Consider the following 57,671-nt stretch of genomic DNA (forward strand, 5'->3'; position numbering starts at 1 on the left):
TCGCGCGGCGCCCTGATCGCCGACTACCTGACCGGCGCGGAGCCGGCCGCGGCCTTTGCCGACGCGCTGGCGGCGCGCGCCGACGCCTATCCGCCGTTCAACCTGCTGCTGGCCGATGCCGCCGGCGCCGCCTACGTGGGCAACCACCCGCCCGGCCGCAGCGCCCTGGCGCCCGGCGTCCACGGCATGTCCAACGGCGCGCTCGACGCGCCCTGGCCGAAGACCCTGCGCCTGCGCGCGGCGGTGACCGCCTGGATCGCCGCCGGCGACGACGACCTTGCCCCGCTGTGGCGGGCGCTGGCAGACGAGACCCTGGCCGACTTGGCGGACCTGCCGGACACCGGGGTCGGCCCGGACCTGGAACGGCGGCTGTCGCCGGCCTTCATCCGCGGCCACGACTACGGCACCCGCGCCAGCACCATCGTCGCGGTGGACGCCGCCGGTCACGGCTGGATCCACGAGCGCCGGTTCGGCCCGGACGGGGTGTTCCTGGGGGAGACGCGGCTGGAGAACCGGGACCTGGGAGCGGACGCGGGAAAGCAGTGACGCCTGCGCTCAGGCATCGACTTCAGCCGCGATGGCGGGGCGAACCAGTGCCGGCACGTCGGGTTTGTGCAGTCGGGACTGAAGTCCCTCCCACAATGGAAGGCGACGGGGACGACAGACAGACGGCGAAAGCCCGCATCCATCGCGCCGCCGGCGTCAGCGCCTGACCGGCGAGCGGAACAAGCGAGCGCGGGAGCGCGTCTGTAAAAGAAGAAGGTGGCGGAGCCGGCCGATAAGCCGGGTTCTGTCGTGGACAGTCATTCTTCTAGGCGCACCGTCACCGGTACGCTCAAGCAACCTACCCGGACCCGACGCGGGCCGCGCCATGAGGTCCCTATTTGGTCTTGCTCCAGGTGGGGTTTGCCGTGCCGGTCCGTTACCGGACTCGCGGTGCGCTCTTACCGCACCATTTCACCCTTACCGGCCTGCTTGCGCAGACGTAGGCGGTATCTTTCTGTTGCACTAGTCCGTCGGCTCGCGCCGCCCAGGCGTTACCTGGCACCTTGCCCTATGGAGCCCGGACTTTCCTCGGCATCCCGCCGCACCGAAATGCGAGGGGATGACGCGACTGTCTGGCCGGCTCCGCCGTGCGTATTGTCGCACGTGCAGTCGGCAACATGTTCCTGATCGCCAGCAGGCAGGCGCTGCGCGTTGCCTCACCCGCCGTACAAGGCCTTGCGCGAAGCGCCGGTCAGTTCGGCGGCGAGCTTGGCGGCGGTGGACGGCGGCAGGTGTTCGCTGAGCTTGGCGTAGACGCGGCGGCCTTCGGCCAGCTGCGCGTCGGCATCGTCGCCGGCGCCCTGCACCATCAGCACGAACTCGCCCTTGCGCTGGTTGTCGTCGGCCTCGACCCGGGCGTGCAGGTCGGCCAGGGTGCCGTCGAGCACGGTCTCGAACAATTTGGTCAGTTCGCGCGCCAGCACCGCCGGGCGGGCGTCGCCGAAGGCGGCGCGGCAGTCGGCCAGGGACTCGGCAATGCGGTGCGAGGCTTCGTAGAACACCAGGGTGCGTGGTTCGCTGGCCAGCCGGACCAGGCGCTCGCGCCGCGCCGAGGCCTTGGCTGGCAGGAAGCCCTCGAAGGCGAAGCGGTCGCTGGGCAGGCCGGCCACGCTGAGCGCGGCGATCGCCGCGCAGGCGCCCGGGACCGGGCTGACCCGCACCCCGGCCGCGCGCGCGGCGCGCACCAGGCGGTAGCCGGGGTCGCTGACCAGCGGGGTGCCGGCGTCGCTGACCAGGGCCAGCGACTGGCCCTCCAGCAGGCGCGCGACGATGCGCTGGGACAGCGCCTCCTCATTGTGTTCGTGCAGCGCCAGCAGCGGCCGCTCGATGCCGAAGTGGGCCAGCAACTGGCCGCTGCGGCGGGTGTCCTCGGCGCAGATCGCCGCCACCGAGCGCAGGGTCTCCTGGGCGCGCGGCGTCAGGTCGGCGAGGTTGCCGATCGGCGTGGCGACGACGTGCAGGGTTCCGGGCTGGGCGCTCATCTACGGGCTTTCCATGGTCAAGGGTAGAATCGTAGCGGTTTTCCCCGGCGCGCCCGGCGTGCCCAGCCGAATGGACCAGAAATGAACAAGCGATTCGCAAGGATTTCCGCCCTGTCGCTGCTGGCGCTGCTGATCGCCGGCTGCGCCACCACCAGCGTGACGCCGAGCGCCTCGCCGGCCCAATCGGCCGCGCTGGCGCTGCTGGACCAGGGCAAGCCGCGGGACGCGGCGCAGCAGCTCGAGGCGCAGGCCGCCGGCGCCACCGGCAGCGCCCGCAACCAATTGCTGGGCGACGCCGCCTTCGCCTGGTACGAGGCCGGCGACGCCGCCCGCGCGCGCAGCCTGCTGGCGCAGGTACAGCCGCGGCAGTTGCCGCCGCTGAGCAAGGTGCGGGTGGCGCTGGTCGAGGCCGAGCTGGCCCTGGCCGACCGTCAGCCGGCCAAGGCACTGCAGGCGCTGGGCAGCGATCCGCAGGCGGTGCCGCAGAACCTGCGCGCGCGCTGGCACCTGGCCCGCGCGCAGGCGCTGGAAGGCACCGGCGACGCCAACGCGGCGCTGGACGAACGCGCCCGCGCCGACAACGGCCTCAGCGGCCAGACGCGCAGCGACAACCAGCGCGCCATCGTGCGCCAGCTGGCCACGCTCAACGACGCCACCCTGCAGGCCCGCGCCGGCGCGCTGCCGGCCGGCGACCCGCTGTACAACTTCGTCGGCCGCGCCCTGCTGAGCCGCGGCCTGGCACTGCCGCGCCCATTCGACCGCGGCGAGCAGTGGGGCTTCGACACCAGCAAGCGGCCGCCGGCCGAGCGCGACGGCTACCGCCCGCCGGCCAAGCTGGCGGTGCTGCTGCCGTTGAGCGGCAGCCTGGCCACCGCGGCCGCGCCGGTACGCGACGGCCTGCTCGCCGGCTACTACGGCGAGACCCGGCGGCGCCCGCCGATCGACTTCATCGACACCACCGGCACCCCGGCCGGGGCGCTGGCCGCTTACCAGAAGGCGGTCGATGGCGGCGCCGACTTCGTGGTCGGCCCGCTCGGCCGCGACGAGGTCACCGCACTGTTCGCGCGCGACGCGCTGCCGGTGCCGGTGCTGGCGCTGAACCGCGGCACCCACGCCCCGCCCGGCGGCAGCGCCGGCTTCTCGCTGGCCCCGGAGGACGACGGCATCGCCGCCGCTGAGTACCTGCTGGCGCACGAGCGCAGCAATACGTTGGTCATCGGCAGCAACGACGACAACGGCCGCCGTGCGGTGGCCGCGTTCCGCGACCGCTTCAGCGAGCGTGGCGGCAAGGTCGCCGGCAGCATCAGCGTGGCCGAAACGCCCGGCGACATCGCCGCGCAACTGCGCAACGCCGGTGCCGCCGACTCGGTGCTGCTGGCGGTGAAGGGCAATACCGCGCGCGCGCTGGCGCCACAGCTGGCACTGGCCGGTTTCGCCGGCAAGACCCGGGTCGCGACCTCGCAGCTGGTGCTGGGCACCGGCAAGCCCGAGGACGACCTGGTGCTGGACGGCATCGTCTACCCCAGCGAACTGTGGAACGTGCGCGGCGTCGGCGGCCTGCCGGCGGCGACCAGCGTGGCCGACATGCTGCCGACCGCGCGCGGCCCGGCCGGGCGCCTGTTCGCGTTCGGCTACGACGCCTGGCAGATCACCGCGTACCTGGAGAAGCTGGCGACCGGCAAGGACAGCGCCCTGCGCGGCGCCACCGGCGTGCTGCACCTGGACGGCTTCGGCAACATCGTGCGCACCCCGGCCTGGTCCACCTTCAGCGGCGGGCGCCCGACCCCGCTGCCCGATGGAAACTGAGCGGCGCCGACGCGGCAACGCGGTGGAAGCGGCGGCGCGCGCCGAATTGGAGCGCGCCGGCCTGCGTTTGATCGCCGCCAACGTCGCCTTCCGCGGCGGCGAGCTGGACCTGGTAATGCAGCAGGCGCAGAGCCTGGTGTTCGTCGAAGTGCGCTACCGGCGCAGCACCGCGTTCGGCGGTGGCGTGGCCTCGGTCGACCTGCGCAAGCGCCGCCGCCTGCTGCTGGCGGCGCAACTGTTCCTGGCCGCGCATCCGCAATACGCCAGCTGGCCGTGCCGCTTCGACGTGGTCGAGGCCGAAGGCGATCCGCCGCGGCTGACCTGGCTGCGCGACGCGTTTCGCGCCGAGGATTGCTGAGGTGCCGAGCATCTTCACCCACGCCGCGGTGCCGCTGGCGCTGTGGGCCGCCGCCGATCGCGGGCGCATCTCCACGCGCCTGCTCGGCGCCGGCATCGTCGCGGCGATGCTGCCCGACGCCGACGTGCTCGGCTTCGCCCTGCACATCCCCTACGCCGACGCCTTCGGCCATCGCGGTGCGAGCCACTCGCTGCTGTTCGCCGCGGTGCTGGGCGTGCTCGGCGCGCTGCTGCACCGGCCCCTGCGCGCCGGCGCGGTGCAGGCGGCCGCGTGGCTGTTCGTCTGCACCGCCTCGCACCCGCTGCTCGATGCGATGACCTCCGGCGGCCTCGGCGTGGCCCTGGCCTGGCCGTGGAGCGAGCAGCGCTGGTTCGCGCCGTGGCGGCCGATCCGGGTCTCGCCGTTCGCCAACGGTTTCTTCAGCGCGCGCGGCCTGACCACGCTGCTGTCGGAACTGCGCTGGGTGTGGCTGCCGCTGGCGCTGGCGGTGCTCACCTGGAAACTGCTGCAGCCGCCCTCGCCCTCCGCGTCTTCCTCTTCGCCGCCTTCGCCATGACCACACCGCTGCCCGCCGCGCTCACCGACACCCTCGCCACCCTGCTCGGCCCAGAGGGCTGGCGCACCGACGCCGACAGCCGGCGCAGCTATGGCGAGGACGATTCGCGGCGCTGGGCGCTGGCCGACGCGGTGGCGCTGCCGCAGACCCGCGAGCAGGTGCAGGCGATCGTGCGCGCCTGCCGTGCGCACCGCGTGCCGCTGGTGGCGCGCGGCGCCGGCACCGGCACTGCCGGCGCCGCGGTGCCGTTCTCCGGCGGCGTGGTGCTGTCGTTCGCGCGCATGAACCGCATCCTGCAACTGCGCCCGGCAGACCGCTGCGCGGTGGTGGAACCCGGCGTACTCAACGGCGACCTGCAGCAGGCACTGGCGCCGCACGGGCTGTTCTGGCCACCGGACCCGTCCAGCGCGGAGATCTGCAGCGTCGGCGGCAACCTGTCGACCAATGCCGGCGGGCCGCGCGCGGTGAAGTACGGCGCCACCCGCGACAACGTGCTCGGCCTCGTCGCGGTGACCGGCAGCGGCGAGGTGATCCGCTGCGGCGGCGCCTACACCAAGGACGCCACCGGCTACGACCTGACCCACTTGCTGGTCGGCAGCGAAGGCACCCTGGCGCTGATCGTGGAAGCGACGCTGAAGCTGTCGCCGCGGCCGCTGGCGCAGGCCGGGCTGCGCGCGTTGTACCGCGACGCCGCCGGTGCCGCCGCCGCGGTGTCGCGACTGATGGCGCAGCCGAGCACGCCGACCATGCTCGAGTTCATGGACCGCAGCGCGATCGCGCTGCTGCGCCGCAACGGCAGCGACGTGCCCGAGGCCGGCGCGATGCTGCTGATCGAGGCCGACGGCGACAACGACACCCTGCCCTACGCGCTGCAGGCGCTGGGCGCGGCGGCGGAGGGCGACGGCCTGCTGGCGCTGGACGTGGCCGCCGACGGCAGCGCGCGCGATCGCCTGTGGGCCGCACGCCGCGCGCTGTCGCCGGCGCTGCGCACGATCCGCCCGGGCAAGATCAACGAGGACGTGGTGGTGCCGGTGTCGCGCATCCCCGAGCTGGTCGCCGGCGTGGAAGCGCTGGCCGCCGAGTTCGACCTGCCGATCGTCGCCTTCGGCCATGCCGGCAACGGCAACCTGCACGTCAACATCATGTACGCGCCGGACGACGCCGCCGAAACCGCGCGTGCTCAGGCCGCGTTGCCACGCCTGTTCGCGCTGGTGCTGGCGCTGGAAGGCACGCTGTCCGGCGAACACGGCATCGGCGTGGCCAAGCGCGACTACATGGACCAGGCCTTCGACGCCGCCACCCTGGATGCGATGCGTGCGATCAAGCGCGCGCTGGATCCGGATGGGATCCTCAATCCGGGGAAGGTGTTGCCGGAGCCTTGAGGGGGAATCCGGAATCCGGAATCCGGAATCCGGAATCCGGGATTCGGGATTCGGGATTCGGGATTCGGGATTCGGGACAGCCTCTTTCGCGTACTGATCCATTGCAACCTCGCCATGCCGCCATGCCCTCGTAGGAGCGGCTTCAGCCGCGACGGGCGTCACCGGCAAGGCCACGGTCGCGGCTGAAGCCGCTCCTACGACGAGCCAAGGCGATCGCGGCACGAGCGATGGCCTTGCGCACACGATGCGCTATCGCTGCCGACGACCGATGCGGTGCGAGGCGCGGTCGTCATGCCTGAAGCGCTGCATCCATCGCACACACTGCTTCGTGGGAACGGCCCCAGCCTTCCGCCGAACTCGTCAGCGAGCAGCCGGCAGAGCGCGTGGCGCGGCAGCGATGTGCACGCTGCCGGACGCCGCTGCCACGCCTGCAGCCTTCAAGGCGCACATTGGGCCGGAGTGACGACGCTGACGTGGTCGGCCCCTTCGGCGAGCGTCGGCGCTTCGAAGAGGTCGTGCACCGAGCGGATCGCCTCCTCCGGAACCTGTTCGTCCGCGGCACGCTGCAGGTTCCGCGCGAGCGCAACAGGCAGTGCGACCTTGATCCAGACGATCTCGATCCGGGCGCCGGCCGCGTTCGCAATGGCGATGATCGGTGCCCGATGCCGGGTACCGGGCAGCGCCGCATCGAAGTAGACGGTGCACGGCCGTACCGGTTGCCGCGCAATCCACGTGGTCTTGCCCGCGCCCTGCAGGCCGCACACGATGACGACCGTCCAGGTGCCGGCGGATTCGCACGCACCGGCGAGGATCGCCTTCAAGGCGTCATGGCTTTGCTGCCACGCGCTGCGATTGCGTTCCGGTGTCCAGACGCGCCCTTGTTCCGTATGCAGGAAGTGGTCCGGGTTGATCACGATGGGAGGCGGGCACAAGGTCATCTGGTCTTCCGTCTATCGCGTTCCAATGCGTCCGAAAGCACTCGCTGCCGCTGTAGGAACAGCTTCAGCCGCGACGGGCATGACCGGGAACGCAGCGGTCGCGGCTGAAGCCGCTCCTACGGATACCCGGGAACGCCGACACGCCCCATCACGCCGACGGACACTGCACGCCGATGAAGCGCAACCCCACGCCCGGCTCGGTGGCGATGTAGCGCGGGGCGACGGCGCTGTCGCCGAGTTTCTGCCGCAGCTTGCCGACCAGGATGCGCAGGTAGTGGGTGTCGTCCTGATGAGTGGGCCCCCACAGTTCGCGCAGCAGTTGCGGCTGCGTCACCACGCGGCCGCTGTGCCGCAGCAGCAGCGCCAGCAGCGCGTACTCCTTGCGGCTGAGCGGCAGTGCCTCGCCGTCCAGGCGCACCTCGCGCAGGCCCAGGTGGATGTGCAGGTGGCCGTCGTCGAACACCGGCTCGGCCTCGCCGGCGACGGGCTGCATGCGCAGCAGCACGCGGATGCGCGCCATCAGTTCCTGCACGCCGAACGGCTTGGTCACGTAGTCGTTGGCGCCGGCGTCCAGCGCCTGCACCTTCTCGGCCTCGCCGGCGCGCACGGTCAGCATGATCACCGGCACCGACGACCATTGCCGCAGTTCGCGCAGCACGCTGTGTCCGTCCTGGTCGGGCAGGCCGATGTCCAGCACCACCAGTTCGGCGCCGTGCGCGGCCAGTTGCGCCAGGCCGGCGGCGCCGGTATCGGCCTGCAGCACGCGGTAGCCCTGCGCGCGCAGGCTGATGTCGAGGAACCGGCGGATCTGCGGCTCGTCGTCGATGACCAGCACGCGCGGCGGCGGAATCGGATCGGCGTGGGACTCAGTCGGCATCGGGGCGGGACGGCGGCGCGGCGGGTTCGATGAGCGGCAGGGTAATGCGGATCGTGGTGCCGCGGCCATCGGGACCGGGCAGCGCCTCGACGCTGCCGCCGTGCGCGCCGATCATGCCCTGGCAGATGGTCAGGCCCAGGCCGGTGCCGTGGCGGCCGCGGTCGCCGCGCTCGACGCTGTAGAACATGTCGAAGATGCGCGCGCGCTCGTCCTCGGGAATGCCTGGGCCGCGGTCGCTGATGTCGATGCGCAGGCGGCCGTCGACCATGCCGGCGGCGACGCGGATCGCCGCGTCCGCCGGCGAGAACTTGGCGGCGTTCTCCAGCACGTTGAAGATGGCTTGCTCGACCAGCGCCGGGTGCACCCACAGCGTCGGCAGGTCCGCGGCCAGGGCGATGTCCAGGCGCACCTGCGGCTGGTAGCGCTGCAGGCGCCGCGCGGCCGAGCCGATCAGTTCGTCCACACCGATCCAGTCGCGGTTCAAGGTCAGCCCGGTGTGGCCGAGCCGGGTCATGTCCAGCAGGTTCTGGATGTAGCGGTCCAGGCGCTCGCCTTCCAGTTGGATGGTGTCGAGCAGGCTGCGGCGATCGTCCGCGTCCATCGCCTGGCCGTAGCTGGACAGGCTGCTGGCCGCGCCGATCATCGCCGCCAGCGGCGAGCGCAGGTCGTGCGAGACCGAGGACAGCAGTGCCGAGCGCAGCCGCTCGGTCTCGCCGCTGACCCGCGCGCTCTCCAGGTCGGCGACCAGGCGGGTGCGCAGTGCGGCCTGGCCGATGTCCTCGACCATCGCCTCCGCCAGGCGCTGCTGCTCCAGGCCCGGGCGCTGCACGCCGGCGCCGAAGCGCAGCCCGACCACGCCGATCGCGCCGCGCTCGTGGCGCACCGGCAGGAACCACCAGCTCGCGCCGGCCAGGGTGTCGGTGAAGCGGCCGGTGGCCTGGCCATGGCGCTGCGCCCAGTCGGCGGCGCTGCGGTCCACCGCGGCCATCGACGGCGCGTAGTCGTCGGCACCATCGTGCGCGCGCTCCAGCGGCTGCAGGCGCAGCCAGGCCTCGGCGTCGAGCGTGCCGGCGAGCGCGCGGCGGCCGGCCTCCAGCACCTGGCCGAGATCGGCGGCGCTGGCCAGTTCGCGGCCCAGCCGCTGCAGCGCGGTGGTCTGCGCGTTGGCCGCGCGCAGCGCCAGCACCTGCATGCGCAGGCGCGAGGCCAGGCGCCCGGCAACCAGCGCCGCGACCAGGAACAGCAGCACCGTGACCAGGCCCTGGCGCGCGCCGATGTGCAGCGTGTAGCGCGGATCGATGAAGAAGAAATCGTAGGCGAGGAAGCTCAACAGCGCGGCCAGCACCGCCGCGGCCATCCGCGTCTTCGCCGCCACCATCACCACCGCGACGATGAACACCATCGACAGGTCGTCGATGCCGACCCAGCGCTCGGCCAGCCAGCCCACCGCCACCGCCGCCAGCGTGGCGACCGTGGCGAACACCAGGTCGTCGCGCGACAGCCAATGCCCGGGGCTGCGCCAGCGCCGCCGCGCGCGGGCGCGCGCCTCCGGCGAACTGATGATCACCAGTTCGTAGTGCGCGCCGCGTTGCAGCAGTTGCTGGGTCAGCGTGCGGTTGATCATGCGCGCCAGCGGGCGCTCGCGGGTGCGGCCCAGCACCAGCGTGGACACGCCGCTGCGCGCGGCGTGGTCGAGCAAGGTGTCGGCGACGTTGGCGCCGTGCAGCAGCGCGGCCTCGCCGCCGAGGCGGCGCGCCAGGGCGAAGGCGCGGTCGATTTCCAGCTGCCAGTCGGCGTCGGGCTGCGCCTGGGTCTGCACGGTCACCACGGTCCAGGGCGCGCCGCGGCGCTCGGCCAGGCGCCGCGCCACCCGCACCAGGTAATCGGACTGGCCGCGGCCGTCGATCGCCACCATCACCGTACGCCGCAGCGCGACGCTGGTACGGCCCTGCGCCGCCTGCACGTCGCGCAGATCGTTGTCGACGCGGTCGGCGGCGGTCTGCATCGCCAGCTCGCGCAGCGCGGCCAGATTCGACGGCGAGAAGAACGCCTGCAGCGCCTGCCCGGCCTGCTCGGGCAGATACACCTTGCCCTGCTGCAGGCGCTCGATCAGCTCGCGCGGCGGCAGGTCGACCAAGACGATGTCGCGCAGGCGGTCGAAGATCGCATCGGGCACGGTCTCGCTGACGCGCACGCCGGTGATGCGGTGGACCACGTCGTTGAGGCTTTCCAGGTGCTGGATGTTGACCGTGCTGTAGACGTCGATGCCGGCGTCGAGCAGTTCCTGCACGTCCTGCCAGCGCCGCTCGTGGCGGCTGCCGGGCGCGTTGCGATGCGCCAGTTCGTCCACCAGTACCAGCGGCGGGCGCAGCGCCAGCAGCGCATCCAGGTCCATCTCGTCCAGGGTGCGGCCGCGGTACTCCAGGCGCCGCCGCGGCTGCACGGTGAGCCCTTCCAGCAGCGCCGCGGTCTCGGCGCGGCCGTGGGTCTCGACCACGCCGACCACCAGGTTGTTGCCCTGCTGCTGCAACTGCCGCGCGCGCGACAGCATCGCGTAGGTCTTGCCCACCCCCGGCGCCGCGCCGAGGAACACGGTCAGGCGCCCGCCACGCTCGCGCTGCAGTTCGCCGATCAGGGCATCGGCCTGTTGGGTGCGGGGGTCGGGCATTTGGAGCTGAGAATGGGGAATTGGGAATGGGGAATCGCAAAGCCTACAGCGCGGCGCGCCTTACCGCTTTTGCTCCTTCCCATTCCCGGTTCCCGTTTCCCCATTCCCGACCGCATCCAAGGCCAGATTCAGCGCCAGCACGTTCACCCGCGGCCTGCCGAGCACGCCGAACTGGCGTGGCTGGGTCTGCGCGGCGACCAGGGCGGCGACGGTCTGTGGTGGCAGGCCGCGCGCGGCGGCCACGCGCGCCACTTGCAGTTGCGCGGCCTCGACGCTGATGTCCGGGTCCATGCCGCTGCCGGACTGGGTGACCAGGTCGTCCGGCACCTGCGCCGGGTCGATGCCCTCGCGCGCGGCCACCGCCTGGCGGGTGTCGTCCAGGCGCTTGCGCAGGTCGGGGTTGCTGCGTGCCTGGTTGCTGCCGGCCGCCGACATCGGGTCGTACTTGGCGCCGGACGGACGCGGCTGGAAATAGCCGGCGGCGGCGAACGGTTGCGCCACCAGCGCCGAGCCGACCACGCGGCCGTCCTTGGTGCGCAGGCTGCCGTTGGCCTGCTCGGGGAACAGCGCGCCGGCCAGCACGGTGGCCAGCAGCGAGTACAGCGCCGCGGACGCGAGCACCAGCAGCGGCAGCACCAGCACGGCGCGCCAGCGCATCGGTTCGTGGGGGGAAACGGAAGACACGGTCATGGAGGCAATTCCGAAAGAGCGTATAGATCGGCGCTGGGGTCAGCCCAACGCCACCAACAGCAGGTCGATGGCCTTGATCCCGACGAACGGCAGCAGCACGCCGCCCACGCCGTAGATCAGCATGTTCCGGCGCAGCAGCGAGGTCGCCGAGGACGGGGTGAAGCGCACGCCGCGCAGCGCCAGCGGGATCAGCGCCGGGATCACCAGCGCGTTGAAGATCAGCGCCGCCAGCACCGCGTTGGTCGGGCTGGACAGCCGCATCACGTTCAGCGCGGCCATCTGCGGGATCGAGGCGGCGAACAGCGCCGGCAGGATCGCGAAGTACTTGGACACGTCGTTGGCCAGCGAGAAGGTGGTCAGCGCGCCGCGGGTGATCAGCTGCTGCTTGCCCACTTCCACCACCGCCAGCAGCTTGGCCGGATCCGAGTCCAGGTCGACCATGTTGCCAGCCTCCTTGGCCGCCTGCGTACCGGAGTTCATCGCCAGGCCGACGTCGGCCTGGGCCAGCGCCGGCGCGTCGTTGGTGCCGTCGCCAACCATCGCCACCAGGCGTCCGCCGGCCTGCTCCTGGCGGATGCGCGCCAGCTTGTCCTCGGGGGTGGCTTCGGCGATGTAGTCGTCGACGCCGGCCTCGGCGGCGATGGCCGCCGCGGTGAGCGGGTTGTCGCCGGTGATCATCACCGTCTTGACGCCCATCGCGCGCAGCCGCGCGAACTTCTCGCGCACGCCGTGCTTGACCACGTCCGACAGCTCGACCACGCCCAGCACGTGCCGGCCCTCGGCCACCACCAGCGGCGTGGCGCCGCTGCGCGCCACCTGCTCGACCCGGCTCTTCAGTTCCGCCGGCACCTGTCCGCCCAGCGCGGTGACGTGGCGGATCAGCGCATCGGCGGCACCCTTGCGGATCGACCGCGGCGGCTGCATGCCGGCGGCCGGCAGGTCGACGCCGGACATGCGCGTCTGCGCGGTGAAAGCGACGAACTCGGCACCCGCCGGATCGGCCGGCGGCAGGCCCTGCTCGCGGGCCAGGCGCACGATCGACTTGCCTTCCGGGGTCGGGTCGGCCAGCGACGACAGCATCGCCGCTTCGCGCAGCTGCGCCACGTCCACGCCGCTGAGCGCATGGAACACGGTGGCCTGGCGATCGCCGTGGGTGATGGTGCCGGTCTTGTCCAGCAGCAGCACGTCGACGTCGCCGGCCACTTCCACCGCCTTGCCGGACTTGGCGAGCACGTTGGCCGACAGCGCGCGATTCATGCCGGCGATGCCGATCGCCGGCAGCAGCCCGCCGATGGTGGTCGGGATCAGGCACACCAGCAGCGCGATCAGCAGCAACGGGTCCACGTGCACGCCGACGAAGGCGGCGATCGCCGGCAGCGAGGCGACCACGATCAGGAAGGTCAGGGTCATCGCCGCCAGCAGCATGGTCAGCGCGATCTCGTTCGGCGTCTTCTGCCGATTGGCGCCTTCCACCAGCGCGATCATCCGGTCCAGGAAGCTGTGGCCCGGCTCGGCGGTGACCTTCACCAGGATCTCGTCGGACAGCACCTTGGTGCCGCCGATGACGCCGGAGCGGTCGGTGCCGGCCTCGCGCAGCACCGGCGCCGATTCGCCGGTGACCGCGGCCTCGTTGATCGTGGCCAGGCCGTGCACGATCTCGCCGTCGGCCGGGATCAGCTCGCCGGCCGAGACCACCACCAGGTCGCCCGGGCGCAGTTCGGCGGCCGGCACGCTGGTCTCGCCGTCCAGCCGCGCGCTGGCGACCCGGCGCGCCACCAGGTCCTTGCGCGCGCGCCGCAGCGAGGCGGCCTGGCCGCGGCCGCGCGCCTCGGCCACCGCCTCGGCGAAGTTGCCGAACAGCACGGTGACCAGCAGGATCGCGGTCACCGCCCAGCCGAAGCCGGTCGGCCCCTGGCCGGCCACGGTGATCAGCGCCGACAGCAGCGTGCCGGCAAAGACCACGGCCATCACCGGGCTGCCGAGCAGATGCCGCGGCGACAGCTTGAGCACGCTGTCGCGCAGGGCCGCGCGCAGCGCCGCGGCATCGAACAGCCCAGGCCGGCGCGCCGGCGAAGAAGCCACGGAAGTAGAGGGAAGCGGGGTACTCATCGTCGTCGTCTCAGTGCGCGGCCAGGGTCAGGTGATCGGCGATCGGTCCCAACACCAGGGCCGGCGTGAATTGCAGAACGGTCAGGACCGCGATGACCGCGATCAGGGTCAGCGCGAAGGTCGGGGTTTCCACCTGCAGGCTGCCGCCGGTTTCCGGCGCCACGCGCTTGCGCGCCAGTTGCGCGGCCACGATCAGCGGCACGATCAGCGCCGGATAGCGGCCCAGCAGCAGCACCGCGGTGCAGCTCAGGTTCCACCACGGAATGCCGTCGCCCAGCCCTTCGAAGCCGGAGCCGTTGTTGGCGAAGGCCGAGGTGTACTCGTAGAACACCTGGCTGATGCCATGGAAGCCGGGATTGGAGGTCGCCGAGATCGACGCCGGCAGGGCCAGGGTGACCGCGGTGAAGCCGAGCAGCACCAGCGGCTGCAACAGGATCAGCAGCGCCAGCAGACGCACTTCCGGCGCCTCGATCTTGCGCCCGAACAACTCCGGGGTGCGCCCGGTCATCAAGCCAGCCAGGAACACGCTCAGCAGCAGATACACCAGGAACTGCTGCAGGCCGCAGCCGATGCCGCCCCAGATCGCGTTGATCAGCATGTTGACCATGGCCACGCCGCCGGTCAGCGGCGCCAGCGAATCGTGCATGGCGTTGACCGAGCCGTTGGAGGTCTGCGTGGTCAGCGACGACCAGGCCGCCGACGCGTCGACGCCGAAGCGCACCTCCTTGCCTTCCATCAGCGCGGCGCTGCCGGGCGCATGGCCTTCGGCCCACAGCGACACCGCGGTGGACGCCAGCGACATCACCAGCATGCTGCCGAACACCAGCGCGGTGAACTTGCGGCGTCCGGTGAACGGGCCGACCATGAACGCCACCGCCACCGGGATCAGCACGATGGCCAGCACTTCCAGCAGATTGGAGAACGGCGTGGGATTCTCCAGCGCCATCGCGCTGTTGGGGCCGTACCAGCCGCCGCCGTTGGTGCCGAGCTGCTTGATCGCCACCATCGCCGCGACCGGGCCGAGCGGGATCTTCTGCGTCTGCTGCCCGGCGCTGGCGTCCAGCGGCGTGGCGACCGGACCGGCGGCCAGCGTGGACGGCACGCCCTGCTGGGTCAGCAGCAGCGTCCACAGCAGGCACAGCGGCAGCAGGAAGCGCAGGGTCGGCCGGATCACGTCGGCCCAGTAGTTGCCGAGATCCACGTCCTGCACCGCCTCGCCGCCGGTGGCGGCCGCAGCGGTGCGCGCCGCGTCATGGCCACGCCCGCCGAACAAGCCGCGCAGCGTCGCCGCCACCAGCGCCAGACCCATCATCGGGGTGATGAACTGCAGGCCGACCACGCCCACCGCCTGCGACAGGTACGACAGCTGCGCCTGGCCCGAGTAATGCTGCTGGTCGGTGTTGGTGAGGAACGAGACCATGGTGTGCAGCGCCACGTCCCAACGCATGTTGGGCACCGCATCCGGATTGAACGGCAGCCAGGCCTGGGTCACGAACAGCGCGAACACCAGCACGCCCAACACCAGGTTGCTGGCCAAGAACGCGCCGGCATAGGCGCGCCAGTGCATGCCGCGCGCCGGATCGGTGCCGAGCAGGCGGTACAGCGGGCGTTCGATCCAGCCGAACAGCGCGTCGCCGCGCATCGGCGCACCGCGCATCACCTTGGCCAGGTACAGGCCCAGCGGCCACCCCAGCAGCAGCGCGAGCGCATAGACAAGCAATGTATCGATCATGGAAGTGGCACTCGGCTCAGAAATCTTCGGGGCGCAGGATCACGTACAGCAGGTAACCGGCCGCGACGATCACCGCCACGCCGCAAACGAACGAAAGCCAACCGCTCATGGTCTCAACTCCGAAACAAAGGGACGGCCCGCCGCAGGGCAGGCCGCAATCGTGTGGAACAGCGCCGCACGCGACGCACGCACGGCGACAGAAGGGAAGCGCAACATGGCGACGCACGCCGGGTCGGACAGGCCTTCTGGCCCAGGCCGGCATTATCGAAGCCGGCGCCATAAACTCTCCGTGGCGAAGCGGCGCGGCGCGCATAAATTCTGCGTAAAACCGCGCGGCGCCGGCGATCGCGCGCGATATCGCAGGCGCATCGCCATGGTCGGCGCCGGCGGCGCGCAATGCCGCGCGACGCGGCCGGCACCGCGTGCGCCGTCCTCAGTAGTGCAGGATCGCGTCGATCAACGCCGTCGCCTCATGATTGCGGCGTCCGCCGTCGTAGGCGGGAAAATCGTAGGCGTGCTCGTAGCGCAGCTCGGGGCGGATCTCCAGGTCCTGCGACACCCAGTGGGTCAGGCCGATGGTGTGGCTGGAGTAGCGCGTGGCGAAACCGGTGCGCTGGCCGTCGTGGTCGTTCACGAACTCGTTGCGAATCGCCAGCATGTCCGACGCGCCGAGCTGGATGTTGACGTAGTTGACGATGGCATCGGCGGTGCTGCGTCCCAGCGGGAAGTCCGGCGCCTCGCCCAACGCATAGCCCGGGCGCCCGGTCGGCGCATGCGACTGCGACGGATCGGTGGCCAGCGCCTGGTCGCGCACGTAGAGGTGGTAGGCCTCGGTGAGCATGTGCACCTTCGGCGAGAGGCGGTGGCCCCAGGTCAGCACGAACTCCTGCAGGTTGTTGTAGGTCTGCGCGGCGTTGTTGTACGACTCCACGCAGGGATACAGCATGTCGTCGTTGCTCTTGGAGACCCAGCGCAGGCAGGCCTGCGCGCTCAGGCGGCTGGTCGCGTCCCAGATCGCCGAATCGTCGCCGCCATGCACGCCGAGTTGCAGCGTCCACTGGTCGTTGAGCTTGGTGGTGGTGAGCACGCCCATGTTGGTATAGGCATCGACCGTGTACAGGATCGAGTGGGTCAGCAGATAGTTGTTCGGCGAGAACTGCGCCTCGATGTCCGGCAACGACAGATAGCGGCCGACCGTGACCAGCATGCCCTGCGCCACCGACGGCAGGTACAGGTCCACGTGCGCGATCATCGGATCGTTGCCGTAGATCTTGCCGTTGAGCGCGCTGTTTGGCTGCGGGTGGTGCAGCAACTGGTCGCTGGTGACGCCCTTCATCGTGGTGTAGTGGTAGTCGTAGCCGTAGAGGTCGTCGAGGTGGAAGCCCCAGTCGACATGATCGGTCTGCACCGTGTCCGGCACGCGCTGCAGGCGGATCAACGCCTGGTTGAATTCGCCGCGGTTGGGCCGTGTGGAGTAGGACAGCGGATAGTTGGTGCGCGAGGACGTGCTGGCGTTGAGCGAGGGATTGATCCAGCCGTACAGCTCGATGCGGTTGCGCTGCATCCACTGCCCCACGCGCGTGCAGGCCAGCGCCTTCTCCACCGGATACTGCGCATTCTCGTTGGGCACGCCGACCGGATAGTCCACCGCGCCGAGCTGCCATTCGGCCGACGGGAACGGCGGCGAGGAGAACGGCGCCGCCAGGCCGCGGCGCGCCGGCGTCGGCGCATCTGGATCGGCCGGTTGCGCATCCTCGCGATAGGCGGAGGCCAGGCGCGAGAAGAAGCCATTGGCGCAATCGGCGCTGCGCGGCAGCGGCGCCGTCACAGCGTCCGACGCCGGCATCGCCTCGGACACGGGCGCAACCAGGCCCGCGGCGGCGGCATCGCGGGCGCACAGCAGGGCCAGGGACAGGAACAGGAACAGGGGATGGAGCTTCATGGACATTGCGACTTCGGCTCTGCAACGAGCCGTCCTTTTCGGGTGGAGGGAGGCAACGACAGCGCGCCGCCTCACGCGCACGCGCCATCGCAGGCGATGCGCCTGGTGGCGCATCGCGGGAGAGAGGTGGAATGCGGCGCCGCGGCGGCGGCGTCAGCGGGTCACTGCGCGTGCAGTGAACGCGCGCGGCTGCGTGGAGGCGGATGCTGCGACGCGCTGCGACAGCCGTGGCGACGTCGCAACGCGCGAAGAATGGCAGCGATGCTGATGCGGACACCAGGCCAGTGCGCCCCCAGTGGATGCCGCAGGTGGCGCCTGCAGGCGACCGTTGCAGGCAGCGGCAGGCTCAAGATCGCAACCATCGATTCCACGCACACATCCCCGTCGTCAGCGCGGAAAGTATGCGGAATCGCCGGATATCTTCGTTGCAAAGCGCGCGCCGGTTCGAATAAAAGCTGCGTAAATTCGTGCGCGTGACTAGCGTCGCGTCGATCTGGCTATACGAGGCTGCGCCCGTACCCTCATCCGCCCCTACCGGCACCTTCTCCCGAGATGAGAAGGAATAAGCTCAAAGCCCCTCTCCCACCGGGAGAGGGGTTGGGGTGAGGGTCGGCGCGCGAAGCGCACGCGCGGACCTATCACTGCGAGGCTGCGCCCGTACCCTCATCTGCCCCTCCGTGCACCTTCTCCCAATGGGAGAAGGAAACCACTGCCTCAGTGCAACGGCACACTCAGGAACGACGGCGTTGCCGCCGGCGAACTGAAGCTCACGGTGCCGCCGAAGCGGCTGGCCGAGGTGTAGCGCGGGTCGGTGGTGTCCACCACCAGCACCAGCCGGCGCCCCGCCGGGATGTCGACCGCGGTCGCCTGCAGCGCCAGGTCGAGGGTGACCGGCGTGCCCGGCGTCGCGTTGCGCAAGGTGTACGGCACGTGGCTGAGCAATTGCGCCGAACCCGACCCGTCCATGCTGTAGAGATAGGCGAACAGCGACACGTTCGACTGGCTCGGGGTCACCGTCAGCCGCAGCGACGGCGCACCGGCCAGGCGCTTGCCGCTGGACAGCACGGGGCCGCTCCACACCGCGGCACCGGCGCGGCTGACCAGCGGGATCGAGGTCGTCACCGGCTGGCCGAAGCCCTGCAGCAGGCCACTGACCAGCACCACACCGGAATCGGCCAGCGTCGGCACGCCGGTGGCGATGCGGTAGCTCCAGCCACTGCTGTTGCCGCTGGTCAGCGCCCCGGTCGGCAGCAGCAGGCCGCTGGGACCCGTCAGGCCGTAATGGGTAGCGCCGGCCTGCACGCTGTTCCAGTCGGCATAGCTGAGCCAGTCGCCACCGAGGGTGGACAGTTGCACCGGCGCTTCGCGGTCCACGCCGTTGTCGCGGCCCTTGAGGTAGCGATCGAACCAGCGCGTGGCCTCGGTGTACACCTGGTTCGGCAGGCCCAGCGCACCCGGCAGTTCGGCGGTGGCGTGGTCGCCCTGACTGAACATCAGGTGCTTGGGCACGCTCAGCCGGTTGTACAGGTCGATGTACTGATTCGGCGGGAACAGGCCGTCGTTGAAGGCATTGGCCATCAGTACCGCCGGACCGTTGCGGTTGAGCGCCTGCACCTCGTTGATCACTCCGCGCTCGGCCGCCTTGGGCAGGAAGCCCTGCACCGCGCCGTCGTAGTCGCCGACCGCCACGTGCGCGGTGATCCGCGCCAGGTCCGGACCGGGCCGGCCGGTGAGCGTGCCGGCACCGACCAGCAGGGCGACGCCCTGCTGGCTGACCGTGCTGTTGGCGTAGAGCGAGGCCTGCAGGTCGGCCCAGCCGCTGAGCGCGGCCACCGCCTTGATCCGCGGGTCGCGCGCGGCGGCGAGCAGGCTGGTGCCGGCGCCGTAGGAGATGCCCGAGACGCCGATCGCCTTGGCGTCGGCCGGGGTATTGGCCAGCGCCCAGTCGATCACCGCGCTGACGTCCTCCACCGTCGGCGCTCCGGCGATGTCGATCAGCCCCTGCGAATCCCAGAACCCGCGCGAGGTGTAGCTGACCACCACATAGCCGTCGTTGGCCAGTTCGCTGGCGCGGCCCACGTACTCCAGGTTCGGCAGCGACCAGCTGGCCGGCATCACCACCAGCGGGAACGGTCCCGGTCCCTGCCCCTGCGGCACCAGGACCAGCGCGCCGAGCTTGGTGCCATCGAAACTGGAAATGCTCTGGTACTGCTTGCTGAAGCCGGCCGCGGCGGCGGCGGCGGAGAACACCAGCAGCATCGCGCCAAGGGCGATGCGACGTGAGACGGACATGCGCATGGACTGCCTCCCAAGCGGCGCCGGACCGGAATGGCCGGCTGCCGGAACGGTATTGCCAGAACGGTGACAAGCGCTCGACACGGGGCCGGGCAGGCGGACCGTACCACCGGGTACGGGCGATGTTCACGCCGCAGTGCGGCACGGTATGGAAGGGGGTGTCGGTCGACCTTGGCGCGCGGCACACCGGTGCTGGCGCCGCGGCCCGTGGCCTGCGCGCGCGCAGGCCACGCGGCTCAGCTCAGAAAGTGCTGGTACCCGCTGCGCGGCGGTTGCCACCGCTGGCCGTCGGCATCGCGCACCACGATGCCGCGACCGGCGACGATGCGCCCGATCGGCGTCGCCGTGACCCCCACCGCCTGCAGCGCCTGCACGATCGCCGCGTGCTGCGCCGGGTCGGCGGTGAAGCACAGTTCGTAGTCGTCGCCGCCACCCAGTTGCCAGGCATGCACCTGCGCCACATCCGCGTCCGCTGGCGCGGCGACCGCCGGCAGCGCGGCCAGCGCCAGTTCGGCGCCGACGCCGCTGCGCGCGCAGATGTGCTCCAGGTCGGCGAGCAGACCGTCGGACACGTCCACGCAGGCCCGCGCCAGGCCGCGCAGGCGCACGCCCGCCTGCACCCGCGGCGTCGGCCGCAGCAGGCGCTGGCGCAGGCGTTCGTGCAGGGGATCGGCGGCCGGCGTGGTTACGTCCAGGCGGGCGGCCTGCCACAGCGCCAGCGCCGCGGCCGCCTCGCCCGGCTGGCCGGTCACCCAGACCTCGTCGCCCGGTTGTGCGGCATCGCGACGCAGCGCCGCCGTCGCCGGCACGCTGCCGATGGCGGTGACCGACAAGGCCAGCGGCCCACGCGTGGTGTCGCCGCCGGCCAGGCCGATGCCGTGCGCGTCGGCCACCGCGAAGAAGCCCTCGGCGAACGCATCGACCCAGGCCATGTCGACCTGCGGCAGCGACAACGACAGCGTGCACCAGCGCGGCTGCGCGCCCATCGCCGCCAGGTCGGACAGATTCACCGCCAGGGTCTTCCAGCCGATGTCGGCGGCCGCGGTCTCGGCCGGGAAATGCACCCCGGCATTGAGCGTATCGGTGGTGATCGCCAGCAACTCCCCCGCCGGCGGCAGCAGCAAGGCCGCATCGTCGCCGATGCCCAGCGGCAGGTCGTCACGCGCCCGACTGCGTGCGCGCAGGCGCTCGATCAGATCGAATTCGGGCATTGGGGGCTGGGAATCGGGAATGGGGAGTCAGGAATGGGAAAAGCAGGAGCAACAACCGGCGCGCCGGCGATCTCGGAGGGGACGGCAGTTGCATTTGCCATTCCCCATTCCCGTTTCCCCATTCCCGGCCCCTCAGCCCCCCGACTCCACCGCGCGCCACTGCAGCGCGGCGCGGTCGAGGACGCCGTTGACGTAGGTGTGGCCGTGTTCGGAGCCGAAACGCTTGGCGGTCTCGATCGCTTCGTTGATCACCACGCGGTACGGCACGTCCATGCGGTGCAGCAGTTCGTAGGCGGCCAGGCGCAGCACTGCGCGTTCGATCGCGTCCACTTCCTCGACCGTGCGATCCAGGTAGCCGACCAGTGCTTCGTCCAGTTCGGCGCGGTGCTTGAGCACGCCTTCGACCAGGTTCTCGAAGTACACCAGGTCGGCGATCTCGTGCGCCTGCTCGTGCGCGAACTGCGCGATCACGTGCTGGGCGTTGCCGCCGGAAATCTGCCAGGCGTAGATCGCCTGCAGCGCACGCCGGCGCGCACGCGAACGCAGGACCGGATCGACGCCGTCGCGGCGTGGGTGGTGCTTGTGGCCAGCGGGTTTGTTCACGGCAGCAGCTCCAGCAGGTTGACCATCTCCAGCGCGCTCAGCGCCGCTTCCTCGCCCTTGTTGCCGTGGCTGCCGCCGGCACGCGCCTCGGCGTCCTCGACCTGCTCCACGGCGAGCACGCCGTTGAGCACCGGGATGCGGAAGTCCAGCGACACCCGCAGCAGGCCCTCGGCGCAGCCGTCGGCGACGTGTTCGTAGTGGCGGGTATCGCCACGGATCACGCAGCCCAGCGCGATGATCGCGGCATGCTTGCCGGCCGCGGCCAGGCGTGCGGCGACCAGCGGCAGTTCCCACGCGCCCGGCACGCGGATCACGTCCACCGCGTCCTCGGCGATGCCGTTGCCGGCCAGGCTCTGCCGCGCGCCGGCAACCAGCACGTCGGTGATGCGGGCGTTCCAGCGGCTGGCGATGATCGCGAAACGCGCCGACTCGGGAGTGCGGAGGTCGCCTTCGTAGTGGGACATGGCGGTGGCAGCTTGAGGGGGTGGAAGAGTTTAGCAGGCGGTGGGGCCGCGCCCCGGGAAAGCGGTCCTGAGGTCAGTGCAGAAGGCCGCGTCACCGCCAATGGCAGGAATCGCGCGGGATCAGCTTTTACCGACTCCCGACTCCCGAATCCCGATTCCCGGCTCCACATGCTCCACCACCTCCAGCCCGAACCCGGCCAGGCCGATCTGCCGGCGCGGGGTGCCGAGCACGCGCAGCTTGCCCAGGCCCAGGTCGGCCAGGATCTGGCTGCCGGCGCCGTTGCGCCGCCACTGGCCCACGTCCTTGCCATGCGCCGCCTCCGGCTGCGCGCGCAGCCGCGCCAGCAGCGCCTCGCTGTCGCGCGGCGCCGACAGCACCACCATCACCCCGCGCTCGGCGGCGGCGATCGCGCGCAAGGCGTCGCTGGCGGCCACGCCGAAATCGTCGCGGCGCCAGTGCAGCAGGTCGGCCAGCGGGTTCTCCACCTGCACCCGCACCAGGGTCGGCGTCTCCGCGTCCGGGGTGCCGCGGACCAGGGCGAAATGCAGGTCGTGGGCGATGCGGTCGCGGTAGGTGACCAGGGTGAAGCCGCCGAACTCGGTGTCGATCGGCCGCTCGTCGATGCGCTCGACGGTGTGCTCGGTGGCCAGGCGGTAGGCGATCAGGTCGGCGATCGACCCCATCTTCAGGCCATGGGTGCGGGCGAACGCCTCCAACTGCGGACGCCGCGCCATGCTGCCGTCGGGGTTGAGCACTTCCACCAGCACGCCGGCCGGCTCCAGCCCCGCCAGCATCGGCAGGTCGCTGGCGGCCTCGGTGTGGCCGGCGCGGGTCAGCACCCCGCCCGGCTGGGCGATCAGCGGGAAGATGTGGCCGGGCTGGCTGAGGTCGTGCGGCTTGGCGTCCGGCTTGACCGCGGTGCGCACGGTATGGGCGCGGTCGTAGGCGGAGATGCCGGTGGTCACGCCCTCGGCGGCCTCGATGCTGACGGTGAAGTTGGTATGGAACTGCGCGGTGTTGCGCTGGACCATCGGCGCCAGGCCCAGCTGCGCGCAGCGCTCGCGGGTCAGCGACAGGCACACCAGGCCGCGCGCATGGGTGACCATGAAATTGATGTCCGAGGGCTTGACCAGCTCGGCAGCCATGATCAGGTCGCCCTCGTTCTCGCGGTCCTCGTCGTCGACGATGACCACCATGCGGCCGGCGCGGAGTTCTTCCAGCAGTTCGGGGACGGAGGCGAAATTCAGGCTCGGGGTAACGGAAGGCGACATGCGGGGACTCGCGGAAAGACGGAAGGCGCCGCGCGCGCCGCAGGCGGCGGCGCAGCGTGGCGGAAGGACGGCACGGCCGGACTCAGAGCAGCGCTTCGTCCTGGCGGCCCTGCAGCAGGCGTTCGACGTAACGCGCGACCAGATCGATCTCCAGGTTCACCGCCGCGCCGACCGCGGTCTGCGCGAACGCGGTGTGCGCCACGGTGTGCGGGATCAGCGCGACCTCGAAGCCTTCCGCGTCGACCGCATTGACGGTGAGGCTGACCCCGTCCACGCAGATCGAGCCCTTCTTGGCGATGTAGCGCAGCAGCGCCGCCGGCGCGGCGAAACGCCAGCGCTGCGCGCGCGCGTCGTCGTGGATCGACAACACCTCGCCCAGCCCGTCGACGTGGCCGCTGACCAAGTGCCCGCCGAGGCGGTCGCTGGGGCGCATCGCCCGCTCCAGGTTCAGCGCCGCGCCCTCGGCCAGGCGGCCGAGCGTGGTCAGCGCCAGGGTCTCGGTGGAGGCGTCGGCCTGGAACGAGGCCGCGTCGAAGGCGATCACGGTCAGGCATACGCCATTGACCGCGATGCTCTCGCCCAGGCGCACGTCGGCGAACGGCAGGCTGCCGGTGGCGACGGTGAAGCGGACATCGCCGCCCTGCGGCTGGCGTGCGGCGAGATGGCCGACGCCTTCAATGATTCCGGTGAACATAGCTACGTTTCTCGCAATGGGGTGAGCGAAAAACGCCACAAGGCAAACAGGCACGCGCACAGCCGCGAGGCTGCGCGTAGGCCGTCTTCTTTCATCCGGACTATACCGTCGGCTCCGGCATCGCACCGGATCTGCTGACCTTCCCGATTCGGCGGGTCGCGCCGGCGCCGGGAAGCGCTCGCGGGCTCGTGCGCGAACGCACCTACCGCCGGTGGGGAATCGCACCCCGCCCTGAAGACGTTTGTGGTCGCCGGCGAACCGGCCCGCGCATTCTAGCAGGCGCGGCCCGGCCGCCTGCCGCCGCCGGCGCGCCGCGCGTGGGACAAAGCGTCGCGGCGACGACGGCAACCCCACGCACGTGGCCGCGCCACGCTTGCGTGGCGGTCGCGCGCATTCGGGCCGGGGCGCGCCTGCCGACTAGATCCACACGTCGTTCGGTGCCGTGCGGCTGCCGCCCTGCTCGCCGGTATTGGCCACGCCACGCGGCTCGATCAGCATCAGGCTGACCTCTTCCAGCGCGGACGTGCGGTGCGCGACGCCCCGGGGCACCACGTACAGTTCGCCGGCGTCGACGAACACGTGACGATCGGCGAAGTCGATCCGCAGCCGCCCCGCGAGCACGAGGAACGCCTCGTCGGTGTGCGCATGCGTGTGCATGATGAAATCGCCGAGGATCTTGACCAGCTTGAACTGGTAGTCGTTCAGCTCGGCGATCACCCGCGGCTGCCAGTGTTCGGCGATCAGGCCGAGCTTGTGGGCGAAGTTGATGGCGCGCGATGGCGCAGCGGCGGACGGGGACGCGGGCATGGGCTGGACCTGGTCTGGACGGAGGAGGCCCAGTCTGGCGCCATCCTCCAGGCCGATCTTGTACGATCGTGCAGGCTGCGCCGCGGCTCAGGCCGGCGCCGATCGCAGCATCCGCGCCCAGCGTCCCGGCGCCATTCCGTAGGCCTGGACGAACTGCCGCGTCAGATGGCTCTGGTCGGTGAAACCGGCCAGCAGCGCCGCCTGCGCCAGCGTCCGGCCCGCCGCGACCAGATCGCGCGCCCGCTGCAGCCGCCGCATGGTCAGGTAGCGATAGGGACTGGTGCCGTAGAGCGCCCTGAAATCCCGCGACAGGCGCCAGCGATCGCGGCCACTGGCCCGTTCCAGATCCTGCAACGCGATCGGCCGTTCCAGGCAGTCGAGCAGATAGCTGCGGGCCAGTTCGGCCGCACGATAGTCCACGCCGGCACGAGCCCGGCGGACGCCGGCGGCGGCGGCCAGGGCGTGTGCAAGATCGAACAGGGCGTCCGCTTCCTGCAGAGGATCCAGCGCGTCCAGCGACTGCAGCAATGCGCCTGCGGCCGCGCCGAGGCGCCGATCCGCAGAGGTCCCCACGCCGACGAAAGGCAGTGGCGCGCTGCCCAGCACGCGCTGGATCAGCGCCGGTTCGATATACGCCATCCGATAGCGGAAACCGGCCTGCGTGCCGGCATGGCCGTCGTGCGGCTCGTCAGGATGCAGGACGATCGTCGTGCCGGGCGTGCCATGGGCCATCGCGCGCCGGTAGTGGAAACTCTGCACGCCGGCCAGGGTCCGGCCGATCGCGTAGGTGTCGTGCCGGTGCATGGCATAGCCATGGCCGCCGAAGAACGCCTCGATGCGCTCCAGCCTGCTGGTCGAGGCGACCCGCTGCACCCAGTCGCCGCGTCCTGGGAGTCCGCCGTCGGTGCCTACGATGGTCTTGGACATGCTCCACTCCCTCCAGGATCGCCACGCCTTCGCCGCGGCGGCCGGCAACTGCCGCGGCGGCGCCCCGCCCGGCGCTCAGGGGCGCAGCAGCAGGCGCAGGTCGTCACCGAGCTGGCGCACGTCCTGCAGCTGCAGCGGCAGGCGCTGCGCCATGGTGTCGATACCCAGCCCGGCCAGCAGCGGTCGAGCGCTGTCGCCCAACAGCAGCGGCGCCATGTACACCAGCAGTTCGTCGACCAGGCCGGCACGCAGCAGTGCGCCGCTCAGCGTCGCCCCCGCTTCGACCTGGACCTCGTTGATGCCGCGTTCGGCGAGCAGGCGCAGCGCCGCATGCAGGTCGCAGCGGCCGTCGTGCAGCGGCACGGTGGCGAACGCCGCGTGATCCAAAATCGGCGGCGCGCGGTCCGGCGCATGCAGGTACAGGGTCGGTGCGCTGCCGTCGCGGACCTTGGGCTGGGCCAGGCTGCGCAGGTGCGCATCCAGCACCACGCGCAGCGGCGGCATCACCTCGGTCGCCGCGTCCAGGCGCACGGTCAGCGCTGGGTCGTCGGCCAGCACGGTGCCGGCGCCGGTGAGAATGGCGCCGGCGCGGGCGCGCCAGTGCTGCACGTCCTGGCGCGCGGCAGGACCGGTGATCCATTTCGATTCGCCGCTGGCCAGGGCGGTGCGTCCGTCCAGGCTGGCGCCGAGCTTGATCCGCAGCCATGGGCGGCCGCGCTCCACCCGCGACAGGAAACCGCGGTTGAGCGCGCGCGCCTGCGCTTCCATCAACCCGGCCTGCACCGCGATGCCGGCCTCGCGCAGCAGCGTGAAGCCGCCGCCGTTGACTTGCGGGAACGGGTCGGCCATCGCCGCTACCACCCGCGCCACGCCGGCCTCGATCAGCGCAAGCGCGCATGGCGGAGTGCGGCCGTAGTGCGCGCACGGCTCCAGGGTCACGTAGGCGGTGGCGCCACGTGCGCGCTCGCCAGCGGCGCGCAGCGCGAACACCTCCGCGTGCGGCCCGCCGGCGCGCTGATGGAAGCCCTCGCCGACCACCGCACCGTCGCGCACGATCACGCAGCCGACCATCGGGTTCGGCCGCGTGGTGTAGGCGCCGCGCTCGGCCAGGCGCAGGGCCTGCGCCATCCAGCGATGGTCGTCGGCGGAAAATCCGGGCGACTGCGGATCGCTCATGCGGCACCGCCGCCTGCATCGATGCGCATCACCACCACGTGCAGCAGCCCCAGCGGCAGGTCGGCGTGGCGCTGCCAGCCCAGGCGCTCGTAGAACGGCACCAGCACCGGCTCGCAATACAGATACAGCCACTGCACGCCGAAGCGCGCGGCGGCCTGCACGCAGTGCGCGACCAGGGCGGCGGCGACGCCGGCACCGCGCGCCTGCGGCCGCACGTACAGCGTGGCCAACCAGGGCGAGAACTGGCGGATACGCGCGTCGTCGTTCTGCAGCAGGCTCACCGACCCCAGCCAGTCCTCGCCGTCCAGGGCGATCCAGCTGGTGGGGATGCGGCGGTCGTCGCGGTGGCTGCGCAGGTCGGCCTCGGCCTCCACCACGTTCCATTCCGGCAACAGGGGACCAAAGGCCTGCAGATGCTCCTGCGCCAGCGCGGGGATGTGCTGCGCCGCCTCGGCCAGACAGACGATGCGCATGCGCTCAGCGCTTGCCGGTCTTGTCGCCCGGCTTGGCCGCGCGCACCAGGTCCAGCAGCGGCAACTGTTCGCTGCCCACCGGCAACTCGCGCTCGAGCTTCTCGATCTCCTCGCGGAAATCGGCCACGTCCTGGAAGCTGCGGTACACCGAGGCGAAGCGCACATAGCCGACGTGGTCGAGCTTGCGCAACTCGGCCATCACGTACTCGCCGACCCGGATCGAGGGCAGTTCGCGCTCGCCGGACATGCGCAGCTGGTGCACCACCGCACGCACCGCCGCCTCGATCTGCTCTTCGGCCACCGGCCGCTTCTGCAGCGCGCGATCGAAGCTGGTGCGCAGCTTGCGCGCATCGAACGCCTCACGGCCGCCGTCGCTCTTGATCACCGTCGGCAGCTTGAGTTCGATCGTCTCCAGCGTACTGAAGCGCTCACCGCAGGCCTCGCACTCGCGACGACGGCGGATCGTCGCGCCGTCCTCGGACACGCGCGAATCGATCACCCGGGTATCGGTGTGCTGGCAGAAGGGGCAGTGCATTCAGGGCGCCGGGAATGGGGAAACGGGAATGGGGAATGGGAACGTCAACGGCGCCAGCTTAGCGCTTCTGACCATTCCCGATTCTCCATTCTCCATTCCCGCCTCAGCCATATAGGTGCCGGGAGTGGGGAAACGGGAATGGGGAATGGGAACGCCAAAGGCGCCAACTAGCGCTTTCAACCATTCCCGATTCTCCATTCCCCATTCCCCATTCCCGTTTTTCAGCCATACACCGGATACTTGCGGCACTGCGCGGTCACCGCGTCGCGCACGCGCGCCAGCACGGCGGCGTCGGCCGGGGCGTCGAGCACGTCGGCGATCCAGTTGGCCAGGTCGACGCAGTCCTGTTCCAGGTAGCCGCGGGTGGTGATGGCCGGGGTGCCCAGGCGCAGGCCGGAGGTCACGAACGGCGAGCGCGGGTCGTTGGGCACCGAGTTCTTGTTGACGGTGATGTGGGCCTTGCCCAGCGCCGCTTCCGCGTCCTTGCCGGAGACGTCGCGGCCGATCATGTCGACCAGCATCAGGTGGTTTTCGGTGCCGCCGGAGACGATCTTGTAGCCGCGCGCGATCAGGGTCTTGGCCATGGCCTGCGCGTTCTTCACCACCTGCTGCTGGTAGCTGGTGAACTCCGGCTCCAGCGCTTCCTTGAACGCCACCGCCTTGGCCGCGATCACGTGCATCAGCGGGCCGCCCTGGATGCCGGGGAACACGATCGACTGCAGCTTCTTGGACAGGTCCTCAAGCGTGTCGCCGGCGCCGGCGGCACTGGCCACGATGATGCCGCCACGCGGGCCGCGCAGGGTCTTGTGGGTGGTAGAGGTGACCACGTGCGCGTGCGGCAGCGGGGTCGGATAGACGCCGGCGGCGACCAGGCCGGCCACGTGCGCCATGTCCACGAAGAAATACGCGCCGACCTTGTCGGCGATGGCGCGGAAACGCGCCCAGTCGATGACCTGCGAGTAGGCGGAGAAGCCCGCCACCACCATCTTCGGCTTGTGTTCCAGGGCCAGCCGCTCGACCTCGTCGTAGTCGATCAGGCCCTGGTCGTTGACGCCGTACTGCACGGCGTTGAACAGCTTGCCGGAGGCGTTGACCTTGGCGCCGTGGGTCAGGTGGCCGCCGTGCGCCAGCGACATGCCGAGGATGGTGTCGCCCGGCTGCAGCAGCGCGAAGTACACCGCCTGGTTGGCCTGCGAGCCGCTGTGCGGCTGCACGTTGGCGTAGTCGGCGCCGAACAGCTGCTTGACCCGGTCGATGGCCAGTTGCTCGGCGACGTCGACGAATTCGCAGCCACCGTAGTAGCGCTTGCCCGGATAGCCCTCGGCGTACTTGTTGGTGAGCTGGCTGCCCTGCGCTTCCATGACCCGCGGGCTGCAGTAGTTCTCGCTGGCGATCAGCTCGACATGGTCTTCCTGGCGGCCGGCTTCGGCGGCGATGGCGCGGGCCAGTTCGGGATCGTAGGTTTCGATGCGGGCGTCGCGCGGGAACATCGGGTCTCCAGGGGCATGGACAGAAGGCAGACGACTAGTTTAAGCCCCGCGCGCGCCCGAGGGCGAACCAAAACGCGAACGGCCTCCCGAAGGAGGCCGTTCGCCGTTGTTGCAACCGAGGTCAGCGGCCGTTGAGCACCAGGTCGGCGATGACGCCGGTGGCGATGGCGACCAGCAGCAGGTTGCCGGTGTCGTCGCGCACCCAGCGGTAGCCGTGCGGCGGGCGCCGGACCTGATAGCGGTCGTAGTCGTAGACCACGTAGTTCGGGCCGTAGTAGCGCTGGCCGCGCGCCCAGCGCGGCGGGCCCGGGCGGTAGTAGACGACGTCGGGGCCATTGCGATAACCGTCGCGGTAGCCGCGGTCGTAGGCGCGACGGGCATCGCGGCGGTCGCGCTCGCGGTCGCGCCAGTAGCGCTCGCGGTCGGCGTCGCGGTAACCGCGGTCGTACCAGCCGTGGTCGCGCGGACCCGGGCCCGGCGGCGGAGGCGGCGGCCCCGGAGGACCCGGCGGGCCCCAGCCAGGGCCCGGGCCGCCCGGACCCCAGGCAAACGCGGGTGGCGCCATGAAACCCAGCGCCAGCGCGGACGAGAGGGCAATTGTGGCAATGCGTTTCATGTTCATGGCAACTCCGTCACGTGGTGTGGCGGTTGCATTTAGGCCGTTTCCGTCTGAACCGTCTCCTGCTGGAATCGGTTACGTATTCAGCTTGCCGGATCGGGCTAGGAAAGCGTTCATCCAGCGGCATTTCCGGCCTGCGCGTGCAGGCGCAACAACGCAGCCTGCGCTGTGTCATCGGCTGGCAAATAGACCACCAGGCGGTTGCCGTTGCGCGGCGCCGACCACCAGTTGACCTGGTGCAGGCGCAACTCGCCTTCCGTCGGGTGGCGGAAGCGCTTGAGCTGGTTCTCCACGCCCCGCACCTCGCGCCGCTGCCGCCACAGCGCATCGAATTCGGGCGAGGCCGCACGGTAGCGCGCCAGCAAGGCCTCCCATTCCGGCTCGCCCAGGTGCTCGGCCATCGCCGCGCGCAACATCGCCACCATGTGCTGCAGCACGTCCTGCCGATCGAGCAATGCGTCGCGCCAGCGCGGATTGGTGAAGGCCTGATAGACGCAATTGCGGTCGGCGTCTGGCAGGTCGGTCAGGGTCACGCCCATCAGGCGCTGGAACGCTGGGTTGGCGCCGAGAATGTCGAAGCGCGGGGTCTGCAGCATCGCCGGCCACGGCCCGAGCTGGTCCAGCAACATGCGCGCGGTGCCGGTCAGCCGTTCGCACGGCGGCGGCGCCAGTGCGGTGGTGCCGCCCACCCCGGCCAGCGCCAGCACGTGCGCGGTTTCGACCTCCGAGCACTGCAGGGCGTGGGCGATGGCGGTCAGCACACGCGCCGAGGCGCGCACCGGGCGCCCCTGTTCCAGCCAGGTGTACCAGGTCACGCCGACATCGGCGAGCAGGGCCACCTCCTCGCGGCGCAGGCCCGGGGTGCGCCGCCTGCCGCCGCGCGGCAGCGCCAGGCGCGCCGGATCCAGGCTCTCGCGGCGCGCGCGCAGGAAGGCGCCCAGCGCCCGGGCGCGCTCGCTGGCCAGGGCCGGGCCGGACGCGGCGGGTGCGGCCGCCCGCTGCGGCGTGGGGGTGGAATGCGCGAGGTCCAGTTGCATCGTCTTCTCCGCGTTGCGGTCCGCACGTGACCAACGGTGCCGTGCCGGCGCACGGCGAAGGCTGCGCCGCCGTGTCCCGCCTGCCTGCCGGATGCGGTGCCGAGGCGACCGCCCGGGATGCCAGGGAGGCACCTTCAGTACCAGGATAAATGAGTCCTTGTACCAGTTTACTTGGCTTCCATACTGCGCGCCATGACCTCCCCCACCTTCCCCACCTCCGACATGTCCACCATCGCCCCCACCCTCAGCCGCCGCGGCCTGGGCATCCTGCTGATCGGGCAGATGCTGCCGTTGATCGACTTCTCCATCCTCAATGTCGCGCTCGGCTCGATCGCGCACACGCTGCACGCGTCGGCGACCCAACTGGAACTGATCGTGGCCGTGTACGGCGTCGCCTTCGCGGTGGGCCTGGCGGCGGGCGGGCGGCTCGGCGACAACCTCGGCCGGCGCCGCGTGTTCGGGGCCGGCGTGCTGCTGTTCGGCCTGGCCTCGTTGCTGTGCGGCGTGGCCGGTTCGGTGGGCGCGTTGCTGGCCGGCCGCACGCTGCAGGGGCTGGGCGCGGCGCTGGCGGTGCCGCAGATCCTCGCCACCATCCACGTCAGCCTGCACGGCAAGGCGCACGCGCGGGCGCTGGCGCTGTACGGCTCGCTGGGCGGCATCGCCTTCGTCATCGGCCAGGTGCTGGGCGGATCGCTGGTCAGCGCCGACATCGGCGGCTCCGGCTGGCGCAGCGTGTTCCTGATCAACCTGCCGTTCTGCCTGCTGGCGCTGGCCAGCCTGCGCGCCGTGCCGGAGACCCGCGCGGCACAGCGGATGCCGCCCGACCTGGCCGGCGCCGGATTGCTGGGGCTGTTCCTGGCCTGCCTGCTGCTGCCGCTGGCGCTGGGCCCGGCGCTGCACTGGCCGCCGGCGTGCCTGGCGGTGCTGGCGGCCTGCCTGCCGCTGCTGGCGGCGCTGACCCGAGTGGAACTGTGGCAGGAACGGCGCGGACGGACCCCGCTGCTGCCGCCGGCCTTGCTGCGGCTGCCCAGCGTGCGCTTCGCGCTGCTGGTCGGCGGGGTGTTCTTCACCTGCTGGAGCGGCTTCATGTTCGTGCTGGCGCTGACCCTGCAGACCGGCGCCGGTCTCTCGCCGCTGCAGTCGGGCAACGCCTTCATCGTGCTGGGGGCGGCCTACTTCGCCTCCGCGCTGGTCAGCGCCCGCGTGGCGACGCGCTGCGGCCCGCTGCCGACGCTGCTGCTGGGCTGTCTGGTGCAGATGCTGGGCCTGCTGGCGCTGGGCTGGACGCTGCACGCCGTGTGGCCGCATCCGGGCGCGCGCAACCTGGCCCCGGCGACGGCGCTGATCGGCGCCGGCCAGGCCTGGATCGTGGCCAGCTTCTACCGCATCGGCCTGTCCCAGGTCCCCACCGCACATGCCGGCGCGGGCAGCGCCATGCTCTCCACCATCCTGCAGGCGGCCATGGGCCTGGGCCCGGCGGCACTGGGCGCCATCTATGCGCACGCCCGCGGCGGCGGCAGCCTGGCCGCGATGCAGGCCGCCCTGCACAGCGAATGGCTGGCGATGCTGGTGCTGGTGATCTGCGCGCTGTTCTATCTGCGCCGGCAACGTCGCGCGGGCGCCTCGTCAACGGCGACCACGGCTGCGCTGCCGCCGATCGCCGAGTAGGCCGCGCGGCATCACCCGCGCGTCTGCTGCCGCCACCGCGCGGCAACGAATGCCGGCGGCCGTCCGGCTATAATCCGCCATCCCTTTCGACGCCCTCCGGCCGCCGGCCGGCGGGCGCCCTGCGCCTTTGGAGCCGCCATGTCGCAATACATCTACACCATGAACCGGGTCAGCAAGACCGTGCCGCCCAAGCGCCAGATCATCAAGGACATCTCGCTGTCGTTCTTCCCCGGCGCCAAGATCGGCCTGCTCGGCCTCAACGGCGCCGGCAAGTCCACCGTGCTGAAGATCATGGCCGGCGTGGACACCGATTTCGAAGGCGAGGCGCGTCCGCAGCCCGGCACCAAGGTCGGCTACCTGGCGCAGGAGCCGGAGCTGGACCCGAACAAGACCGTGCGCGAGTCGGTCGAGGAAGGCGTGGGCGAAGTGCTGCAGGCGCAGGCCGCGCTGGAAGCGGTGTACGCCGCCTATGCCGAGGAAGGCGCCGACTTCGACGCGCTGGCCAAGGAACAGGAGCGCCTGGAGGCGATCCTGGCCGCCGGCGACGCGCACACCCTGGAGAACCAGCTCGACGTGGCCGCCGACGCGCTGCGGCTGCCGCCGTGGGACGCCAAGATCGCCAACCTGTCCGGCGGCGAGAAGCGCCGCGTGGCGCTGTGCCGGCTGCTGCTGCAGAAGCCGGACATGCTGCTGCTCGACGAACCGACCAACCACCTCGACGCCGAGTCGGTGGAGTGGCTGGAGCAGTTCCTGGCGCGCTACACCGGCACCGTGGTCGCGGTCACCCACGATCGCTACTTCCTCGACAACGCCGCCGAGTGGATCCTGGAACTGGACCGCGGCCGCGGCATTCCGTGGAAGGGCAACTACACCGAATGGCTGATGCAGAAGGACGAGCGCCTGAAGCAGGAAGAGAACCAGGAGAAGGCGCGGCAGAAGGCCATCCAGAAGGAACTGGAGTGGGCCCGGCAGAACGCCAAGGGCGGCCGTTCCAAGGGCAAGGCGCGTCTGGCGCGCCTGGACGAGCTGCAGTCGGTCGATTACCAGAAGCGCAACGAGACCAACGAAATCTTCATTCCGCCGGGCGAGCGCCTGGGCAACTCGGTGATGGAGTTCAAGAACGTCTCCAAGAAGTTCGGCGACCGCCTGCTGATCGACAACCTGTCGATGATCATCCCGCCGGGCGCCATCGTCGGCATCATCGGCCCCAACGGTGCCGGTAAGTCGACCCTGTTCAAGATGATCACCGGGCAGGAGAAGCCGGATTCGGGCGAGATCGTGGTCGGGCCGACCGTGCAGCTGTCGTACGTGGACCAGAGCCGCGACAAGCTGGAAGGCAACCACAACGTGTTCCAGGAGATTTCCGGCGGCCTGGACATCCTCAACATCAACGGCGTGGAGATCCAGTCGCGCGCCTACATCGGCCGCTTCAACTTCAAGGGCCAGGACCAGCAGAAGATGGTCGGTTCGCTGTCCGGCGGTGAGCGCGGCCGCCTGCACATGGCCAAGACCCTGCTGCAGGGCGGCAACGTGCTGCTGCTCGACGAACCGTCCAACGACCTGGACATCGAAACCCTGCGCGCGCTGGAAGACGCGTTGCTGGAGTTCCCGGGCAACACCTTCGTGATCTCGCACGATCGCTGGTTCCTGGACCGCATCGCCACTCACATCCTCGCCTTCGAGGGCGACTCGCACGTGGAGTTCTTCCAGGGCAACTACCGCGAGTACGAAGAGGACAAGAAGCGCCGCCTGGGCGACGACGCCGGCCCGAAGCGCCTGCGCTTCAAGGCGCTGAAGTAAGCCACAGCGCGTTTCTAGCAGCACCCGCCACGGCCCGCCTCGCGCGGGCCGTGCGCGTTCTGGGATTTGCCGGTGATCGGCGCTGTCGTAGGAGCGGCTTCAGCCGCGACCGAGGCGTTACCGGTAACGCCCGGTCGCGGCTGAAGCCGCTCCTACGAAAAGCACGTCGATCCTGCGCTACAACTCGTACGACAGCACGTCCTCGAAGCCGAACTTGTCGAAGTCGCGGATGCGCGAGGGATACAGCCGGCCGATCAGGTGGTCGTGCTCGTGCTGGACCACGCGGGCATGGAAACCCTCGGCCTCGCGCTGCAGCGGGGTGCCGTCCGGCAGCACGCCGCGGTAGCGGATGTGCCGGTAGCGCGGAATCACCGCGCGCAGTCCGGGAATGGACAGGCAGCCTTCCCAGCCGTCCTCCAGCTCGTCGGACAGCGGTTCGATCACCACATTGGCCAGGGCGGTGCGCGGCACCGGCGGCGCGTCCGGATAGCGCGCGCTGCGCTCGAAGCCGAACACCATCAGTTGCAGGTCCACCGCGATCTGCGGCGCGGCCAGGCCGACGCCGCGTGCGGCGTCCATGGTCTCGAACATGTCGGCCACCAGCGCGTGCAGTTGCGCGCTGTCGAAGTCGGTAACCGGCGGCGCCTGGCGCAGCAGACGCGGGTCGCCCATGCGGATGATGTCGCGGATCATGTGCGAACTCCTGTGCGGGGATGGCCGCGATTATCCGCCGTGGCGGCGGCGTGTGCAGAGGGGCGGCGGCATCGCCTGCCCCAACTGCGGCCCGCCGCGGTGCAACCCCTGCGTTGCGGCAAAGCGCTGGCGAAATGCCACAGGAGTGAACCGTCGTGCAGCCGCGACGCGCGACGTGGCGCGCTTCCCGATGGCGCAATGCGTCGGGACTGAAGTCCCTCCCACAGTGCACCCAGCCAACGTATTGCGCGTACCGTCACGCGTGGTTCCGCATCGCCGTGGGCCATCCGCCGAGACGGATGTCCACACGTGACGCCCGCCTGACGTCGCTCCCATAGGGATGAACTGGGCATCCTTGTGGGAGGGACTTCAGTCCCGACGACGGAGGGTGTCGGTCGGCTTTCGGCTTCGCTTGTCGGCTGCATGACAGTCGACTCCTACGCCGGCATCCGCGCGGCGCGTTCCCTACTCCGGCACGTACGGCGAGGCCAGCACCTGCGGGCGGCGGCCGAGGCCGGCGCCGAGCCGGTCGAGCACGAAGCGCACGTAAATGTTGGTGCTGAACTGGGTGTAGTCGCGGGCGTTGTTGAACAGCAGGCGGCCGCCCAGGAACAGTTGCGGGGCGATCTGCCACTCCGCCGCGCCGGCGATGTTGTAGGACATGCCGGTCTTGCTCTGCCCGGCGTAGACCGGCGCGACGTAGCGGTCGGTCAGGCCCAGCAGCGCGGCCAGCGAGGCAGCGTCGTAGGCGACCTGCTGCATCTGCGCACTGGTCGGGAAGTACGGGCTGTCGTCGCTGCGGAAGTGCTGCACGCCGACGCTGGCGTCCACGCTCCAGTTGACCGTGCGCCCGGCCGTGCGCCCGCTCCAGTGCACAGGGAAGCCCAGGTCCACGTAGTCCTGCGGGCTGAAATAGCCGCCCTGGCCGTAGGTGTAGCCGCCCAGGTTCTTGTCGTACTGCATTGCAGTCAGGTTGAGGCCGGCGGTCAGCGACTGGTTCTCGGTGTCCAGCGCGTGCACGTACACGCCCAGGTCGACCTGGCGGTGGTCGTTGTCGGCGACGTTGCGGCCGACCAGGCGATCGGCGCTGACGCTGGCGTAGCCGCCGAGCAGGCCGTTGTCGAGGGTGGCCGACAGGCGCAGGCCGTTGCTGGTCACGCCGCCCCAGCCCAGTCCGGCGCGGCCGTCGTCGACGCCACCGAAGGACAGCAGGCTGTCGCTGACCGCACGCCGGAACACCTCGCCCGAATAGGTCAGGCTGTCGCCGGCCTGGCCGCGATAGCCGACGCCGCCGACGATGCGGCGCTCGGGGAAGCCGACCGGCGTGCTGCCCAGATCGGCGCTGAAACCGCCGTTCTTGTAGGTCACCGCCATGCCGACGCCGCGCGCGTCCTGGTCCATGCGCCGCGCCCCGTTGCCGTTGGCGGCCATGGTGTACAGCGCCTGGCTGAAGCCGGCCGGGGTCAGCGCCGCGGCGGTGGGGTTGGCGGCGAGGTTGCGGAAGCGGGCGATGTCGGCGGCACTGAGGTCGGCGCTGCGCGAGGCATCGCCGAGGATGGCGCTGGCCAGCGTGCCGATCGCGGTGTCGGCGGCGGTGTTGCCGAGCAGGAACGCCGACAGCGGTTCGGCGTACAGCGCCTGCAGCGCCGCCGCCTCGCGCTGCGCATTGGTCAGCGCCGGGTCGGTGTCGTTGAACAGCTTGTTGTACAGCCCGGTGTTGACCGCGTAGGTGCGCAGCGCGTTGCGGGTGACGTTGCTGTTGCCCTCGGTGAGCAGCAGTTGGTACAGGTCGCTGCCGACCAGGCTGTCGATCGGGGTGCGGTCGGCGGCCAGGGCATCGCCCATCGCCGCCGCGGGGCCGGCGCCGAAGCGGCTGGCGGTGGCGTAGCCGGTGCCGAGCGTGCCGGCATCGAGCAGGGTCGGGGTGACGTCGACCTGCAGCTTGCCCTCGCCTACTGCGAACTCGCCGTGCAGCGGCACTTCCAGATCGCGCAGCCGGCCCAGGCCGGCTTCGCCGTCGCGGGCGCGGTAGCTGGCGCCGGTAGCGAGACTGTCGCTGTTCTCGGCCTGCACCTCGCGCAACTCGTCGAGCACGCTGGAACCGCCCACGGACGTGGCCGCTGCGGGCGGCTGGCGCAGGGACGCACGCGGCGCGGCGGCCAGCAACCCGTCATCGCCGGGCAGCGCGCGCGGTGCGGTGCGGGTGGTCGTGGTCGTGCGCTGGCCCGGCACCGGCAATGCGACCAGGGCCACGCCGGCGGCACTGGCGCTGGCCGGCGGCGGCAGGTCGTCGCCGGCGGCCACGGCCGGCGCGGATCCCGGCAGTGCGGACGCCGCGTAGGCCGGCGCCGGCATGCCGCCGCCGAGGCTGTCGGACACCACCGCGGCGCTGCGCGGCATGCGCCCGTTCATGCCGGCAAACGGATTGAGCGGGCGCCCGGCCGCGGCGTACGACGCCGGGCCGTTGGCCGCCGGCAGGCCGTTGTCGTACTGGCCGGCCTCGCGCGCCTGCGCCGCGAGCGCGGCACGGAAGTAGCTCTCGGCCTTGCGGTTCTTGCCGGCGCTGCGGTACACGCGGCCGGCGGCCGCGAGCACCTGCGGCGAATCCGGTGCCTGCGCCAGCGCACGTTGCAGATAGTCCTCGGCGCTGCGCAGGTCGCGCAGCGCGGCGGCGGTGTTGGCCGCGGCGATCAGCGTGTCCAGATCGTTGGGCGACTGCTGCAGTTGTTGCTGGTACAGCACCAATGCCTGGCGCTGGTCGCCGGCGGCGGCGTACAGCCGCGCCAGCGCGGCCACCGCCTGCGGATCCTGGTTCTGCTGCGCCAGCAGCGGCGCCAGTGCGTCGTAGGCGGCTTCGAGGTTGCCGAGCTCGCGCAGCGCATCGACCTGGCGCAGCACGTAGCCGCTGCGCAGCGCCTGGTAGCGGCGCTGCTGCTCGGCGCTCATGTCGCTGTCGCGCAGTTGCCGCAGGGTCGCCGCCAGTTCCGCGTCCTGGTGCGCGCGCAGCAGCACGCCGGCGTACTGCAGGCGCGACTCGGTGGAGGGATTCTGTGCGACCAGGCGCTGCGCCAGGGTCAGCGCGCGCGTGTTGCTGCCGATGTCGGCATAGGCGCCGGCCATCGCCGCCAGCAGCGCCGGCTGCTCCAGCGCGTCGCCCAGTGCCGCCTCGGTGCGGCCCAACAGCAACTGTGCTTCGCCGCCGCGGCCCTGCTGTTGCAGCAGCCGCGCCTGTGCCGCCTGCTGTTCGACCCAGGCGGTATTGCGCAACGCGCGCATCTCGGCGGTGCGCGAAGCGGCCGGGATGCGCTCCAGGCTGGCGTAGGCGGTGGCCCAGTCGCCGCGTTCCTGCGCCAGCAGCGCATTGGCGTACAGCGCCTCGGGCATGTCGCCGTGCACCGCGAGCAGGCCGTCCATGACGCTGCGCGCCTGGTCCGGACGCCCGGCCTGCTGGTACAGCCGCGCCAGGTCCAGGCGCACCCACGGATCGCCCGGGTTGTCGACCATCGCCGTCTCCAGCTCGCTCTGCGCGGTGACGGTGTCGCCGGCTTCCAGCGCCTGCTGCGCGCGGGCGCGCTGCAAGTTGGCTTTCAGCGCAGACTCGCCGCCGGCCTGCTGGCGCTGCGCCGGGCTGAGCCGGGCGAACAGTGCACTGGCCTCGTTAGCGCGGCCCTGGCGGCTGTACAGGGCGATCAGGCCCTGCAGCGCGCCGCTGTCGTCGGCATGCAGACGCAGCGCCTCGCGGTAGCTCTTCTCGGCCGCGGCGGCGTCGCTGGCCGCCTGCAGGTCGCCCAGCAGCGCGTAGCCGGCGGCCTCCTCGGGCTTGAGCTTGACCGCTTGCTGGGCCAGGCGCAGCGCCGCGTCGCTGTCGCCGCGTGTGCGTGCGTCCTGCGCCTGCTGCAGCTGCAGCCAGTAGCGCGCGCTGTCCAGCGCACTGCGCCACTTGCCGTTGGCGGCCGCGGCCGGGCGCAGCAGTTCCTGCGCTTCGCCGAAGCGCTGCTGGCGCAGCCGCACCGAGCCCAGGCCGCCGAGCGCCTCGGCGTCGCGCGGACGCGCGCGCAGCACCTGCGCGAAGCGCTGTTCGGCCAGCGCCAGGTTGCCGGCGTTGAGCGCCTTGAAGCCCTCGCCCAGCTGTTCGCCGGCCGGGTCGCTGCCGCCTTGCGCGCGCCGCGCCTGCACCTGCGCCAGCTTGTTGGCGACCTCGGCATCGTTCGGATTGGCGGCCAGGAACGCCTGGTACAGCGGCGCATCGGCGAGCCCGGCGTTGAGCCACAGCAAGGCCTGGCGCCAGGCGGCGCGGGCCGGGCCGGCGACATCGGCGCGCTTGCTCAGCGCAGCGAGCTGGGCGATGCCCTCGCGCCGCGACGGTTCGCGGTAGGTCAGCACCTGCGCCAGCGCCAGCGCCGCGGCGGTGTTGTCCGGCTGCGCGGCGGCCAGGCGGCGCAGGCCGTCGCGCGCGCCCTCCCAACCCTGCGGCGTGCCGGCCAGCACCTGGTAGTACTCCAGCGCCAGCGCGTCCGGCGGCCCCTTGCCGTCGAACAGCGCCTGGTAGGCGCGCACCGCATCCACGTAGCGGCCCGCGGCGGCGGCGCGGCGCGCGTTGCGCAACTCGATCGTGTCGCCGCTGCCACCGCTACCGCCGATCGACATGACCAGGCGCTGGGTCTGCGGCGCCTGCGGATGCGCCTTCTGCAGTTGCGCCAGGCGCTTGCGCGCGTCGGTCTGGCGGCCTTGCGCCAGATCGATCTGGGCCAGGCCGAGCAGCGCGTCGGGCTGGTTCGGGTCGACCTGCAGCAACTTGCGCCAGGCGTCGGCGGCGAGGTCGTCGCGGCCCTGGTCGTGCCAGTAGTTGCCCTGGCTGACCAGTTGCTGGGTGGCGGTGGCGTTCTGCGCCTGTGCGCTGCCGGCGAGCAGACACAGGTCGATCATGCCGGCCAGGTACAGGGGCTTGAGGTTCATGCGGAGCATTGGGTTCTCCAGGCGGGCTGCAGCGCGCCGTCTGCGGAAAAGCGGTAACGGTTGTCGAGCCAGGCGCGGCCGAACAGGATCAGCACCCGGTCGTAGTAGGGAAGCCGGGCCGCGGCGGCGTCGCCGGGGGCGGGAATGCGTTGCGCCTGCGCCTTGAGCAGCGCCGGTTCGCGCAGCGCGCTCAGGTACGGCAGCAGGGCCGCGGAAAAGCCGGGCGGCGCCTGGCCGCTGCCGACGCCCTGGCGGGTGTCGATCTTCTCGTCGAGGCGGCCCTGCGCACGCAGTTGCTGCAGCGGGCCGGACAGATCGTCGAGCAGTGCCTTGCGCAGCGGCTCGGCCGCGTCGAGCATGCCGGCCCACAGGTACACGCGGATCGCGTCGTAGCTGCCCAGCGCCCCCTTGTCCGGATCGACGCCGAACTCGCGGCCGTTCCAGGCGATCCAGTCCGGGGCGAAGCCGACCGGCGCGCTGTCGCGCAGCAGGCGCGCGCTGCGCGTGGCCAGGCCGGCCCATGGCCCCTTCGGATCGACCGCGGCGAAGCGCCGCAGCAACTGGATCGGCAGGTAGCTGGGGTTGAGCGTCCAGCGCTGCGGCTTGACGAAGCCCTTAGCCGCCGGCAAGACCATGCTGCCGAACCCGGGCAACTCGGCAAGCTCGGTGCGCCGCACCAGCGCCAGCGTCTGCAGGCCGGCCTGGGTGTAGCCGGGCCGCTGCCACAGGCGCCCGGCCTCGAGCAGCACGTAGGCGATCCACAGGTCGGCATCGCTGGCGGTGTTGCCGTCGAGCACGCGCCAACTGCCGTCGCTGGCGCGGCCCCACAGCCACGCCGGCAGCACTTGCTGCGGGCGGCCACCGCACAGGTTGTGCCGGGTCCAGCCGAGCACGCGCTCGAACAGCACCTGGTCGTTGGCCACCAGCGCGAAGAACAGCGCGTAGGACTGGCCTTCGGAGGTGCTGCGCTGGTCGGCGTGCTGGAAATCGATCACCCGCCCGCCGGCATCGAGGTGCTTGCCGACGAACGCGGTCCACTCGCGCCACGGCGCGCAGGCCGGCGCTGCGGCGAGCGCGGCGCGCGCCGGCGGCAGCAGCGTGGCCGCACCGGCGGCGAGCAGGCCGCCGAGCAGGCGCCGGCGTTGGCCGATGTGTGCGTTCACTGCCCTTCCTGCAGCCGCGCCGCCGAATGCCGGCGCAGCACCACGCGCGCGGCCAGTGCCAGCAGCACGCTCAGCGCCACCACCGCCAGGCCGAGCAGCAGCGGATGCTGCGAGAAGTACCAGCGCGCCCAGGTCGGCAGCGGCAGGTGGCCGACGTAGTAGGTCTGGTTGCCGGCCAGGCTGCGCACCTTGCCCTTCTGCAGCAGCACCACGCTGCCCTGGAAATCCTTCAGCGTGGCCGGTTCGAACCAGGCGTCGAAGAAGTCCTCGACGCTGGCCGGGTCCTCGGCCAGCAGCGCGACCACGCTGCGCCCGGCCTTCAACGGCGACTGGAAGCCCATCAGCACCACGTCGCCGGGCGCCGGCTTCACCGCGACCTCGGCGGTGGTCGGCAGGTCGGTGCGGCGCGGATCGAACGACAGGAAACCGGGCAGCTTGTCCAGCACCCAGTCGCTCATCGAAAACCGCTGTCCGCTGGCGCCGTCGCCGATCGGCAGCGCCGCGCTCCAGCGCTGGAACAGCGGCTGCGAGCGCAGGCTGCCGAACACCAGCAGGTCGCTGTCGGCGTGCTTGTCGACCTCGGCGGCGTGGATCAGGGTCACCCGCAGCGCCGGATAGCCGGTGGACGCGCCGAGCCGGCCGAGCAGGGTCAGGAGGTTGGCCATGTCCTGATCGCCGATCTCGTCCGGCACCACCACGGTGGATTCGGACAGGTCGGCCAGGCGCGTGAACGGGAAGCCGGCATTGCCGAACGCGGCCAGGTTCGGCATCGCCATGTAGTGATGGAACGAGCGCAGGTCCACGCTGGAATCCGCATCGATCGCGCCGGACACGTCGGGGAAGGTGTTCTTGCACGCCTCCGCCTGCGGACGGTCGAAGAAGAAGTGGAAGCGCAGCTGGCTGTTGGCCGAGAACGGCCCGGTCGGCAGCAGCAGCTTCTGCTCCACCGGCATCGCGCCCTTGGGCGAGAGCTCGTGCCACCAGCGCAGCGGCAGCGACTCGGCGTAGGCGTGACCGGTCAGCGGCAGCGTGGTCACGAAGGCCTCGTTGATGCTGACGTTGAGCGCGGACTTGTTCTGCGTCTCCGGCACCGTATAGCGGTAGCGCAGGTTGATCGGGATGCCGTCGCGCTGCCACACGAACAGGTCCGGCGGCAGTTGCAGGCCGACCCGGATCAGGTCGGGGTGGTAGCCGCTGACATTCAGTTGCGCGGTCTGCGCGACCAGGTCGCCGAAGCGTACCGGCCTGTCGCTGGAGATCCAGTTGGGCGCGTCATAGGGCTTGCGCGGCTGCGCCTGCTTGAGCTCGCCGATGCGCGCCACCGGGCCGTTGAACGGCGTGCCCAGGCTCAGCGCGGTGGCGGCCTGCTGCAGGTCGGCGTCGTCGCGGCCCAGCACCAGCAGCAGCTTGCCGGTGGCATCGCGCGGGTTGGCGACCATCGCCAGGGTCGGACCGGAGATCTCGCTCAAGCCGGCCTGGGTCGCGGCCAGTTCCGCCGGCAGGGTCGCAGCGGTGGCGAACAGCACCGCATTGCCGGTGGCCGGCACGTCGCCGATGGCCACGCCGAACGACGCGCCGCGGTAGCCGGCCTGCGCGCCGAACCAGGAGGCGACGATGCCAGCGCTGCGCAGCGTGGGCAGGTCCGGGCGCTGCGGGAACACGAACGGCAGTTCCAGGCGGCGCGTGTCGCGCTTGTCGTAGAACGGCACCGGCAGCAGCGCCAGGTCGTTGCGCAGCACCAGCGGGGTGGCGGTCAGCGACAGCCGCGTGGACGGATCGATGTTGGCCCACAGGCTGGTGTGGTCCGGGTCCTCGCAGTCGCGGGTGTAGTGACCGATCAGCTGCAGGTTGAGCCGGTTGTAGTCGCTGATCAGGCGCGGATCGATCGGCACGTCGCTCTGCTGCAGCTTGCCGGCGTTCTCGCGACTGACCGGCAGGGTCGCCACGGTGACGCCGTTGACGCTGACCTTCAGGTGCGACAGGTCCGGCAGCAGCGCCGGCGAATAGCTGTACACCAGGTGCAGGTTCGCCGCCTGCACCACTTCGTCGGTGCGGGTGCTGAAGGGAATGCCGGCGCTGCCCTGGATGCCGCGCAGGGTCATCTCGTAGTCCACGCCGAGCTGCTTGAGCGTGGCCGAGCGCTCGCGTTCGGCCGGCGACGGCAGCGGCGTGGCGGTCGCGGCGGCGGCCGGCGCCGGCGCGGTGGCGGGAAGGGTCGGCTCCTGGGCCAGGGCGAGGCCGGACAGGACCGTGAGACAGCACGCAACCAGGGCAGGGAGACGCATCGACGGCAACCGGAAAGAAGGGAAAGAGAGGGAGCAACGCACCACCGCGGGACGACGACTCACGGCGCCGCCTCCTCGCCGGTGGCGCGGCCGCGCCAGCCGCTGCGCGCGCTGCTGGCGATGTGCTGGCCGAGACGCCGGAAGCCGCGCATGCTGGCCGCGAACACGCGCCCCAGCGACACCCAGAAGCGGTCGCGGTCGTGGCGGCCCCACTGCGACACCCAGATGTCGGCGCGGGCGAAGGTGCAGGCCACCAGCCAGCGCTCCTGCTCGATCGACATCGGCCGGAACTGGATGCTGATTTCGCCGTCGCGGTCGTGGCGCACCATCGCCGGCAGGCGCTTGGAACTGCCGCGCTGCGGCAGCGCGATCTCCACCGGCAGGTCCGGCTCCACCGGCACCGGCTCGAGCAGGCGCAGGGCCATGCCGCCGGTGGAAAAGTTGACGGTGCGGCAGGCCAGTTCGCGGCCATCGGCCAGGTGCAGGGTGGCCGGGATGTCCAGCGGCACGCGGTGCGAACGGCGCACCTGGCGCATCTCGCTGGCGGTGGCGATGGTGGCGCCGAGCAGCAGCACGTTGTAGGCGGTCCAGGCCAGGTTGAACCAGATGGTCTGCGCCTCGCCGCCGGCCTGCACGCTGAGCAGGCGCATCACCCCGGCGACCACGCCGGCCAGGTTGAGCACCAGCAGGAACAGGTAGGGCTTGGCGATCTGCCCGTCGAAGTAGCTGCGCGGCACCAGGCCGCCCTTGGGGGTGACGTTGAACTTGCCGAGCTTGGGATTGAACAGCGCCACCAGCGTCGGGCGCAGGATGTACCAGGCCAGGGTGGTCTCGTAGACTTCGTTCCACAGCAGGTGGCGGAACTTGCCCTGGGTGCGCAGGTTGGTCAGGTTGGCCTGCAGGATGTGCGGCAGCGCGTAGGCCAGGATCATCAGCGCCGAGGCGTGGATCACGTGCGCGCCGAAGAACAGGAAGGCCAGCGGCGCGGTGAGGTAGACGATCCGCGGCAGCCCATAGAAGAAATGCAGCATCGCGTTGGCGTAGCACAGCCGCTGCGACAGGCGCAGGCCCTTGCCCAGCAGCGGATTGTCCAGCCGCGCGATCTGCGCCATGCCGCGCGCCCAGCGGATGCGCTGGGCGACGTGGCCGGACAGGCTCTCGGTCGCCAGGCCGGCGGCCTGAGGCACCGCGATGTAGGCGCTGCGGTAACCGCGACGGTGCAGCTTCAGCGCGGTGTGCGCGTCCTCGGTGACGGTCTCCACCGCCACCCCGCCCACTTCCTCCAGCGGCTTGCGCTTGATCACCGTGCACGAGCCGCAGAAGAAGGTGGCGTCCCACTGGTCGTTGCCGTCCTGCAGCAGGCCGTAGAACAGCTCGCCCTCGTTGGGCACCTTGCCGTGGTTGCCGAGGTTGCGCTCGAACGGATCGGCCGAGAAGAAGTAGTGCGGCATCTGCACCACCGCCAGCTTGGCATCGCGCAGGAACCAGCCCATCGCCACCTGCAGGAACGAGCGCGTGGGGATGTGGTCGCAGTCGAAGATCGCCACGTATTCGCCGCTGGACTTCTTCAGCGCGGCATTGATGTTGCCGGCCTTGGCGTGGAAGTTGTTGGTGCGGGTGATGTAGTGGATGCCGGCCTGCGCGCAGAACGCGCGAAACTCCTCGCGGCGGCCGTCGTCGAGCAGGTAGATGTTGAGCTTGTCGGCCGGCCAGTCCATCACGCTGGCGGCGAGGATGGTCGAGCGCACCACCGACAGCGGTTCGTTGTAGGTGGGGATGAACAGGTCGACGCTGGGCCATTGCCGCTGGTCGGCCGGCAGCGGCAGCGGCCGCCGGTTCAGCGGCCACAGCACCTGGAAATAGCCCAGGGCCAGGATCACGAATGCGTACAGTTCGGCCAGCAGCAGGCCCAGGCCCAGGCTCAGGTCGATCGGGCTGCTCATGCCCACGGTCTGGGTCAGGCGCCACCAGATGTAGCGCGAGGACACCGCCAGCGACAGCGCCATCATCACCAGGATCGCCAGGCGGCTGCCACTGCGCCGCAGCAGCATGGCCGCGACGAACACCACCAGCGAGAACACCAGTTGCTGCGGCACATCCATGGGGATGGCGACGACGAAGACCAGCAACACGGCGCCCAGCAGCCACAGCGACCAGTTGGCCAGGACATGCAGCGGGCGCGCGGCATGCGACGCGGAGGCAGCGCTCATCGGCGGTTCCTAACAAGGGGGAGGAGGTCGCCGCGCGGTCTTCCCCACCACGCGGCGACGGCAAACAGCGCGGCGCCCGAGGCGCCGCGCGGCATCAACGATTCAAGAAGCGCTTGAGCGGACCGCCCGGCGCCGGCACGGCGGCCTCGCGGCCGACCTCGAGCAGGCGCTGGAACAGCTGCTGCAACGGCGTGCCGCTGCCAGTTCCCGCCACGACCGCGGCCGGCGCCGGCGCAGGAGGGGCGACAGGCGCCAGCGGCAGCGGCGCAACCGGCAACGGGGCGCCCGGCCTGGGCTCGACCGCGGCGCGCACCACCGACAGCACCGGTGCCGGGACGGCAGGCGCTGGCGGCGCCACCGCGGCCGGCTCCACGGCGCTGAGCCGGTCGGCGGAGAAATCCTGGTAGGCGGTGGCGCCGCTGCTGCCGAGCTTGGCGAACAGGCTGGAGACGTCATCGCCGGTTTCGGCACCCGTCTGCTTGGACTTCTTGGACATGACTCCCCTCATGACGATCTGAAAATAATGGGTCGCCGCCGCCGCGCTCAGCCGATCCTGGCCAGCACGAAGCGCCGCAGGTCTTCGTTCCCGGACGACAACGCACGCACGCCCAGCCCGGCCGACATGCCTACCTGCACGAACCATGCCTGATACACCCCTTCCAGGAAGCCGTCGGCGCCGGTGGCCTGCCCGGCCAGGCCGATGTGCAGCGGCGAACCGGCGTGCAGCAGTTCGACGCGGTCGGCATGTTCCTCGAACCGCGCATAGCCCCATTCCAACTGGTCCCAGAGGCGGTTGGCCGCTTCCTCCAGGTCCTGCAGGGTGGCGCAGGCGCCGACCGGATGTTCGGCGGCGAAGCGGCGGCCGATGCGCGCCAGCAGCAGCGCCAGGTCCTCGGCCCCGAGTTCGGCGGCGAACTCCTCGGCCAACGCGCGCAGAAAGCCACGCCACTGCCGCGAACAGGCCTGGGTGCGGTAATGGGTCTGCAACGCGTGAGCGCTCATCGAGGAAGTCTCTGGGCAGGGACGGAACGACAACGGCGTAGCGGCTGCGGCGCCTGGCCGGCCGTTGTCGACCGTCACTATTGCGACACAGTTCTCACTTTATGGCGAAGTTTATCTCACTCCTTCTTCACCGCAAAGTCCCGATGCGCCGAACTGCGACGCCTGTCCGGCCGCCCCGGGACCGCGGCGTCCGCCGCGTCGGCGCACCGCCGCAGCACTCAGCGCGGGTCCTCGGCAGGCACCTCGAACACCTGGCGCAGGTACGCCAGATAGGCCGGGTCGTCGCACAAGGTCTTGCCCGGCGAGTCGCTGAGCTTGGCCACCGGCTGGCCATTGCAGCGGACCATCTTGATCACGATCTGCAGCGGCACCAGGCCCAGGTCGTTGGTCAGGTGGGTGCCGACGCCGAACGCCAGCATGCAGCGATCGCGGAAATGCGCGTACAGCCGCATCACCTTGTCGATGTCCAGGCCGTCGCTGAACACCAGGATCTTGCTGCGCGGATCCACCCGATGCCGCTGCAGGTGCGCCAGGATCCGCTCGCCCCAGTCGAACGGATCGCCGGAATCGTGGCGCATGCCGTCGAACAACTTGCAGAAATACAGATCGAAATCGCGCAGGAACGCGTCCAGGCCGACCACGTCCGACAGCGCGATGCCGAGGTCGCCGCGGTACTCGCGCGCCCACGATTCCAGCGCCGCCGCCTGCGAATCGCGCAGCCGCGGCCCCAGCGCCTGGAACGCCTGCAGGTACTCGTGGGCCATCGTGCCCAGCGGGGTCAGCCCGTAGCGGCGGGCGAAGTGCACGTTGCTGGTGCCGACGAACTGCTTGCCCAAAGTCTGCTGCAGCACCGGCAGCAGCTCGCCGTGCCAGGCCCGCGAATAGCGGCGGCGGGTGCCGTAGTCGGCGATGGCGCAGCCGTCGTAGCCCGGGGTGTCGCGCAGCAGCGCGATCTTGGCCTGCAGGCGGCGCAGGCCTTCGGCATGCTCGGCGCCACCGGCATTGCGGAACCACACCTCGTTGACGATCGCCAGCAGCGGCACCTCGAACAGGATGGTGTGCAGCCACGGCCCGCGGATGTGCAGTTCGATCTCGCCGGGCACGCTGGTCGAGGCCTGCACCTGCAGATACTTGCGGTCCAGGTGGAACAGCGCCAGAAAATCGACGAAGTCCGGCTTGATGAAGCGCATCGCACGCAGGTAGTCCAGCTCCTCCTCGCGGAAGCGCAGCGCACACAGCGCGTCGATCTCCGCCGAGATCTGCGGCAGGTACTGCGCCAGGTCGATGCCCGGGGTGCGGCACTTGAAGCGGTACTCCACCTGCGCGCCGGGATGCTGATGCAGCACCGCCTGCATCATGGTGAACTTGTAGAGGTCGGTGTCCAGCAACGAATCGATGATCATCCGCCGATTATGCGCTCGCTGCGTTGCGGCTCCGTTGTCACCGATGGCAGATGGCGCGATATGCGCGTGCCACTCAGCGCTTCAGCACCGCCTGCGCCGGCTTGTGCTGCACGGTGAAATCGCTGTCCTGCGCGCCGCCGGCATCCGGGTCGGTGTACCAGCACCACAGCGCGATGCCGGCGATGCGCGGCTGCGCGTCGAGCACGTCGCGCCACTCGCGCAACACCTGCGCCTGCAACGCGGTGTCGACGTCGGCGGTGCGCTGCTCCGGGCTTTCCCATGGCGCCGCCAGGCTGCCGTGCGCCGAGCGCAAGCCCAGCTCGGCCACCCACACCGGGCGGCCGCTGCGCTCGCCCAGCGCCTGCACGCGCGCCGCCGCCGCATGCATCTGCGCGCGCCGCTGCGCCGGCGTGGCGGAAAGCGCCGGGTACAGGCTGGTGCCGACGAAATCGAAGCGGTCCCAGTAGCCGAAGCGCTCGGCCTGCTCCAGGCCATCGGCGACGTAGCCGATCGGGCCGCGATAGACCTGGCGCACCGCCGCCAGCAGGGCCGGCCATTGCGGCGCATCCTGCAACTGGCGCAGTTCGGTGCCGACGATCAGCGCGCTGGCGCGTTCCTCGGCGGCGACCTGGGCCAGTTGCAGCAGCGCGCGCTGGTAGGCGGCGAACCAGGCATCGCGATCGGCCGGCGCGGCCTCGCCGGCCCAGTGCCCGGGAATCCACAGATGCACTTTCAGCACCGGCTGCAGGCCCGCGGCGCGCATCTGCCGCAGTCCGGCGCGGATCAGCGCCGGGCTGCTGTCGCTGCCCAGCACCGGTGCCGAGGACTGCGGCGCGGCCTGCCAGACGAAGGCGACCAGCAGCGCGCGCGAGGCGCCGGCATCGGCCAGTTGCCGCAGCGACTGCTGCGCCGCCGCGCTGCCCCATGGCGCCTGCGGCGAGACCTTGACGTTGGCGCCCAGCCACGGCGGCGCCGGCGTCGCACTGCAGCCGCCGGCACTCAGCGCCAACAGCAGTGCGGCCAGCAGTCTCACGGCGATCGGCGCCATACCCGGTAGATGCCCTGGTGGTAGACCAGACTGTAGCCCGGCAGGCCCTGTTGCCATAGCGGCGGGAAGCGCCGGTTGAGGCTGTCCAGGGCGCCGGCCTGGCTGGCCGGGTCGCTCACCACCACCTGCGCCGGCATCTGCCGCGGATCGACCAGCGCCTGCTTGAAGCGCGGGTCGAACGGCAGGATCAGTTGCCTGGCGTCGCCGCGGGCGACGATCACCGGGTAGCTGGCGCGGTCGTCGAGCAGGGTCGGCAGCCGCGCCTCGGCCAGCCACGCGCCCAGCCGTGCGGCATCGGCATGCCGTGGCGGCGCCGGCGCCTGCAGCGCGGCGATCCAGTCGCGGGTGGTGGAGGTGGCGGTGCGGGCGATCACCCAGCCGCTGGACACCGCGCCGGCCAGCAGCAGCGCCAGGCCCAGCCAGCGCAGGTCGCGGCGCAGGTCGCCCAGCACCAGCGCCACCGGCACCAGCAGCAGGGCCAGGAAGTCCAGCGGCTGCGCAGTGAAATGCGCCCAGGTGGCCAGCGTGCCGGCGCCGATCACGGTCAAGGTGGCGGCCAGCACGCTGCGCCAGGTGTCGCCGGTGCGGGTGTGGCGCAGCAACAGCAACAGCGGCGCGCTGACCAGCCCGGCCAGCGACAGCCACAGCGGCGGCCACCACGGCTGCGCCGCGGCCTGCTGCAGCCACGGCTGCAGCGCCGCCTGCGCATAGATGCCGCGGAAGGCCGAGTTGGCGTCGCGCACGAACAGCAGCGGGTCGCCGAAGAACATGTAGTTGAGGTACATCCAGGCCGCCACCGCGAACAGGAACGGCAGGTAGCACACCAGGTAGAACGCCAGCGGTGCCTGCCGCATCAGCCGCGGCGGCGCGATCAGGAACAGCCACGGCGCCAGCGCCACCGCCAGGAAGCAGGCGCGCTCGTCGACGAAGAACAGCAGGCACAGGCTCGCCGCCAGGCGCAGGTAGGCGAAGGCTTCCGGATCGCCGCGGAAGTGGCGCAGTGCGCGCGCGGCCACGTAGAACACCAGCAGGCCCAGGCCCTGGTTGTTGCCGGACAACGTCGGCCACAGGAAGAACGGCTGCAGCACCAGGCCCGCGCTCAGCGCCCACGCCCAGCCGCGCCCCAGCCCGGCGGCGATGTCGCGCCACAGCAGGGTCACCAGCGTCGCCCCCGCCAGCACGTCGACCAGGTACGGCAGCAGCGGCGTGGACAGGCCCGGCAGGCCGCCGATCAGCACGCCCAGGTACAGCGAGGCCTGCGCGTACAGGAAACCCAGGTACTCGATGCGGAAGCCGGCCGCGTCGCGCAACAGCAGCAGCTTGGCGTACTGCGCCATCGCGTCGTCGCTCATGTAGCCATGCGCGAGCAACCGGTGGCACAGCAGCGCCAGCAGCGCCGCGGTGAGCACGAACACCGCGGTGCCGCGCGCGCGCGGCGGCGCGTCAGTCGTCGAGCGCGGCGCGGCGCTCTTCGGCCATGTGCTTGCTGATGCCATGGGTGGTCTTTTCCCAGTAGAACGGGTTGCGGATGAGCTGCCACAGGCCCTTGTAGGCGGCGATGGACTGCAACAGCCAGTACAGCGGCACGGTCAGCGCGTAGGGCGCCAGGCGGAAGTAGTCGCGCTTGAACGCCGCCACCAGGGTCATGTAGATCAGGAAGCCGTTGCCGAGCAGCAGGTTGAGCAGGCTCAGGTACAGCAGCGCCGGCGGGAAGAACGGATCGAAGAATTTCGAGCCCACCGCCAGCCACAGCCCGTAGCTCAGCCACATCAGCGGCGCGGCCAGTGCGGTGAAGAAGGTGCCGCCGACGAACAGCTGGAAGCCCCAGAACCCGCGCACGCCGGTGGAGCGGTACAACTGCACCGGGTTGCGCATGTGCACCAGCCAGGTCTGCATGTAGCCCTTGAGCCAGCGCGAGCGCTGCCGGATCCAGTTGGGGATGCTGACGTTGGCTTCCTCGAACGTGGTCGAGTTGACCACGCTGACCCGGTAGCCCTGCTGGGTCAGGCGCACGCCCAGGTCGGCGTCCTCGGTGACGTTGTACGGATCCCAGGCGTGGACCTTGCGCAGGATGTCCAGGCGGAAGTGGTTGGAGGTGCCGCCGAGCGGAATCGGGATGCGCAGGGTTTCCAGCGCCGGCAGGTAGAAGTCGAACCACAACGTGTATTCCAGCGTGAACATGCGCGTGAGCCAGTTCTCGTCGGCGTTGTAGTAGTTCAGCCGCGCCTGGATGCAGGCCACGTCGGCCGGCGACTTGCGGAACGCGGCGACCACGCGCTTGAGCTGGTCCGGCTCCGGCTTGTCCTCGGCGTCGTAGATGGTGAGCATCTGCCCGCGGGCGAAGCGCAGCGCGTAGTTGCAGGCCTTGGGCTTGGTCTTGGGCTGCGACGGCGGCACCCGGATGATCTCGAAGAACGCCTCCAGGCCCAGCGCCTTGGCCGCCTCGATGGTCTCGGTGTCGTCGGCCTCCAGCACCAGCTTCACGTCCAGCTTGGAGGTCGGGTAGTCGAGCCGGCGCAGCGCGTTGGCCAGGATCGGCAGCACGTCCGGTTCCTTGTACATCGGCACCAGCACCGTGTAGACCGGCAGGTCCTCGTCGCCGAGCGCGGCCACTTCTTCGTCGCTGACCTTGATGTCGATGCGGCGCCGCGCGCCGCGCCAGGCCAGCACCAGCTTCAGCCCGAAGGTGGCCAGGAACGCCACCGCGATCAGCGTGTTGAGCGCGATCAAGGTGACCAGCGGCCACAGCGCCAGCGCCGCGGCCAGCACCACGGTCAACGCCACCAGGAAGGCGGACTGCGCACGGGCGATCACCTGCCGCGCCGAATGCTCCGGTGCATGTTCGGCCAGCAGGTTCAGCGCGTCGTGGGTGAGCTGCGCGTCGGCATGCTGCTGCAGGCTCCACACGATGTCGAACTTGGAGGTGCCGACGAAGCGCACCTGCTCGCCATAGGTGGCGCGCGCCCAGGCGAAGATCTCCGGGCCGGGATCGGCCACCGCCAGCACCAGTTGGCCGTCCTCCTCGCGCCACGGCAGCACCAGGCGCTGCGCGTAGTCGGCCAGCCGCTCCGGCTGGAACAGGGCCGGGTCGATCGGTTGCTTGAGCAGATTGACGAAATGCAGCCCGAAATGTTGCGCCAGCACCGTGTAGAAACGCAGCGCGGCGACGCCACGCTGGGCCAGCACCACGTCGCCCAGTCGCGAGCGCCAGCGCGACTGCAGGGTCAGCGCATTCTGCAGTTGCGGCGGGTCGATCACCCCCGCGGCGACCAGCGCCTCGCCGATCGGCGCCTGCAGTCCGCCCTCGGTCGGCAGCCGCCCGAACCGGCCCGGGGCGCTCGCCTCGGCGGCGACGCTGTCGTGTTCGCCGGACACGGCTAGAACCGCCACCAGGCGGCCACGAACGGGCCGCCCGCGCCGCCAGTGTTGCGCCCGGCCACAGGCTGCTGGTAGCCGAGCTGCAGCTGCGTGCCGCCGGGCAGCGTGTACAGCACCGAGGCCTGCAGCTTGCTGAAATCGAAGTTGTTGCCGCGGATCGGCGTGTTGTCGCCGGGCGCGTAGATCCGGTTCGGGCCCTTGCCGTTGCCCAGGCTCTGGATCACGTTGAACTCGCCGATCAGCATCCAGCGCGGCGCCAGCGCCAGGCCGCTGGACACATCCAGCCGCGCCTCGTCGGAGGCGTCGCCGCCGCGCAGGCGCACCGCCGTGCCCAGATCGACATAGCCGTCGTGCTCGCCCAGGCGGTAGCCGCGGCCGACGCTGTAGCGCAACTCGGCGCCGTAGTCGCCCTGGCCCAGCGCGGGCCGCGCGCCGTCGCGCTGGCGCGCATAGGCGGGCACCAGCGCCAGCACCTGCAACGCGCCCTGCCAGGGATCGTCGCGGCCATCCGGGTCGAGCCGGTAGCGCAGGCCGATCTCCTGGTCGGACCAGCCGCTGCTGTGGCGGTCGCCGTAGCCGCTGTCGTTGCGGTAGCCGACCTTGCTGAAATAGAAATTGCCGACCAGGGTCAGGTCCGAGCTCAGCGCGTATTCGCCGTAGAGATTGAGCTGGTCCTGGCGGCTGCGCCCGGCATCGGGGAAGTTGCCGGACTGGCCGTGGCTGTTGAACACCGCGCCGCCATCGGTATGGCTGGCCTTGAGGATCACCAGCCCGTGGCCGGCCTCGTCGACCCAGGCGCTGGCGTAGCAGGGGCCGGCCGCCAGCGCGAGCAGGGCCAGTGCCAGCCGCGCGCGGCGCGCAGGCGTGGCGCTGCCGGCAGCGGCCATGGGCACAGCGGACGCGCAGGCGCGCGCGTGGGTGCGCGAGCGCACGCCGTCGAGATCAAGCATGGTTGAGTTCCTGGTGGGGCCCCCGAACCAGAAAGCGGGCACGGTTCAGGGGTGATCGGCGGAACACGCCATTTGTTAAGTGACGCACTTCCCAATATAGCGAATTTATGTTGCCATGCCGCACGCGCGCGCAACGCGGCAGATTTCGTTCAGCCTGGGCGCCGCCAGCACAACCGGGCGAAGGTGACCCAGGCGTGCAGCCAGATCACCGCCCACACCGCCGCCCGCACCGGCCACGCCCGGCTGGGCGCCTCGAACTTGCGGAAGTAGCGCCACAGCCCGCGGTGCTTGTGCCACTCGACGAACCACGGCCGCTTGCGGCTGGACACGCCGCGTACGTGCAGCACGCGCAGGGTGTTCAGCACCGCCACCGTGGCCCCGGCCTGGCGGACCCGGCGGCACAGGTCCAGATCCTCGGCGTGCAGCCGGTAGCCAGCATCCCAACCGCCGATGCGCGCGAACAGCGCGCGCGGCAACAGCATCAGCGCACCGGACAGCGCCGGCACCGGCTGCAGCGGCTGCGCCGGGTCGGCCGCCAGCGCCAGCCGCGAGCCGGCCAGCGGATGCCGCAGCATCGCCGCGAAGTCCGGGTCGCGTCGCCGCACCGCGGCGTCGGCGCGGCCGTGTTCGTCGACCTGCTCCACGCCCAGCAGCGCCTCGCCGAGCGCGGCGGCCTGCGCGCGCAGTTGGGCCAGGGTGTCGGGCTCGACCATCAGGTCGGGATTGACGAAGGCCAGCCATGGCGCATCGCTGGCCGCGGCCCCCTGATTGCAAGCGGTGGCGAAGCCGGGATTGTCGGGATTGGCGATGAAGCGCACCCGCGCATCGTCCAGCGCATGCCGCTGCACCACCGCCAGGGTGTCGTCGCGCGAGGCGTTGTCGACCACCCGGATCTGCGCCACCTCGGCGGCCGCGCGCAGCCGCTGCAGACAGGCATCGATGGTGCTGCCGCTCTCGTAGGTCACCACCACCACGGCTATCTGCTGTTCGCTCATCGGCCGATTATCCCGCATGCGCCGCCCGCCACGCGCGCAGCAGGCATGGCGGCGGCGGCGATTGCCGCGCATACTCTGCGCCCCGTGCACTGCGCGGCCGTTTGCGGCCCGCACGCGCGGGAGACGGAGCGATCCGTGTCCTTTCCTTCGCCCAGTGCAGATGCCGGTCAGCGTTGTTTCCTGTCCCAGGCTGCCGCCCCACCCCGCAGACCGCGCGCGCCGCCTGAGCCCGCGCGCATGCCGAGACGCCGGCGGCGCCACCGTCCCCGCTCCCGATCGTGCGACCGGGCCCTGCCCCAGGCCTCCCCGCCTCTGGTCTAGACCAATTGCGCACAGCCGCCGCGACGGTGCGCATCGCGCGCCCGGCATGCGGCGCGCCCGGGCGCACCACCACCGCGAGACACGCGCATGAGCGCGCGCCACCAGATGCACGGCATGGGCCTGCAGACCGTGGCTGCCGACTGGCCGCCGCTGTCCGACGGCGAGGTGGAGGCGCTGCTGCAGCAGTACGCCTTGCCCGGCCAGCTGCGCGCACTGCGCTGGCACAGCCCGCGCCCGTTCTCCGCGGCGGCGGAGGTGGAGACCGCGGCCGGCACGCTGTTCGTCAAGCGCCACCACCGCCGCGTGCGCGACCTGCACGCGCTGGGCGAGGAACACGCCTTCATCGCTCACCTGCGCGCACACGGCGTGCCGGTGCCGGAGGTGCTGCGCGACCGCGACGGGGCCAGCGCGGTGCGGCGCGGCCACTGGACCTACGAGGTGATGCGCGCCGGCGACGGCCAGGACCGCTACCGTGAGGCGGTGTCGTGGACGCCGTTCGCCGACACCGCCCATGCCGCCGCCGCCGGCCGCGCGCTGGCGGCACTGCATCGCGCCGCCGCCGGCTACATCGCGCCTCCGCGCAGCACCACGGTGCTGGTCGCCAACCTGCGCCTGTTCGCCCAGCCGCAGCCGGTGCAGGCGCTGCAGCAGGATCTGGCGCGGCGCCCGGCACTGGCGACATGGCTGCAGCGGCACGACTGGCAGGACGACCTGCGCGCGCACCTGCTGCCCTGGCACGCGCAGGCGTGGCCGCTGCTGCAGGCGCCGCCGCCGGCGCTGTGGACGCATGGCGACTGGCACGCCTCCAACCTGTTGTGGCGCGGCCACGGCGCCACCAGCACGGTCAGCGCGGTGTTCGATTTCGGCCTGGCCGACCGGACCTTCGCCCTGTTCGACCTGGCCACCGCGATCGAACGCAACCTGATTCCGTGGCTGCAACTGGACGACGGCGGCGAAGCGGTCGCCGAACTCGACCAGCTCGATGCGCTGCTGCACGGCTACGCCACGCTGCTGCCGCTGGACGCGGCGCAACTGCGCTTGCTGAGCGCGCTGCTGCCGCTGGTGCATGCCGACTTCGCGCTCAGCGAGATCGACTACTTCGCCGGCATCACCGGCTCGGACGCGCACGCCGAGATCGCCTATCGCCGCTACCTGCTCGGCCACGCCACCTGGTACGGCGAGCGCGAAGGCCAGCGCCTGCTGCGGCACCTGCAGCGGCGCGCCGCGGCCGCGCCATGAACCGTCGCATCCACCCCGCCCCATCCGCCGTCACGGCTGCCGCGCGCACGCCGCGCGGCGGTGCCGCTTCCCTCTTTCGTTTCGTTTGCCCGAGGTCGTTCCGCATGCTTCCCACCCGCCGCTTCCCCGCCCCGCACGCGCTTGCGCTGGGCCTGGCCATCGCCCTGCCGCTGCCGGCCCTGGCCGCCGACGATGCGCCGGCATCCGCCGCCGCGCAGACTCCGGTCGAACTGGACGCGGTCAACGTGCAGGGCCGCCAGCCGCACAACCGCAGCAGCCTGAGCGGCTACGGCGACGCGCCGCTGCTGGACACGCCGATGGCGATCGACACCATCGACCGCACCCAGCTGGCCGACCGCCAGGTGCGCGTGCTCAGCGAGGTGCTGCGCGCCGACGCCGCGGTCGGCGACAGCTACGCGCCGATCGGCTACTACGAGAACTTCCTGGTCCGCGGCTATTCGCTCGATGCGGCCAACAGCTACCGCATCAACGGCCTGACCATCGCCGGCGAACAGAACGTGGCGCTGGAGAACAAGGAGCAGGTGCAGGTGCTCAAGGGCCTGTCCGGGGTGCTGTCCGGCATCACCACCCCAGCCGGGGTGATCGACTACCAGACCAAGCGCCCGCAGCACGTGCGCAGCCTGGTACTGAGCGGCGACGACGACGGCAGCCGCGGCGCGGCGGTGGACCTGGGCGACTGGTTCGGCAGCGAGCGCCAGTTCGGCCTGCGCGTCAACGCCGCGCACGAGACGCTGCGCAGCTATGTCGATCACGCCGACGGGCACCGCAACTTCCTGTCGCTGGCCGCGGACTGGAACATCGATCCGCAGTCGGCCCTGCAGCTGGACGTGGAGTACCAGGACCGCCAGCAGCGTTCGGTGCCGGGCTACCAGTTGCTCGGCGGCACGCAGCTGCCGAGCGGGGTGTCGGTGCATCGCCTGCTCGCCTACCAGCCGTGGTCCAGGCCGGTCGGCATCGAGGCACTGAATGCACAGGTGCGCTACGAATACCGCTTCAGCGACGCCTGGAACGTGCATGTCGCCGCGTCGCACAGCCGCGCCCTGATCGACGATTACTCCAGCTTCGCCTGGGGCTGCTACGGCGCGGCCAGTTGCGCCGGCGACGCCGTGCCCAATCACTTCAGCCGCGAAGGCGACTACGACATCTACGACTACCGCAGCCCCGCCGACAGCCGCCGCAACGACGAACTGCAGGCGATCGCCAGCGGCAGCGCCAGCACCGGCGTGTTGCAGCACCAGTTCCAGGTCGGCGTCGACTATCTGCATCGCACCATCGACCGCCACGGCTCGATCAATGAAATGATCGGCAGCGGCAACATAGACGCCGATCCGCCGCTGCTGGCACCGGCCGACGCCGTCCTCGGCCCCAAACGCCGGCGTCTGGACAGCGCGCAGACCGCCCTGTTGGCCAGCGACCGCATCGGCATCGGCGATGCCTGGCAGCTGCTGCTGGGCGCGCGCCAGGTGCGCTACGACGAACGCGCCTGGGACCGCGACGGCACCCTGACCCGGCGCACCCGTCGCTCCGTGTTTCTGCCGCAGGCGGCGCTGCTGTTCAAGGTGCAGCCCTCGCTGTCGCTGTACGCCAGCTTCGCCAAGGGCCTGGCCCCGGGCGGCACCGCGCCCTGGTTCGCCAGCAACGCCGACAGCATCCTCGCCCCCACCAGCGCCTACCAGCGCGAGGCCGGCATGAAGTACGAGCGCGACGGCGTGACCCTGGGCGCGGCGCTGTTCGACATGCGCCAGGCGTACCAGTACGCGCAACCGCAGGCCGACGGCAGCTTCCTGTTCGTGCAGCAGGGCCGCCTGCACAACCGCGGCATCGAACTGTCCGCCGCCGGCACGCTCGGCG

At 71.1% G+C, this 57,671-nt stretch carries 45 protein-coding genes, 1 other RNA gene and 1 riboswitch (2 of these 47 cut by a window edge); of the genes, 9 read left to right on the top strand and 37 right to left on the bottom strand.

What is annotated here, in order from left to right; translation table 11 throughout:
* Positions 1–546, top strand: partial view of an NRDE family protein gene (locus M3U25_RS13735; RefSeq protein ID WP_355501963.1) — the 3' portion only. The gene continues 240 nt to the left of window position 1, outside the view; 546 of the gene's 786 nt are visible here — the last part of the coding sequence; its start codon lies beyond the left edge, outside the window; the stop codon is at positions 544–546.
* A 217-nt stretch (positions 547–763) separates the two neighbouring features.
* Here M3U25_RS13735 and rnpB read toward each other — a convergent pair.
* An RNA gene (rnpB, locus tag M3U25_RS13740) (RNase P RNA component class A) lies at positions 764–1,130 on the bottom strand.
* 72 nt (positions 1,131–1,202) lie between these two features.
* On the bottom strand, positions 1,203–2,027 hold the full coding sequence (gene rsmI, locus M3U25_RS13745) for a 16S rRNA (cytidine(1402)-2'-O)-methyltransferase (RefSeq protein WP_267096031.1): 825 nt from the start codon (positions 2,025–2,027) through the stop codon (positions 1,203–1,205).
* 81 nt (positions 2,028–2,108) lie between these two features.
* On the opposite strand from rsmI, the gene M3U25_RS13750 reads away from it, so the two are divergent.
* Genes M3U25_RS13750 through M3U25_RS13765 form a run of 4 tightly spaced genes read left to right on the top strand, consistent with a single transcriptional unit; the run spans position 2,109 to position 6,129 of the window.
* On the top strand, positions 2,109–3,833 hold the full coding sequence (locus M3U25_RS13750) for a penicillin-binding protein activator (protein WP_355501960.1): 1,725 nt from the start codon (positions 2,109–2,111) through the stop codon (positions 3,831–3,833).
* Positions 3,823–4,191 carry a YraN family protein gene (locus M3U25_RS13755; protein ID WP_355501957.1) on the top strand — a complete coding sequence of 123 codons (369 nt, stop codon included), beginning with the start codon at positions 3,823–3,825 and terminating at the stop codon, positions 4,189–4,191. Before M3U25_RS13750 ends, M3U25_RS13755 begins: the two co-directional genes overlap by 11 nt.
* A 1-nt stretch (position 4,192) precedes the next feature.
* Entirely contained in the window at positions 4,193–4,747 is a 555-nt protein-coding gene (locus M3U25_RS13760; RefSeq protein WP_355501954.1) for a metal-dependent hydrolase, read from the top strand.
* Positions 4,744–6,129 carry an FAD-linked oxidase C-terminal domain-containing protein gene (locus tag M3U25_RS13765; protein ID WP_355501952.1) on the top strand — a complete coding sequence of 462 codons (1,386 nt, stop codon included), beginning with the start codon at positions 4,744–4,746 and terminating at the stop codon, positions 6,127–6,129. The genes M3U25_RS13760 and M3U25_RS13765 overlap by 4 nt, the downstream gene beginning before the upstream one ends.
* 437 nt (positions 6,130–6,566) lie before the next feature.
* On the opposite strand, the gene M3U25_RS13770 is transcribed toward M3U25_RS13765, so the two are convergent.
* The 22 genes from M3U25_RS13770 to M3U25_RS13875 all read right to left on the bottom strand — a co-directional run bounded on the left by M3U25_RS13770 (position 6,567) and on the right by M3U25_RS13875 (position 30,688).
* Positions 6,567–7,067 carry an AAA family ATPase gene (locus M3U25_RS13770; RefSeq protein ID WP_355501950.1) on the bottom strand — a complete coding sequence of 167 codons (501 nt, stop codon included), beginning with the start codon at positions 7,065–7,067 and terminating at the stop codon, positions 6,567–6,569.
* A 148-nt stretch (positions 7,068–7,215) separates the two neighbouring features.
* On the bottom strand, positions 7,216–7,944 hold the full coding sequence (locus M3U25_RS13775) for a response regulator (RefSeq protein ID WP_242160658.1): 729 nt from the start codon (positions 7,942–7,944) through the stop codon (positions 7,216–7,218).
* Positions 7,934–10,612, bottom strand: coding sequence for a sensor histidine kinase KdpD (locus M3U25_RS13780; RefSeq protein WP_355501946.1), 2,679 nt, complete (start codon positions 10,610–10,612; stop codon positions 7,934–7,936). Before M3U25_RS13780 ends, M3U25_RS13775 begins: the two co-directional genes overlap by 11 nt.
* 60 nt (positions 10,613–10,672) lie before the next feature.
* Complete coding sequence (gene kdpC / locus M3U25_RS13785) at positions 10,673–11,269, bottom strand: potassium-transporting ATPase subunit KdpC (RefSeq protein ID WP_355502055.1); 597 nt, start codon at positions 11,267–11,269, stop codon at positions 10,673–10,675.
* Positions 11,270–11,341: 72 nt separating this feature from the next.
* Positions 11,342–13,411 (bottom strand): potassium-transporting ATPase subunit KdpB, encoded by a 2,070-nt coding sequence (gene kdpB, locus M3U25_RS13790; RefSeq protein ID WP_355501944.1) that lies wholly within the window; start codon positions 13,409–13,411, stop codon positions 11,342–11,344.
* 10 nt (positions 13,412–13,421) lie between these two features.
* A complete protein-coding gene (kdpA, locus tag M3U25_RS13795) occupies positions 13,422–15,143 on the bottom strand; it encodes a potassium-transporting ATPase subunit KdpA (RefSeq protein WP_355501941.1) in 1,722 nt (573 codons plus the stop codon).
* A 16-nt stretch (positions 15,144–15,159) separates the two neighbouring features.
* Positions 15,160–15,252: a potassium-transporting ATPase subunit F gene (locus M3U25_RS13800; protein ID WP_010341961.1), complete on the bottom strand. Its 93-nt coding sequence runs from the start codon at positions 15,250–15,252 to the stop codon at positions 15,160–15,162.
* A 324-nt stretch (positions 15,253–15,576) separates the two neighbouring features.
* Entirely contained in the window at positions 15,577–17,091 is a 1,515-nt protein-coding gene (locus M3U25_RS13805) for an outer membrane beta-barrel protein (RefSeq protein WP_355501938.1), read from the bottom strand.
* 708 nt (positions 17,092–17,799) lie between these two features.
* Positions 17,800–19,383 carry a CocE/NonD family hydrolase gene (locus M3U25_RS13810; protein WP_355501935.1) on the bottom strand — a complete coding sequence of 528 codons (1,584 nt, stop codon included), beginning with the start codon at positions 19,381–19,383 and terminating at the stop codon, positions 17,800–17,802.
* Positions 19,384–19,616: 233 nt separating this feature from the next.
* The gene (thiL, locus tag M3U25_RS13815; protein WP_355501933.1) at positions 19,617–20,591 is read right to left on the bottom strand and encodes a thiamine-phosphate kinase; all 975 of its coding nucleotides are present in this window, start codon (positions 20,589–20,591) and stop codon (positions 19,617–19,619) included.
* A 132-nt stretch (positions 20,592–20,723) separates the two neighbouring features.
* Complete coding sequence (gene nusB / locus M3U25_RS13820) at positions 20,724–21,194, bottom strand: transcription antitermination factor NusB (protein ID WP_209032390.1); 471 nt, start codon at positions 21,192–21,194, stop codon at positions 20,724–20,726.
* Positions 21,191–21,658 (bottom strand): 6,7-dimethyl-8-ribityllumazine synthase, encoded by a 468-nt coding sequence (gene ribH / locus M3U25_RS13825; RefSeq protein ID WP_048490538.1) that lies wholly within the window; start codon positions 21,656–21,658, stop codon positions 21,191–21,193. The genes nusB and ribH overlap by 4 nt, the downstream gene beginning before the upstream one ends.
* A 120-nt stretch (positions 21,659–21,778) precedes the next feature.
* A complete protein-coding gene (gene ribB / locus M3U25_RS13830; protein WP_355502052.1) occupies positions 21,779–22,906 on the bottom strand; it encodes a 3,4-dihydroxy-2-butanone-4-phosphate synthase in 1,128 nt (375 codons plus the stop codon).
* Positions 22,907–23,012: 106 nt separating this feature from the next.
* A complete protein-coding gene (locus M3U25_RS13835) occupies positions 23,013–23,624 on the bottom strand; it encodes a riboflavin synthase (RefSeq protein ID WP_355501929.1) in 612 nt (203 codons plus the stop codon).
* A gap of 79 nt (positions 23,625–23,703) precedes the next feature.
* A riboswitch (FMN riboswitch) is annotated at positions 23,704–23,867 on the bottom strand.
* A 174-nt stretch (positions 23,868–24,041) separates the two neighbouring features.
* Positions 24,042–24,431 (bottom strand): cupin domain-containing protein, encoded by a 390-nt coding sequence (locus M3U25_RS13840; protein ID WP_355501926.1) that lies wholly within the window; start codon positions 24,429–24,431, stop codon positions 24,042–24,044.
* An 87-nt stretch (positions 24,432–24,518) separates the two neighbouring features.
* On the bottom strand, positions 24,519–25,358 hold the full coding sequence (locus tag M3U25_RS13845) for an AraC family transcriptional regulator (RefSeq protein WP_355501923.1): 840 nt from the start codon (positions 25,356–25,358) through the stop codon (positions 24,519–24,521).
* 75 nt (positions 25,359–25,433) lie between these two features.
* Complete coding sequence (gene ribD, locus M3U25_RS13850) at positions 25,434–26,534, bottom strand: bifunctional diaminohydroxyphosphoribosylaminopyrimidine deaminase/5-amino-6-(5-phosphoribosylamino)uracil reductase RibD (RefSeq protein ID WP_355501920.1); 1,101 nt, start codon at positions 26,532–26,534, stop codon at positions 25,434–25,436.
* Positions 26,531–27,007 (bottom strand): GNAT family N-acetyltransferase, encoded by a 477-nt coding sequence (locus tag M3U25_RS13855; RefSeq protein WP_355501917.1) that lies wholly within the window; start codon positions 27,005–27,007, stop codon positions 26,531–26,533. Before M3U25_RS13855 ends, ribD begins: the two co-directional genes overlap by 4 nt.
* A 4-nt stretch (positions 27,008–27,011) precedes the next feature.
* The gene (nrdR, locus tag M3U25_RS13860; protein WP_010340907.1) at positions 27,012–27,542 is read right to left on the bottom strand and encodes a transcriptional regulator NrdR; all 531 of its coding nucleotides are present in this window, start codon (positions 27,540–27,542) and stop codon (positions 27,012–27,014) included.
* A 221-nt stretch (positions 27,543–27,763) separates the two neighbouring features.
* Positions 27,764–29,032: a serine hydroxymethyltransferase gene (gene glyA / locus M3U25_RS13865; RefSeq protein WP_355501912.1), complete on the bottom strand. Its 1,269-nt coding sequence runs from the start codon at positions 29,030–29,032 to the stop codon at positions 27,764–27,766.
* 121 nt (positions 29,033–29,153) lie between these two features.
* On the bottom strand, positions 29,154–29,654 hold the full coding sequence (locus tag M3U25_RS13870; protein WP_355501909.1) for an RcnB family protein: 501 nt from the start codon (positions 29,652–29,654) through the stop codon (positions 29,154–29,156).
* Positions 29,655–29,764: 110 nt separating this feature from the next.
* Entirely contained in the window at positions 29,765–30,688 is a 924-nt protein-coding gene (locus tag M3U25_RS13875) for a helix-turn-helix transcriptional regulator (protein ID WP_355501906.1), read from the bottom strand.
* Between the two features lie 192 nt (positions 30,689–30,880).
* Here M3U25_RS13875 and M3U25_RS13880 point away from each other — a divergent pair, with 192 nt between their 5' ends.
* On the top strand, positions 30,881–32,356 hold the full coding sequence (locus M3U25_RS13880) for an MFS transporter (protein ID WP_355501903.1): 1,476 nt from the start codon (positions 30,881–30,883) through the stop codon (positions 32,354–32,356).
* A 138-nt stretch (positions 32,357–32,494) separates the two neighbouring features.
* The gene (gene ettA / locus M3U25_RS13885) at positions 32,495–34,156 is read left to right on the top strand and encodes an energy-dependent translational throttle protein EttA (protein WP_017908418.1); all 1,662 of its coding nucleotides are present in this window, start codon (positions 32,495–32,497) and stop codon (positions 34,154–34,156) included.
* Positions 34,157–34,333: 177 nt separating this feature from the next.
* Here the strand turns inward: ettA and M3U25_RS13890 are convergent, their stop codons facing one another.
* The 13 genes from M3U25_RS13890 to M3U25_RS13950 all read right to left on the bottom strand — a co-directional run bounded on the left by M3U25_RS13890 (position 34,334) and on the right by M3U25_RS13950 (position 54,239).
* The gene (locus M3U25_RS13890; protein ID WP_160948284.1) at positions 34,334–34,849 is read right to left on the bottom strand and encodes a peptide deformylase; all 516 of its coding nucleotides are present in this window, start codon (positions 34,847–34,849) and stop codon (positions 34,334–34,336) included.
* A gap of 465 nt (positions 34,850–35,314) precedes the next feature.
* The gene (locus M3U25_RS13895) at positions 35,315–39,814 is read right to left on the bottom strand and encodes a cellulose synthase subunit BcsC-related outer membrane protein (RefSeq protein WP_355501898.1); all 4,500 of its coding nucleotides are present in this window, start codon (positions 39,812–39,814) and stop codon (positions 35,315–35,317) included.
* Positions 39,802–40,968, bottom strand: coding sequence for a cellulose synthase complex periplasmic endoglucanase BcsZ (gene bcsZ / locus M3U25_RS13900; RefSeq protein ID WP_242160641.1), 1,167 nt, complete (start codon positions 40,966–40,968; stop codon positions 39,802–39,804). Before bcsZ ends, M3U25_RS13895 begins: the two co-directional genes overlap by 13 nt.
* Positions 40,965–43,253: a cellulose biosynthesis cyclic di-GMP-binding regulatory protein BcsB gene (gene bcsB, locus M3U25_RS13905; RefSeq protein ID WP_355501894.1), complete on the bottom strand. Its 2,289-nt coding sequence runs from the start codon at positions 43,251–43,253 to the stop codon at positions 40,965–40,967. Before bcsB ends, bcsZ begins: the two co-directional genes overlap by 4 nt.
* Before the next feature lie 59 nt (positions 43,254–43,312).
* On the bottom strand, positions 43,313–45,463 hold the full coding sequence (bcsA, locus tag M3U25_RS13910) for a UDP-forming cellulose synthase catalytic subunit (protein WP_355501890.1): 2,151 nt from the start codon (positions 45,461–45,463) through the stop codon (positions 43,313–43,315).
* Positions 45,464–45,557: 94 nt separating this feature from the next.
* Complete coding sequence (locus tag M3U25_RS13915; protein ID WP_355501887.1) at positions 45,558–45,959, bottom strand: hypothetical protein; 402 nt, start codon at positions 45,957–45,959, stop codon at positions 45,558–45,560.
* Between the two features lie 47 nt (positions 45,960–46,006).
* Positions 46,007–46,465, bottom strand: coding sequence for a cellulose biosynthesis protein BcsD (locus M3U25_RS13920; protein WP_242160637.1), 459 nt, complete (start codon positions 46,463–46,465; stop codon positions 46,007–46,009).
* A gap of 218 nt (positions 46,466–46,683) precedes the next feature.
* Positions 46,684–47,868, bottom strand: a complete 1,185-nt coding sequence (gene pncB, locus M3U25_RS13925; RefSeq protein WP_242160636.1) for a nicotinate phosphoribosyltransferase — start codon at positions 47,866–47,868, stop codon at positions 46,684–46,686.
* Between the two features lie 73 nt (positions 47,869–47,941).
* Positions 47,942–48,907: a glycosidase-like protein gene (locus tag M3U25_RS13930; RefSeq protein ID WP_355502049.1), complete on the bottom strand. Its 966-nt coding sequence runs from the start codon at positions 48,905–48,907 to the stop codon at positions 47,942–47,944.
* Positions 48,898–50,412, bottom strand: a complete 1,515-nt coding sequence (locus M3U25_RS13935; protein ID WP_355501883.1) for a hypothetical protein — start codon at positions 50,410–50,412, stop codon at positions 48,898–48,900. Before M3U25_RS13935 ends, M3U25_RS13930 begins: the two co-directional genes overlap by 10 nt.
* The gene (locus M3U25_RS13940) at positions 50,360–52,231 is read right to left on the bottom strand and encodes a glycosyltransferase family 2 protein (protein ID WP_355502047.1); all 1,872 of its coding nucleotides are present in this window, start codon (positions 52,229–52,231) and stop codon (positions 50,360–50,362) included. The genes M3U25_RS13935 and M3U25_RS13940 overlap by 53 nt, the downstream gene beginning before the upstream one ends.
* 62 nt (positions 52,232–52,293) lie before the next feature.
* Entirely contained in the window at positions 52,294–53,244 is a 951-nt protein-coding gene (locus M3U25_RS13945; RefSeq protein ID WP_355501881.1) for a hypothetical protein, read from the bottom strand.
* A gap of 149 nt (positions 53,245–53,393) precedes the next feature.
* Complete coding sequence (locus M3U25_RS13950) at positions 53,394–54,239, bottom strand: glycosyltransferase family 2 protein (RefSeq protein ID WP_355501878.1); 846 nt, start codon at positions 54,237–54,239, stop codon at positions 53,394–53,396.
* A gap of 408 nt (positions 54,240–54,647) precedes the next feature.
* Here M3U25_RS13950 and M3U25_RS13955 point away from each other — a divergent pair, with 408 nt between their 5' ends.
* Positions 54,648–55,799 carry a phosphotransferase gene (locus tag M3U25_RS13955; protein WP_355501875.1) on the top strand — a complete coding sequence of 384 codons (1,152 nt, stop codon included), beginning with the start codon at positions 54,648–54,650 and terminating at the stop codon, positions 55,797–55,799.
* A gap of 104 nt (positions 55,800–55,903) precedes the next feature.
* Positions 55,904–57,671, top strand: partial view of a TonB-dependent siderophore receptor gene (locus M3U25_RS13960; RefSeq protein ID WP_355501871.1) — the 5' portion only. 413 nt of this gene lie beyond the right edge of the window; only the first 1,768 of its 2,181 coding nucleotides appear in the window; the start codon lies at positions 55,904–55,906; its stop codon lies off the right edge, out of view.

This window comes from Xanthomonas sp. PPL134, assembly GCF_040595915.1.
GTDB classification, from domain to species: Bacteria; Pseudomonadota; Gammaproteobacteria; order Xanthomonadales; family Xanthomonadaceae; genus Xanthomonas_A; species Xanthomonas_A indica.

What these genes read in the sequence shown, in the direction of transcription:
- M3U25_RS13845 (WP_355501923.1), bottom strand. Translation starts at nt 25,358, where the DNA reads ATGTCCAAGACCATCGTAGGCACCGACGGCGGACTCCCAGGACGCGGC.
- M3U25_RS13935 (WP_355501883.1), bottom strand. Translation starts at nt 50,412, where the DNA reads ATGGCATCAGCAAGCACATGGCCGAAGAGCGCCGCGCCGCGCTCGACG.
- M3U25_RS13775 (WP_242160658.1), bottom strand. Translation starts at nt 7,944, where the DNA reads ATGCCGACTGAGTCCCACGCCGATCCGATTCCGCCGCCGCGCGTGCTG.
- M3U25_RS13955 (WP_355501875.1), top strand. Translation starts at nt 54,648, where the DNA reads ATGAGCGCGCGCCACCAGATGCACGGCATGGGCCTGCAGACCGTGGCT.
- M3U25_RS13765 (WP_355501952.1), top strand. Translation starts at nt 4,744, where the DNA reads ATGACCACACCGCTGCCCGCCGCGCTCACCGACACCCTCGCCACCCTG.
- M3U25_RS13800 (WP_010341961.1), bottom strand. Translation starts at nt 15,252, where the DNA reads ATGAGCGGTTGGCTTTCGTTCGTTTGCGGCGTGGCGGTGATCGTCGCG.
- M3U25_RS13855 (WP_355501917.1), bottom strand. Translation starts at nt 27,007, where the DNA reads ATGCGCATCGTCTGTCTGGCCGAGGCGGCGCAGCACATCCCCGCGCTG.
- ettA (WP_017908418.1), top strand. Translation starts at nt 32,495, where the DNA reads ATGTCGCAATACATCTACACCATGAACCGGGTCAGCAAGACCGTGCCG.
- M3U25_RS13780 (WP_355501946.1), bottom strand. Translation starts at nt 10,612, where the DNA reads ATGCCCGACCCCCGCACCCAACAGGCCGATGCCCTGATCGGCGAACTG.
- M3U25_RS13755 (WP_355501957.1), top strand. Translation starts at nt 3,823, where the DNA reads ATGGAAACTGAGCGGCGCCGACGCGGCAACGCGGTGGAAGCGGCGGCG.
- M3U25_RS13920 (WP_242160637.1), bottom strand. Translation starts at nt 46,465, where the DNA reads ATGAGCGCTCACGCGTTGCAGACCCATTACCGCACCCAGGCCTGTTCG.
- kdpC (WP_355502055.1), bottom strand. Translation starts at nt 11,269, where the DNA reads ATGCGCTGGCGCGCCGTGCTGGTGCTGCCGCTGCTGGTGCTCGCGTCC.
- M3U25_RS13895 (WP_355501898.1), bottom strand. Translation starts at nt 39,814, where the DNA reads ATGCTCCGCATGAACCTCAAGCCCCTGTACCTGGCCGGCATGATCGAC.
- M3U25_RS13950 (WP_355501878.1), bottom strand. Translation starts at nt 54,239, where the DNA reads ATGAGCGAACAGCAGATAGCCGTGGTGGTGGTGACCTACGAGAGCGGC.
- M3U25_RS13770 (WP_355501950.1), bottom strand. Translation starts at nt 7,067, where the DNA reads ATGACCTTGTGCCCGCCTCCCATCGTGATCAACCCGGACCACTTCCTG.
- M3U25_RS13810 (WP_355501935.1), bottom strand. Translation starts at nt 19,383, where the DNA reads ATGCGCATGTCCGTCTCACGTCGCATCGCCCTTGGCGCGATGCTGCTG.
- ribH (WP_048490538.1), bottom strand. Translation starts at nt 21,658, where the DNA reads ATGTCCCACTACGAAGGCGACCTCCGCACTCCCGAGTCGGCGCGTTTC.
- glyA (WP_355501912.1), bottom strand. Translation starts at nt 29,032, where the DNA reads ATGTTCCCGCGCGACGCCCGCATCGAAACCTACGATCCCGAACTGGCC.
- M3U25_RS13870 (WP_355501909.1), bottom strand. Translation starts at nt 29,654, where the DNA reads ATGAACATGAAACGCATTGCCACAATTGCCCTCTCGTCCGCGCTGGCG.
- thiL (WP_355501933.1), bottom strand. Translation starts at nt 20,591, where the DNA reads ATGCCCGAATTCGATCTGATCGAGCGCCTGCGCGCACGCAGTCGGGCG.
- bcsA (WP_355501890.1), bottom strand. Translation starts at nt 45,463, where the DNA reads ATGAGCGCTGCCTCCGCGTCGCATGCCGCGCGCCCGCTGCATGTCCTG.
- kdpA (WP_355501941.1), bottom strand. Translation starts at nt 15,143, where the DNA reads ATGATCGATACATTGCTTGTCTATGCGCTCGCGCTGCTGCTGGGGTGG.
- rsmI (WP_267096031.1), bottom strand. Translation starts at nt 2,027, where the DNA reads ATGAGCGCCCAGCCCGGAACCCTGCACGTCGTCGCCACGCCGATCGGC.
- M3U25_RS13875 (WP_355501906.1), bottom strand. Translation starts at nt 30,688, where the DNA reads ATGCAACTGGACCTCGCGCATTCCACCCCCACGCCGCAGCGGGCGGCC.
- kdpB (WP_355501944.1), bottom strand. Translation starts at nt 13,411, where the DNA reads ATGAGTACCCCGCTTCCCTCTACTTCCGTGGCTTCTTCGCCGGCGCGC.
- M3U25_RS13750 (WP_355501960.1), top strand. Translation starts at nt 2,109, where the DNA reads ATGAACAAGCGATTCGCAAGGATTTCCGCCCTGTCGCTGCTGGCGCTG.
- nrdR (WP_010340907.1), bottom strand. Translation starts at nt 27,542, where the DNA reads ATGCACTGCCCCTTCTGCCAGCACACCGATACCCGGGTGATCGATTCG.
- pncB (WP_242160636.1), bottom strand. Translation starts at nt 47,868, where the DNA reads ATGATCATCGATTCGTTGCTGGACACCGACCTCTACAAGTTCACCATG.
- M3U25_RS13805 (WP_355501938.1), bottom strand. Translation starts at nt 17,091, where the DNA reads ATGTCCATGAAGCTCCATCCCCTGTTCCTGTTCCTGTCCCTGGCCCTG.
- M3U25_RS13840 (WP_355501926.1), bottom strand. Translation starts at nt 24,431, where the DNA reads ATGCCCGCGTCCCCGTCCGCCGCTGCGCCATCGCGCGCCATCAACTTC.
- M3U25_RS13945 (WP_355501881.1), bottom strand. Translation starts at nt 53,244, where the DNA reads ATGCTTGATCTCGACGGCGTGCGCTCGCGCACCCACGCGCGCGCCTGC.
- ribD (WP_355501920.1), bottom strand. Translation starts at nt 26,534, where the DNA reads ATGAGCGATCCGCAGTCGCCCGGATTTTCCGCCGACGACCATCGCTGG.
- bcsB (WP_355501894.1), bottom strand. Translation starts at nt 43,253, where the DNA reads ATGCGTCTCCCTGCCCTGGTTGCGTGCTGTCTCACGGTCCTGTCCGGC.
- M3U25_RS13835 (WP_355501929.1), bottom strand. Translation starts at nt 23,624, where the DNA reads ATGTTCACCGGAATCATTGAAGGCGTCGGCCATCTCGCCGCACGCCAG.
- M3U25_RS13890 (WP_160948284.1), bottom strand. Translation starts at nt 34,849, where the DNA reads ATGATCCGCGACATCATCCGCATGGGCGACCCGCGTCTGCTGCGCCAG.
- M3U25_RS13915 (WP_355501887.1), bottom strand. Translation starts at nt 45,959, where the DNA reads ATGTCCAAGAAGTCCAAGCAGACGGGTGCCGAAACCGGCGATGACGTC.
- M3U25_RS13880 (WP_355501903.1), top strand. Translation starts at nt 30,881, where the DNA reads ATGACCTCCCCCACCTTCCCCACCTCCGACATGTCCACCATCGCCCCC.